This is a genomic window from Pseudomonas lini (assembly GCF_001042905.1).
Taxonomy (GTDB): Bacteria; Pseudomonadota; Gammaproteobacteria; order Pseudomonadales; family Pseudomonadaceae; genus Aquipseudomonas; species Aquipseudomonas lini.
The window spans coordinates 459,074-515,576 of record NZ_JYLB01000005.1 but is presented as its reverse complement, the minus strand read 5'-3'; the positions used below and the strand labels follow the sequence as shown (position 1 = coordinate 515,576).

Sequence of the window (56,503 nt, the reverse complement as noted above, 5' to 3'; positions counted from 1 at the left end):
CAGGGACGCTCCGCATTCCGCTTTTGAATGTTTAACGGATGTGTCAAAACACGGAAGTTTCCCACGGGTTTTTCAGGTTGTTCGTCGGACGCGGGCTCTCTAGTCTGTGGCTGTCACTGCACATCAGTGATCGGGCGTGAGAACCCGGTAAAAAATAGCCATGCAGTCTTCGTATCAGCATAATTGCCGCCAGCTTCATCGCTGTCTGCAAAAGCGTTATGGCGGCTGTGTGTGGGCAGACTTCGGTCTGGCCGGGTTTTTCTATTTTTTTACCGGTTTCTCACCCCGCACATAGCTGCCACCCCTTCTTCGCCGCGTGAGAAACGGCAGGTGGTTGCTCTCATTTAAAAAAAATTGGAAATACTATGAACAAGAAACTCGTACCCGACCCACCCGTCGACACCAGCACTCCCGATCCCGAAACCTCTCGCCACGACGACCTGCTCAAAGACCGCGAAGCCATAAAACGCGCCCTCGACTACTACCTCGATCCCGCGGCGCAATACACCGAAAAACCCCGCCGCCCCAGCACCATGTTCATCGTCGCCCCGAATATGGATACCGAAAGCCTCCTGGCCCACGCCTACGAATCGTTGGCCACAGCAAGTGTCCTGGCCAGCGATTTCGCCAACGATCTGATCGGCCCGCAGCGCTACTCGGCGCTGGCGATTCAACAAAGCATCATGCTGGCGGAGCTGGCGGTGAACCGGGCGCTGGATAACGTCGACCCGGCGTAGCTCCCAGATACACCGCAATACTGTGGGAGCGGGCTTGCCCGCGATGACGGCAGCACATCCAACATCACTGTGACTGACACACCGCCATCGCGGGCAAGCCCGCTCCCACAGGATTTGTGTCGTACACAGATTTTGTATATGACCGCTTCTCTTGTGGGAGCTGGCTTGCCTGCGATGGCGGTGGCACATTCAACATCACCGTGACTGACCCACCGCTTTCGCGAGCAAGCCCGCTCCCACAGGATTTGTGTCGTACACAAATTTTGTATATGCCCGCTCCCCTTGTGGGAGCTGGCTTGCCTGCGATGGCGGCGGCACATTCAACATCACCGTGACTGACCCACCGCTTTCGCGAGCAAGCCCGCTCCCACATTTGATCCGCGGTGTCTGCACTGCCTGCGCCCCAATGTGGCGCACCTCTTCGCACCAGTGCGCCCAACGCGGTCTTTCATGGTGCGCCGCCAAACCCGCGCAACCGCTCTAATACGACATTTCCTTGCCCTTCCCCGACCGGGCACAGCCCTTGCTAAAGACCCTTCAGTCGTCCGCATCTGCCAACCATAAAAAACTTTAACGTTCATGGAGATCGCACAATGAAGCGTCGCAGTTTGATCAAGGCTTTCACACTATCGGCAAGCATTGCCGCGATGGGCATGGCCTGGACGGTCCAGGCCGCCGAGACCATCAAGGTCGGTATTCTGCATTCGTTGTCCGGCACCATGGCGATCTCCGAAACCTCGCTCAAAGACATGGCGTTGATGACCATCGACGAAATCAATGCCAAGGGCGGCGTGAACGGCAAGATGCTCGAACCGGTGGTGGTTGACCCGGCATCGAACTGGCCGCTGTTCGCCGAAAAGGGCCGGCAGTTGCTGACTCAGGACAAGGTCGCGGTGGTGTTCGGTTGCTGGACCTCGGTGTCGCGTAAATCGGTGCTGCCGGTGTTCGAAGAACTCAACGGTCTGCTGTTCTACCCGGTGCAGTACGAAGGCGAAGAGATGTCGCCGAACGTGTTCTACACCGGCGCGGCGCCTAACCAGCAGGCGATTCCGGCGGTGGAATACCTGATGAGCGAAGAAGGCGGCAGCGCCAAGCGTTACTTCCTGCTCGGCACCGACTACGTTTACCCGCGCACCACCAACAAGATTCTGCGCTCGTTCCTGCACTCCAAAGGTGTGGCCGACAAGGACATCGAAGAGGTCTACACCCCGTTCGGCCACAGCGACTATCAAACCATCGTGGCCAACATCAAAAAATTCTCCGCCGGTGGCAAGACTGCGGTCATCTCCACGGTCAACGGCGACTCCAACGTGCCGTTCTATAAAGAGCTGGCCAACCAGGGCCTGAAAGCCACCGACGTTCCAGTCGTGGCGTTCTCCGTGGGTGAAGAAGAACTGCGCGGCATCGACACCAAACCGTTGGTGGGCAACCTCGCGGCGTGGAACTACTTCGAGTCGGTCGAGAACCCGCAGAACAAGAAATTCGTCGCCGACTGGAAAGCCTACGCCAAGAAACACAACCTGCCTGGCGCCGACAAAGCGGTGACCAACGACCCGATGGAAGCTACCTATGTCGGTATCCATATGTGGGCGCAAGCGGCGGAGAAAGCCAAGTCCACCGACGTCAACAAAGTCCGCGAAGCCTTGGCCGGCCAGACCTTCGCCGCGCCGTCCGGCTACACCCTGACCATGGACAAGACCAACCACCACCTGCACAAGCCGGTGATGATCGGCGAGATTCAGGCCGACGGTCAGTTCAACGTGGTGTGGCAGACCGAGGGGCCAATCCGCGCCCAGCCGTGGAGCCCGTTTATCTCGGGTAACGACAAGAAGCCGGATTATGCGGTGAAGAGCAACTAAGCCATTGGGGCTTGAGCATGGAGCTCGAGCCCGACACAACTCCTGTGGGAGCTGGCTTGCCTGCGATGCAGACAACTCGGTGTATCTGATGTACCGAGGTGATGCCATCGCAGGCAAGCCAGCTCCCACAATGTTCGCGCAAGGCCAATGACATGCCCACTGCCCTTTATCGCATCATCCTCGCCATCGCACTTTTGCTGCCGATGGCCACCCACGCCGGCGACGCCGAAGACTTCGTCGCAGCCAATCCCGTGCAACAAGCAAAACTTCTGGAAGCCTGGGCCGCGCAGCCCGATCCGGTCCGTATCGAACTGATCAACGCCCTGCAACAAGGCGAATTGACTGTCGATGGCCAACCGAAAACCCTGCGCCTGAATAACCGCCTGCGCGGTCTGATCGACACCGCTTTGGCCAGCCACCAATTGCTCGCCGCCGATTCCAAAATCCGCTTGGCCGCCGCGCAGCAGTTGCAGAAAAGCGCAAAACCCGCACAGCTGAAATTCCTCGACCAGCAACTGGCTGGCGAAAAAGATGAAACCGTTCACGCAGCTCTGAGCCTGGCACTGGCCAACCTGCAACTGGTCGACACCGACCCGGCCGTACGCCTCGCCGCCGTGCGCTTGCTTGGCGAAACCGGCGACCCATTGGCCCGCACCCGCCTCGAAGGTTTGCTTGAACCCCGCGTCGAAGCCGATGCCAATGTACGCACCGCCGCCGAAACCAGCCTGGCCCAGGTCAAACGCAAACTGCTGATCGGCGAGATGCTTGGGCAGGCCTTTAGCGGCATGTCCCTCGGTTCGATTCTGCTGCTGGCGGCCCTCGGGTTGGCAATCACCTTCGGCCTGCTCGGTGTGATCAACATGGCCCACGGCGAAATGCTGATGCTCGGCGCTTACTCGACGTATGTGGTGCAGTTGATGTTCCAGCGCTTCGCCCCGCAGGCCATCGAGTTCTACCCGCTGATTGCCCTACCGGTAGCGTTTTTCGTCACCGCCGGGATCGGCATGGCGCTGGAACGCACGGTGATTCGTCACCTCTACGGTCGCCCGTTGGAAACCCTGCTGGCGACGTGGGGCATCAGCCTGATGCTGATTCAATTGGTGCGCCTGGTGTTCGGCGCGCAGAACGTCGAAGTGGCCAACCCGGCGTGGTTGTCGGGCGGGATTCAGGTGCTGCCGAATCTGGTGCTGCCGTACAACCGCATCGTGATCATCGCGTTCGCCTTGTTTGTGGTGGTGCTGACCTGGCTGCTGCTGAACAAGACGCGCCTCGGTTTGAACGTGCGCGCCGTCACCCAGAACCGCAACATGGCCGCCTGCTGCGGCGTACCGACCGGGCGCGTCGACATGCTCGCCTTCGGCCTCGGCTCCGGCATCGCCGGCCTCGGCGGTGTGGCCCTCAGCCAGATCGGCAACGTCGGCCCGGACCTCGGTCAGAGCTACATCATCGATTCGTTCCTGGTGGTGGTACTCGGCGGTGTCGGTCAATTGGCCGGTAGCGTGCTGGCCGCCTTCGGTCTGGGCATCGCCAACAAAATTCTCGAACCGCAGATCGGTGCGGTGCTGGGCAAAATCCTGATCCTCGCGCTGATCATTCTGTTCATCCAGAAACGTCCGCAAGGCCTCTTCGCACTGAAAGGACGGGTGATCGACTGATGAACCAGCCTCTGCTGCTCACGGCCACACAAAAGGCCGGCCCCAAGGTCACGATCGCCGTCGGTGCGGTGATCCTCGCTCTGCTGCTGGCGTTGCCATTGCTGTCGTTGTTGCCGGCCGATAGCGCGCTGCATGTCTCCGCATATACGTTGACCCTGATGGGCAAGATTCTTTGCTACGCCATCGTCGCCCTGGCCCTCGATCTGGTCTGGGGATACGCCGGCCTGTTATCGCTGGGTCACGGTCTGTTCTTCGCGCTCGGCGGTTACGCGATGGGCATGTACCTGATGCGCCAGGCCTCGGGCGATGGCTTGCCGGCGTTCATGACGTTCCTGTCGTGGACTGAATTGCCGTGGTATTGGACCGGCACCAGCAGCTTCCTCTGGGCCATGTGTCTGGTGGTATTGGCGCCGGGATTACTGGCGCTGGTGTTCGGTTTCTTCGCCTTCCGTTCGCGGATCAAGGGCGTGTATTTCTCGATCATGACCCAGGCCCTGACCTTCGCCGGAATGCTGCTGTTTTTCCGCAACGAAACCGGGTTTGGCGGCAACAACGGCTTCACTAACTTCCGCACCATTCTCGGGTTTGGCATCACTGAACCAGGGACGCGTGCGGTGTTGTTTTTCGCCACGGTGTTGTTGCTGGTGGCGAGCCTGTTTATTGGCTGGCGGCTGGCGCAAAGCAAGTTCGGCCGGGTGCTGACCGCGTTGCGCGATGCGGAAAACCGCCTGATGTTTTGCGGCTACGATCCACGCGGCTTCAAGTTGTTTGTCTGGGTTCTGAGCGCGGTGTTGTGTGGTTTGGCCGGCGCGCTATATGTGCCGCAAGTCGGAATTATCAACCCGAGTGAAATGTCGCCGACCAACTCCATCGAAGCCGCCGTGTGGGTGGCGCTGGGTGGTCGCGGAACGTTGATCGGTCCGCTGCTCGGCGCGGGTGTGGTCAATGGGATGAAGAGCTGGTTCACCGTGGCGTTTCCGGAATACTGGCTGTTCTTCCTCGGCGCGCTGTTCATCGTCGTGACGTTGTACCTGCCCAAAGGTGTGATCGGGTTGCTGAAGAAAAGGGGTGAGCAATGAGAGTGACTGCAACGGCTGAATTCATGCTTGAGCCGGCCTTTTTTCCGCCGTTGGAGCCCAACAGGGACGCCGGCAGCAGCCGCGATGCCATCGGCCTCGGCCAGAGCGCCGGCAAAGGTCTGAATACCCGACACGGCACCATCCTGACCCTCGAAGACATCAGCGTCAGCTTCGATGGTTTCAAGGCGCTGAACGATCTGAACCTGTACATCGGCGTCGGCGAATTGCGCTGCATTATCGGCCCCAACGGCGCGGGCAAGACCACGCTGATGGACGTAATTACCGGCAAGACCCGGCCCAGCCACGGCAAAGCCTGGTTCGGTGAAACTCTCGATCTGACGCAGATGAGTGAAGTGCAGATTGCCCAGGCCGGCATCGGTCGAAAGTTCCAGAAGCCGACGGTGTTCGAAGCCCTGAGCGTGTTCGAAAACCTGGAGTTGGCGCAGAAGACCGACAAGTCGGTATGGGCCAGCCTTCGGGCTCGTCTCAGTGGCGAGCAGAAAGATCGTATCGCTGAAGTCTTGGAAACCATCCGCCTGACCGCCTCGGTTAATCGCCCGGCGGGTTTGTTATCCCACGGTCAAAAGCAGTTTCTGGAAATCGGCATGCTGCTGATGCAAGACCCGCAACTGCTGCTGCTCGATGAACCGGTGGCAGGCATGACCGACGCCGAAACCGAATTCACCGCCGAGCTGTTCAAGAGCCTGGCGGGCAAGCATTCGCTGATGGTGGTGGAACACGACATGGGCTTCGTCGGCTCGATCGCCGACCACGTCACCGTGTTGCACCAGGGCAGCGTGCTGGCCGAAGGGTCGCTGGAGCAGGTGCAGGACAATGAGCGGGTGATCGAGGTTTACCTCGGCCGCTAGACCATGGTTCATGGTTCATGGTTCATGCCCATGCCCACCGTAGGAGCTGTCGAGTGAAACGAGGCTGCGATCTTTTGATCTTTGCATGTCGCACCTCCGGAAGATCAAAAGATCGCAGCCTCGCTCCGCTCGACAGCTCCTACAGGAGAAAAATCCAGCAGATCCAGCAGATCCAGCAGATCCAGCAGATCAAGAGTGCGGCCCGTGTCACACAGAAGGAATTTTGAACATGCTGCAAGTCGACAAGCTGCATCAGTACTACGGCGGTAGCCACATCCTGCGGGGCCTGACGTTTGAGGTGAAGGTCGGCGAAGTCACCTGCCTGCTCGGGCGCAATGGCGTGGGCAAGACCACCCTGCTCAAATGCCTGATGGGCTTGCTGCCGGCCAAGGAAGGTGCGGTGAACTGGGAAGGCAAACCGATCACCACGTTCAAGCCGCACCAACGGGTGCATGCCGGCATCGCTTATGTGCCTCAGGGTCGGGAAATCTTTGGCCGACTGACCGTGGAAGAAAACCTGCTGATGGGCCTGTCGCGGTTTCCGGGCTCTGAAGCGAAGGAAGTCCCGGCGTTCATTTACGAGCTGTTCCCGGTGCTGCTGCAAATGAAGCAACGGCGCGGCGGTGACTTATCCGGTGGACAGCAACAGCAACTGGCGATCGGCAGAGCACTGGCCAGCCGTCCACGGCTGCTGATTCTCGACGAACCCACCGAAGGCATCCAGCCGTCGGTGATCAAGGAAATCGGCGCGGTGATCAAGCAACTTGCAGCGCGCGGCGACATGGCGATTTTGCTGGTGGAGCAGTTCTACGATTTCGCCGCTGAACTGGCCGATCAATACCTGGTGATGTCCCGGGGCGAGATCGTGCAGCAGGGTCGCGGTGAGAATATGGAAGCCGAAGGCGTCCGTGGACTGGTTACGATCTAACCTGCAGCCTCCTGACGATAATCAGAAATCATGAATTTACCTGCCCCCATCACGTTGTTCACCCCCAGTTGGCATGCCGAGCTCGAACTCGGCTACGCCCGTTTCGACGACAGCACACGCCCGGTGCAGCGTCGCCACAAAGGCCCGCTGCGGGTGCAGAAGCATTTGTACGCCGAAGGCCCCGAAGTGTGTCAGCACATCATCGTCCACCCGCCGGGCGGGATTGCCGGGGGTGATCGGCTGGACATCTCGGCCAGCGTCGGCACGCACGCCTGGGCGCAAATCACCAGCCCAGGCGCCGCCAAGTGGTATCGCGCGGCCGGGCCGGCTTATCAGAAACTCGACCTGCGCGTGGCCACCGGTGCTACGTTGGAGTGGCTGCCGCAAGAGACGATTATCTTCAGCGACGCTCAGGCGGAACTCAGCACCAGCATCGACCTTGAGGGCGATGCGCGGTTGTTCTACTGGGACGTGGTGGCCCTGGGACGCCCGGCCAGTGGCGAGCGCTTTGACCTCGGGCACTTTCAGGCGCAACTGGACATCCGCCGCGACGGCCAGTTGCTCTGGCACGAACGCCAGCGCATTGTCGGGAATGATGGCTTGCTGGATTCGCCAATAGGGCTGGATGGCCAATCGGTGTTTGCGACGTTACTGGTGACCGGTGAAATTGATAGTGAATTGCTGGAGAAGTGCCGCTCACTGCCCAATGACGTGCGCGGGGATCTGACGCAATTGCCGGGGCTTTTGGTTGCCCGATGCCTGGCCAGTGAAGCGCTGTTGGCACGTGGTTGGCTGATTGATGTGTGGCGGTTGCTACGCCCGGCGCTATTGGGCCGCGAAGCCATACCACCGCGAATCTGGAGTACCTGAACACGATCCCCTGTAGGAGCGAGGCTTGCCCGCGAAGAACGATAACGCGGTCTTCCCGTTAAACCGAGGCGCTCCCTTCGCGGGCAAGCCTCGCTCCTACAGGGGGAGTGAACTTTTTAACTGCCGATTATGGATTCCAAACGATGGACCTGACCCCACGCGAAAAAGACAAGCTGCTGATCTTCACCGCCGGCCTCGTGGCTGAGCGGCGTTTGGCTCGCGGCGTGAAGCTCAATTACCCGGAGGCCATGGCCTATATTTCCGCGGCGCTGCTCGAAGGCGCGCGTGACGGCCAGACCGTGGCCGAGCTGATGCATTACGGCACCACCCTGCTCAGCCGCGAACAAGTGATGCAAGGCATCCCGGAAATGATCCCGGAGATCCAGGTCGAAGCGACGTTTCCCGACGGCACCAAACTGGTCACCGTTCACCAACCGATCGCCTGAGGCCGCGCCATGACTTACCACATCCGCGATGCGCTGCTCGCCGACCTGCCAGCGATCCGCGACATCTACAACGACGCCGTCCTCAACACCACGGCGATCTGGAACGAACAGGCCGTGGACCTGGGCAACCGCCAAGCCTGGTTCAGCGCCCGGCAAGACCAGGGCTATCCGATCCTGGTGATCGTCGACGGCGATAACAGCGTACTCGGCTACGCTTCATTCGGTGACTGGCGCCCGTTCGATGGGTTCCGCCACACGGTCGAGCACTCGGTGTACGTGCGCAACGATCAGCGGGGCAATGGCCTCGGGCCGCAACTGATGGAAGCGCTGATCGAACGCGCCAAAGGCTGCAACAAACACGTGATGGTCGCCGCCATCGAAAGCGGTAACAGCGCCTCGATTCGACTGCACGAGCGGGCCGGTTTCGTCGTCACCGGCCAAATGCCGCAGGTGGGCACAAAGTTCGGCCGCTGGCTGGACCTGACCTTCATGCAACTGTTTCTCGACCCGGGCGCAATGCCACCCGGTCCCCACAAGGAGTGATACCCATGAACGCCGCCCAACTGCGCCGCGTCAATGTTGAAAGCTTTGCGCACTATCGTCAGGGTTTGATTGATTTGCTGCTCGACGCCGTCGGCTATGGCGCCAGTGTCGGGTTCATGGCGGATCTGGACGCGACGCAGGCCCGCGCTTATTTCGATGATGTCCAGGAGAACCTGAACAAAGGCAACGTGCTGCTCTGGGTGGTGGTCAAGGACGAACAGGTACAGGCCAGCGTGCAACTGACGTTGTGCCAGAAAGCCAATGGGTTGAACCGCGCCGAAGTGCAGAAACTGCTGGTGCGTGAACACGCCCGTCGTCGCGGCCTGGGCCAACAGATGATGCATGCCCTTGAGCTCGCTGCCCGCCAGCACAAACGCGGCATGCTCTACCTCGACACCGAAGCCGGCTCCCCCGCCGAAGACTTCTACAAGGCGATGGGCTACACCCGCGCCGGCGAAATCCCCGACTACGCCTGCGACCCGAACGGCCGCTACAAACCGACTGCCCTTTACTACAAGATTCTCCAAGGAGCCCATTGATGATTCCCGGTGAATACCAGATCCAGCCCGGCGACATCGAACTCAACGTCGGCCGCCGCACCCTCAGCCTGAAGGTGGCCAACAGCGGTGACCGACCGATCCAGGTCGGCTCGCATTATCACTTCTTCGAAACCAACGACGCCCTGACCTTCGACCGCGCCGCCAGCCGCGGCATGCGCCTGAACATCCCCGCCGGCACCGCCGTGCGCTTCGAGCCGGGGCAGAGCCGCGAGGTCGAGTTGGTGGACCTGGCCGGTCATCGTCGGGTGTTCGGGTTTGCCGGCAGGATCATGGGCGATCTCGATTAAAGATCAAAAGATCGCAGCCTCGCTTCGCTCGACAGCTCCTACAGGAAAACGCGATATACGGGGAACATGATCCCCCTGTAGGAGCTGTCGAGCGCAGCGAGGCTGCGATAGCGAGCGACGCGAGCGGTCTCAAACACAATTGAATCCCAAGGCAAGCGCATGAAAATCTCAAGACAAGCCTACGCCGATATGTTCGGCCCCACCGTCGGTGACAAGGTCCGTCTGGCCGACACCGAGTTGTGGATCGAAGTGGAACAGGACTTCACCACCTACGGCGAAGAAGTGAAATTCGGCGGCGGCAAAGTCATTCGCGACGGCCAGGGCCAAAGCCAGTTACTAGCCGCGGAAGTGGTCGACACACTGATCACCAACGCCTTGATCATAGACCACTGGGGCATCGTTAAAGCCGACGTCGGCCTCAAGGACGGGCGCATCGCGGCCATCGGCAAGGCCGGCAACCCGGACATCCAGCCCAACGTCACCATCGCCGTCGGTGCCAGCACCGAAGTGATCGCCGGTGAAGGCATGATCCTCACCGCTGGCGGCATCGACACCCATATCCACTTCATCTGCCCGCAGCAGATCGAAGAAGCGCTGATGAGCGGCGTCACCACCATGATCGGCGGCGGCACTGGCCCGGCCACCGGCACCAATGCCACCACGTGTACCTCCGGACCATGGCACCTGGCGCGCATGCTTCAGGCCGCCGATGCGTTCCCAATGAACATCGGCTTCACCGGCAAGGGCAACGCCAGCCTGCCGGAGCCGTTGATCGAACAGGTCAAGGCCGGCGCCATCGGCCTCAAGCTGCACGAAGACTGGGGCACCACCCCGGCGAGCATCGACAACTGCCTGAACGTGGCCGATCAGTACGACGTGCAGGTGGCGATCCATACCGACACCCTCAACGAGTCGGGCTTCGTCGAAACCACCCTCGCCGCCTTCAAGGGCCGCACCATCCACACCTACCACACCGAAGGTGCCGGTGGCGGCCATGCCCCGGACATCATCAAGGCCTGCGGTTTCGCCAACGTGCTGCCGAGTTCGACCAACCCGACCCGGCCGTTCACCCGCAACACCATCGACGAACACCTCGACATGCTGATGGTCTGCCACCACCTGGACCCGAGCATTGCCGAAGACGTGGCCTTCGCCGAAAGCCGCATTCGCCGGGAAACCATCGCCGCCGAAGATATCCTTCACGACCTCGGCGCCTTCTCGATGATCAGCTCCGACAGCCAGGCCATGGGTCGCGTCGGTGAAGTCATCACGCGCACCTGGCAGACCGCCGACAAAATGAAAAAGCAGCGCGGCCCGTTACCGGGTGATGGCGAAGGCAACGACAACTTCCGCGCCAAACGCTACATCGCCAAGTACACCATCAACCCGGCAATCACCCACGGCATCAGCCATGAAGTGGGCTCGGTGGAAGTGGGTAAATGGGCCGATCTGGTGCTCTGGCGCCCGGCGTTTTTTGGAGTCAAACCGACGCTGATTCTCAAGGGCGGTGCCATCGCGGCCAGCCTGATGGGCGACGCCAACGCTTCGATCCCGACACCGCAACCGGTGCACTACCGGCCGATGTTCGCCAGTTATGGTGGCTCTCTGCACGCCACCAGCCTGACGTTTATCAGCCAGACGGCGCAGGAAGCCGGTTTGCCCGAAGCCTTGGGTTTGAAGAAGAAAATCGCCGTGGTCAAAGGTTGTCGCGACGTGCAGAAAACCGACCTGATCCATAACGACTACCTGCCGCACATCGATGTCGATCCGCAGACCTATCAGGTCAAGGCCGACGGTGTATTGCTGTGGTGTGAACCGGCGGATGTATTGCCGATGGCGCAGCGGTATTTCCTGTTCTAGGGGGTTAGACGCGGGTGTTACCCAGAACGGGGTGATGCAGGAAGACCGCGTTATCGTTCTTCGCGAGCAAGCCCGCTCCCACATTTGATCTGCGTTACATGAGCGAGCGCGGTCAAGTGTGGGAGCGGGCTTGCTCGCGAAAGCGACCTGACAGGCGATACAAAAACATCAGAACACCTACTCAACCAGCAACCGCCCTAACCGCTGCTTGAGCATGCGGTTCTCGGCCCGCAGTTGCTGGACCTCTTCCAGCAGGTCCAGCGCCAGGGCGACGCCTTCCCATTCCAGCTCAAGGTCGCGCCGCAGCTTGGCAGCGCGCTTGGCCAGCACCAGCTCGTAATCGGTGAAGCGCCAATCCTTGGGCAATGTTCCCTGAGGTTCGAGGATGCCGTGTTCGACGATCTCGATCACGTGCACGTCCGACAATTCGGTCGCCTCACAGAATTCTGCCAGGTCCAGTAGAACGATCACGGGGTCGCTCATGATTGGCTACTCCTTATCTCGAAATCAAAAGTTCTCTCGCGGATCGAAAGCGGCTTTTTTTGCCAGCTCCTCCCACAATTCTTTGACGTCATGGTCGAGTTTTTTCGGCATCACTGCCTTGAGCTGCACGAACAGGTAACCACGGTGACCGGCCTTGTGCAGCAGGCCGTGGCCCTTGGCACGCATGCGCTGGCCATTCTGGCTACCGGCAGGCACCTTGAGGTTGATCTTGCCGGTCAGGGTCGGCACCGCGACTTCGGTTCCCAGCGCCAGCTCCCACGGTGCCAGCGGCAAGGTGATGATCAGGTTCTCGCCTTCGACGTCGAATTTGGGGTGCGGCGCAAAACGGATGGTCAGGTACAGGTCACCATTGGCCCCGCCACCGATACCTGGCGCGCCCTGGCCCTTGAGGCGGATGCGCTCGCCGTCGGTCACGCCGGCGGGGATCTTCACGTTCAGGCTTTTGCTGGTGTTGCTGACATGCTGGCCGGCCGCGTTGTAATGCGGCACCTGGAAGCTGACCTTCTTCGATTCGGTCGAGAGGGTTTCTTCCAGAAAAACCGGTAATTCCATTTCCACGTCTTGCCCTCGACGCCCGGCGCTTCGGCCCGACCGTCCACCACCATCAAAACCCGGACCACGGTTGCCGAAGATCGAACTGAAAAAGTCCGAAAAATCGCCCGTGTCCTGACCACCACCACCGAAACCACCGCGGCTCTGCCATCCCGGCGGGCCTTGAAAGGGCTGACCGTGGTGACCGTATTTGCGCAAGTCGTCGTATTCGGCGCGCTTGTCGGCACTTTTCAGCGCTTCATAGGCTTCCGACGCATCCTTGAACTTGGACTCGGCGTCCTTTTCCTTGCTGACGTCGGGGTGGTACTTGCGCGCCAGCTTTCGATAGGCGGCCTTGATCGCCTTATCGTCCGCGGTCGGCTCCACACCGAGAATCTTGTAATAGTCTTTGAAGTCCATCGAGGGAATCACCATCCATTATCGAAATCGCGCAGCCAGGCACAGCATGCTCTTGTTTGCAGCGTTTGGATTGACCGATCTCAAGGTTGTGACCGGGCAGCGCATCAGAAGTTTATCGGCAGCAGGGCGCGGTTCTTGCAGTCGCCCCAGGGGTTGCCAAGTCTATGCAGGGAAGTTTGGGGGTGTTGGAGCATCTTTCAAGCGCTGATCGCTGCGATTTAACGGATAGTCGGCCTTCGAATCTTCGCCGCACTGACATACACTGCGCGGCCGTTTTTTAACCGGAACTTGAAAGACATGAAAAACGCATCTCCAGCCCGTGCCTGTGGTATCGACTTCGGCACGTCCAACTCCACCGTCGGCTGGCTGCGCCCCGGCATGGAAACGCTGATCGCGCTGGAGGACGACAAGATCACCCTGCCCTCGGTGGTCTTCTTCAATATGGAAGAACGCCGCCCGGTGTACGGCCGGCTGGCGCTGCACGAGTACCTGGAAGGCTACGAAGGCCGGCTGATGCGCTCGCTCAAGAGCCTGCTGGGTTCCAAACTGATCAAGCACGACACCAGCGTCCTCGGCACGGCGATGCCGTTCAAGGACCTGCTCGGGCTGTTCATCGGCCAGTTGAAAAAGCGTGCCGAAGCCGCTGCCGGTCGGGAATTCGAAGAAGTGGTGCTGGGCCGTCCGGTGTTCTTCGTCGATGACGATGAACTGGCCGACCAGGAAGCGGAAAACACTTTGGTGGATGTAGCCCGCGCCATCGGCTTCAAGGACGTCTCGTTCCAGTACGAACCGATTGCGGCGGCGTTCGACTATGAGTCGACCATCGAAAAAGAAGAGCTTGTCCTGATTGTCGACATCGGCGGTGGTACGTCGGACTTCTCGCTGGTGCGTCTGTCCCCCGAGCGCCGCAACCACGACAACCGCCACGACGACATCCTCGCCACCGGTGGCGTGCACATCGGCGGGACCGATTTCGACAAGCAGCTGAGCCTGCAAGGCCTGATGCCGCTGTTCGGCTACGGCAGCCGGATGAAGAGTGGCGCCTACATGCCGACCAGCCACCACATGAACCTGGCGACCTGGCACACCATCAACTCGGTGTACTCGCAGAAGTCGACCCTGGCCCTGGGCAGCATGCGTTACGACATCGAAGACACCGGCGGCATCGATCGCCTGTTCAAGCTGATCGACCAGCGCGCCGGGCATTGGCTGGCCATGGAAGTGGAAGAAACCAAGATCCAGCTGACCCACGCCGACAGCCGCCATGTGCCACTGGATCGTATCGAACCGGGTTTGAGCGTGGAACTGAGCCGGGCACTGTTCGAATCGGCCATCGACAACTTGCTGGAGCGGGTGCGCAACAGCGTGACCCAGTTGCTGAACGACGCCAATGTGCGGGTCGATCAGGTGGACACCGTGTTCTTCACTGGCGGTTCAAGCGGGATTCCGGCGCTGCGCAACAGCGTCTCGGCGATGTTGCCGAATGCGCGGCATGTGGAAGGGAACATCTTCGGCAGCATCGGCAGTGGGTTGGCGATCGAGGCGGCCAAGCGTTACGGCCCGATGGATTGACCTGAAACCCTGTGGCGAGGGGGCTTGCCCCCGTTGGACTGCGCAGCAGTCCCTTCTTTTGGGGATAAGGGGGGCCGCTTTGCGACCCAACGGGGGCAAGCCCCCTCGCCACAGTAGATCAACACCGGATCAAACCATCCCCACCTGCTTCAACTCACTCTTCAGATACGCATAATAAATCGGCCCCGCCACCACCCCCGGCAGGCCGAACGCGGCTTCGAACACCAGCATTGCCAGCAGCAACTCCCACGACTTGGCACTGATCTGCCCGCCGACGATGCGCGCGTTGAGGAAGTATTCGAGCTTGTGGATCACAATCAGATAACCCAACGCCGCCACCGCCACCCAGATCGACAGCGACAAGCCAACGATAGTGATCAAGGTGTTCGAGATCAGATTGCCGATCACCGGCAGCAAGCCGAGCAGGAAGGTCAGCACGATCAGGGTTTTGGTCAGCGGCAGCTTGATCCCAAACATCGGCAGGACCACCGCGAGGAAAATCCCGGTGAAGAACGTGTTGAGCAGGGAAATCTTGATCTGCGCGAAAACGATGTTGCGAAACGCCTGGACCAACAGGTGCAAACGGTCGAACAGCGCCGCGGCCAAGGGCTTGCGCTTGGTCACATCCGGCGCTCGCTGCAAGGCAATGATCGCCCCCAGCACCATGCCGATCAGCAGCGTCACGAACATGTGCGCCGCGTCCTTGCCGACCAGTTGCAAGTCACTGAGGTGCTTGCTCATCCACTCGCCGATGGCCACCCGGAACTCGGCGGCACTGGCCGGCAGATAAGCGTCGATGAACGGCGGCAACTGCCCGCGCGCGCGGTCGACCACGACCATGAATTTATCGAGGGAAGCGCCGGGGTTTTCCGCCTCGTGCAGTAGAAAACTGATCGCACCGGCAAAGATCAGCGCCAGCACGCTGACGACTAATGTCCCCAGCAACGCCACCGCCAGCCAGCGCGCACGGCGGCCTTCGATCAGCCGCTGCAATTGCGGCGTGAGCATGTTGACCAGTTCGAACACCAACAACCCGGCCAGCAGGCTGGGCAGCAATCGCAGAGGGAGCACCAGCAGCAAACCACCAAAAATGATGACCCAGCTGATGAGCAACAAGACCTGACGCTGAGAAAACGCTGACATACAGCCTCAAAACGAACGACGTAAAAGGATTGGCAGTCTGCCAGCGTTCCGGCGCCGAAGCGAGCGGATGACCTTCAAGCGGCGTCGCTCCGAAAAGATCGCAACCTGCGGCAGCTCCTACATAAGATCGCGTTCCCTGTAGGAGCTGCCGAAGGCTGCGATCTTTTGATCTTTATTTTTTCTTCAGACAATCGCTCATGAAGGTTTTGCGCGCATCACCCGTGAGGGCCTGGGTGGCGGCGGTGGCGTTGCAGGTCTTCATCTTTTCTTGTTGAGGGGTCATGGGCTTGGCGGCATCGGCGGCCGGCGCGGCTTTGAGGCAGGTGCTCATGAAGGCTTGGCGCTCGTCACCCTTGAGGCTTTTTGCGGTAGCGTCGGCATTGCAGGTGGTCATTTTGTTCTGTTGGGCAGTGGCGGCGAAACCTTGGGAGCAGAGCAGCAAACCGACCATCAACAACGGGGCACGCAACATCTTCATGGAGTGTTCTCCTTGTTGCCGCACCGATGGATGCGGCCTTGTTTCGGAGTGTAGACAAAGCCTGTTACACGTTCACCTGCTATCGAGGTGGCTGCGTCGATATTGCTCAGGCGTGCACCCGGCCTGACGCTGAAACATCGCGATGAATGCCGAGCCGGTGCTGTAGCCCATGTCGAAGGCGATTTCCTGAATGCTGCGCTGGCTATCGAGCGCTTCGATCGCCGCCAGAAACCGCAACCGCTGCCGCCACTCACCGAAACTCATGCCCAACTCGCGGACAAACTGCCGGGCCAACGTGCGTTCGCTGACGTGAATTTGCGCGGCCCAGTGCGCCAATGGCCGGTTGTCCCCAGGCTCGGTCTGCAAGGCTTCAAGGATTGCGAGCAGCCCGGTGCTGCTGGCGTAGGGTAAGTAACACTCATGCATCGGCGCCTGTTGCAGTTGGTCCACCAGCACTTGAGCCAGTCGCTGGTCTGCATCGTGCTCGGGAATTTTCACATCGCGGGCGGCGAAGTCTTTCAGGATCGCCTTGAGAATGTCGCTGATCGCCAGGGTGCAGGCCTGCTGCGGCAGATCGCGACACAGCGCCGGCGCGAGACAGACCGCGCGGTAGTTGATCGGCTGATTGCTATAGAAACTGTGCTCGGTCCCGGGCGGCACCCACACCGCGTACTGCGGCGGCGACATGAAGCGGCGGCTGCCGATTTCCATGTGCAAGACGCCATTGGCCGAATACTCGAGGGTGCCCCAAGGGTGATGGTGGACCGAGGCGTATTCGTGGGTGTTGAAGTCGGCATAACGGAAATAGACCGGGGCCGGCAGTTCGCTGAAATCCAGCAGATCGATGTGTTTGCTGCTCATGCTGTCCGGAATCAGAGGCAAGTTGTCTGGATCGCAGTATAGGCATTGATTCAGACAAGCGGATAATCACCCTTCATTAACGTTCTGGTTTTTCCCGATGCAATACGCTTACCCCCTGCTGGCCATTTTCATTTGGGCCGGCAACACCGTGATCAACAAACTCGCGGTCGGCGCGATCTTTCCCGCCGAAATCGGTTTCTACCGCTGGCTGCTGGCCGCAATGCTGTTCACGCCTTTCATGCTTAAACCGGTGATCGCCCACTGGTCGTTGATCCGCCCGAACCTTGGCAGGATTTTCATCCTTGGCGTGCTCGGCATGGCGGTTTATCAGAGCCTGGCCTACTTTGCTGCGACGCTGACTTCGGCCACCAACATGGGGATCATTTTGTCGCTGATGCCATTGATGTCGCTGGCCATGGCGATTGTCTGCCTCGGCCAACGCCTGACCGCCGGCGCACTGGCCGGCGCGGTGTTGTCGTTTGCGGGGGTTTTGGTGGTGGTGTCGTCCGGCAGCCTTGGCGCTTTGCTGGAACACGGGGTGAACCTGGGCGACGCGATGATGCTGATCGCCACGCTGGCGTATGCGATTTACAGCACCTTGCTGAAGAAATGGCAGCTGCGTTTGCCGCCGCTGGTGTTGTTGTATTTGCAGGTGTTGGTCGCGGTGGTGGTGCTGTTTCCGCTGTTCCTCGCCTCACCGAAAATCGGCCCGACCCTGCATAACATTCCGCTGGTGCTCTACGCCTGCCTGCTGGCCTCGATGCTTGCGCCGCTGGCGTGGATGCAGGCCGTGGTGCGCCTGGGGCCGAGCCGGACCACGCTGTTTTTCAATTTGCTGCCGTTGATTACTGCGCTGATTGCGGCGGTGGTGCTGCATGAACAGTTGGCGCTGTATCACTTGGTGGGTGGGGTGTTGACGCTGGGCGGGGTGATTTTGTCGGAGCGCTGGACCACGGTGCTGGGCCGAAAGGTCAGTGTTGCCTGATATGACGCTTTCGCGGGCAAGCCACGCTCCCACAGGTTTGGCGTCGTGCCTATTACGGGCGTCCGACACAAAACCTGTGGGAGCGTGGCTTGCCCGCGAAGAACGATAACGCGGTCCCACTGCCGTTCACACACCGGCCGCCTTCAACCGCGCCGCATGCTCAACAAACAACCGCACCGGCTCTGCCCCCTTGCCCACCAGCCCCAGCGACTGGTTGACGATATCGAAGTGATCCATCGGGTATTCATCACCGATCACCGTCCCCAAATGCGAGCTGTAACGCCCGACCATCCCGTCGCAATGCCCCGCTTCACGCACAAAGGTCCTGGCAAACAACCGGCAACTGCGGTTTGTCCCGTCGAACAGATTGCACCCGCGATCGGTCTTGCCTGGCTGCAAGGTTCCGGACCAGGAGTAATAACGCACGCCATTGACCACTTCCGGACCATGCCCGCCCCAAGTGTCAGGCAGACCTTGTGGATAACGCTGATTGAACAGCGCCACGCCCGCCGTGGTCAGGGATTGGTGCGAAGCCGGGATATCCACCGGCAGTCTCGGCCCGCGATAGCCGGTTTCCAGCAGGCACATCAACGCGCTGATCAGCCACAGTAAAAAGCTCAGCAGCCGGCCCTTGGCGCTGTCAGCCGGATAATGGGTGTGCAGATGGTCCGCCAGCTCCGAGCCGTGATTCGGCCCGGCCACCGAGGTCACTGAAGCCACCTGGTCCGGGCGTTTTGCCGCGGCGTAACGGGCGGTCAGCGAGCCTTGGCTGTGGCCGATCAGGTTGACCTTCTCGGCACCGGTTTCGCGCAAAATTTCCTCGATGCGTGCCAGCAATTGCTCGCCGCGTACCTCGGTGGAGTTGAGCGGCGAGACCTGCACCGCAATCACGGTCGCCCCATCCCGGCGCAGCGCCGAAATGATTCCGTACCAATAGGGATAGAGCAACAGACGGATAAAACCGAGCATCCCCGGGACCAGCACCAAGGGGTAACGCGTGGCGGAACCTTGCGACATGGATAAACATCCTTGTGATCGGTGAGATGAAGCAAGGCCGGATGCAAGGCATCAGCCAAGCATCGCCACCCAAGATGACAACTCAACGACCAGTCTATGACATCGCCTACTTCAACCCCACCACACCCGCCACAATCAGCCCGACCGACACCAGCTTGAGCGCTGTCAGGCTTTCGCCGAGCAGCGCAAAGCCGAGAAACACCGTGCCCAGTGAACCGATGGCGGTCCAGATCGGGTAGGCGATGCTCACTGGCAATTCGCGCATGGCCAGGGTCAGGAAGTAAATCCCGCCTACCGCGGCCACCACCGTAATGACTGACGGCCAGAGCCGGGTGAAGCCTTCGGCGTACTTCATGCCCATGGCGAAGGTGACCTCGAACCCGGCGGCGATCAGCAGGAACAACCAGGCCATCTAGAACTCCCTGGCCAGCGCCAGCAGACGCTGCTCGGCCTCGGCCACGGACACCTGGAAGGTGCGTTCGGCGGACTCTTCGCCCTCGGCGGCGACCACCGTGACATCGGTGATGCCAATAAACCCCAGCGCCGTGCGCAGCAACGGATCGGCATGGTTCATCGCTTCAAGTTCACCGCCGGGGCCGAAACCAAAACCGCCGCGACTGGTGACGATCAACGCCTTCTTGCCCTGCACCAGCGGCTCGTACTGAGCGACGCCGTTGTCCAGGGTGTGATTGAACGTCAGCCCGAGCCGCACAATCTGGTCGATCCAGGCCTTGAGGCCGCTGGGCACGCTGAAGTTGTACATCGGTGTGGAAATCACCAACAGATCATGGCCGAGCAACTCCCCCACCAATTCATCGCTGAGTGCCAGGTCGGCCTGCATCGACAGTGGTCGCGCTTCGGGTTCCGGATGAAAAGCGGCCGCCACAAACGCTTCGTTGACAGCTGGAATCAACGCCCGACCGACTTCACGGCGGGTCAGTTGCGACTGCGGGTTGCGGCCCTGCCAGGCGCAAAGAAACACCTCGGCCAAACGCCGCGAATGTGATCGGTCGCCACGGGGGCTGGCGTGAATGGCAAGAATTCTACTCATCTGAATCTCCTTGAAGGGCTAAACTGAAACGGCTTGTGCTTGCAGCTTGAAGCGTGGAACCGCCGCTCTTCAAATGAACAGAAATCAGTCTGGATGAATCTATTTCATCCATGGAGTTTTAAATGTTTGCTTCGTTGCCGCTGACCGCCCTGCGCGCCTTCGAATCTGCCTCGCGCCTGTTGAGTTTCAAGGCCGCCGCCGAAGAGCTCTCCGTGACGCCGACGGCGGTTTCCCATCAGATCCGCTCCTTGGAAAACTGGCTCGGCGTGCCGTTGTTCGAACGACTGCCCCGGCAGGTGCGCCTGACCGAATGCGGCGAACGGCTGTTCCGCAGCCTGCACGGCGCCCTGCTGGAAGTGGCGCAAAGCGTCGATACCTTGCGCCCGCAACGCAGCGGCACGAACCTGACGATTTCCACCACAGCCGCGTTCGCAGCCCTTTGGCTGGTGCCTCGGCTGGGACGTTTTTACGCCCGCCATCCGAACATCAGCCTGCGCCTGGACACTCACTGTGAAGTCATCGATTTGCATCAGGACGCCAGCGTCGATCTGGTGGTGCGTTACAGCCTCGACGATTACCCGAACCTGTATGGCCTGTGCCTGTTCGACGAATCCTTCGGGGTCTATGGCTCGCCCGAACAAGTGACTCTGGCAGCCAGTCGGGTACCGACGCTGATTAGCGTGCGCTGGCACAACTCCAAGTTGTACGCACACGGCTGGGAGGCCTGGTGCGCGCAGTCCGGTGAAACCTGGTTAACCGAACAACCAGCGGTGCGTGAATACGACGAAGAGCATTACGCCCTGCAAGCCGCCATCGCCGGGCAAGGCCTGGTGCTGGCGAGCAATATTTTGGTGTCGGAGAGTGTGGCCAGCGGCTTGCTACTGCCCTATCGGGGGGACATTCAGGTCGACGGGGCCGGATACAGCGCGCTGTGCGTACCGGGCCGTGAACGGCATCCGCCGGTGCGGGCGTTTTTTGCGTGGTTGCAGGAGGAGGCTCGATTGTCGGGTCTATTGCCAAGATCGCAGCCTGCGGCAGCTCCTACGGGAGAACGCATTCCTCTGTAGGAGCTGGCGAGACCTGAAAGCAAAGATCGCAGCCTTCGGCAGCTCCTACAGGGGATAGCGTTTATCCGCGAAATCGCGGCGAACACCACATTTGTAGGAGCTGCCGCAGGCTGCGATCTTTTGATCTACCGGGTGGGTTTGACCGTCACCGGCGCCTTGCCCGCCTTCATCTGCTCCAGCAACGGCGCACACTGATTCGGCTCACCACCGCTGGGCGCTATCAATGCCAGCAAGCCCGCCGCTGGCGCGGCGATCACACCCAGTGCAACCATCCCGGCCCCACGAAGCATCAACGGCACCGGTTTCACGCCCGCATCCGGCTTGATGAACTTGCCCCGCACATACAGCGGCGAACGTAGCGAAATCAAGCGCCAGCCCTTGGATTCCGGAGAAATGGTCAGGTCCAGTTGCTCGGTCGCCATGTTCGCCGTGCCGTCGACGTAGACGATCGCGGTCTCGGTATCGAAAACGAACAGCCGCGTGGTTGCCAGACCGGCCTTGATCTCGAAATCGGCCGCCGCGCAATTGATCTTCACTTCCTTGTCGCCAAAGATCTTGCCGACCACATAGTTGCCGACATTGAGCCCCGCCAGCTCCATCAACTCACGGCTGATAGCGCCGTCATTGATCAGCATCTTCAAATTGCCATCGGCAGTGCCCAGCAGCTTGGCTACCGAGTTGCCCCGACCGACAAGATCGGCGTCGCCATTAAGCTCACCGAAACTGGTTTTCATCCGCTCCAGGGTGGGGAACAACTGCTTGAGCTTGAACTTACGCGCCGTCAGTTTGGCCCGGCCTTCCAAAGGCTCGGTGCGCCCGTCCAGACGAATCTGCGCATCCAGATTGCCGCCAGCCACGCCGAAACGCAGGGGTTCGAGGCTGAGCACGCCATCGGTCAGTACCACATGGGTGTAGAGATCGTTGAACGGCAGTTTTGCGCTGTGGACGATGCGTTTGCCGGTGAATTCCACATCTGCGTCCATGTCGCGCCAGCGTTCAGTCCTGAACTCCTCGACCGGCAGCAGCTTGTCCGCCGGCTGCTTGCTTTCACCGCCGCGATCCTTTTGCTTGGCGTTGGAATCGGCACCGATCAATGGGGCCAGGTCGGTAAACAGCAGTTGATTGGACTCCAGCGCCCCGCTGAGCTTGGGCCTCGGCTGGCTCGCCACGTAGGTCAGGCTGCCATGAATGTCACTCTGGCCGATGGTGCCGTTGAACGCCTCATAGCGGTACACCGCCCCGCCCGGCTCATTCAACTTGGCAACCAAGTGCCCGTCGGTGGCGTAAGGCGGAGTATCCGGCAGGGTTACGCCGATCAGCGGATAGAGATTACCCAGGCTGGCACCGGCCAGTTTCAGGCGCAGATCCAGGGCGCCGAGGTTCAATGGATCGGTGAGCGTGCCGGCCATCTCGACGCTGGTGTCGGCGATCTTCATTTGCGCCTGAAGCGGAAACGGCTTGGAGGCGTCCTGTAAAGCCAGCAAACCGCCGGTCTTGCCCTCGCCCGCGAGATTCTGACCGTGGTATTGGCCTTTGACCTTCAATGCGAAGGCGTAATCCTGTGGCGAGCCACCCTTTTCAACCGCTTTTTTTGCCGCTTTGCCTCCGACAATGTCGCTGAACGGAATCGGTTTGCCCAACGGATCGATGAGCAGATCAAGCTGAGTCTTCAGCTTCTGATCGTCGAGCGTGACGTGTCCCTTGTCGAAGCCGATGGCACCGATGTCCAGCGCCCAGTTCGAAGGCTCGGCATTCGGGTCTTTGGGGTCGAACTTGAATGTCCAGTTGGCGCGGCCGTCGGCCAGACGCTGCAGGTCGGCATTGGGCTCGCTCAGGTCGATACGCGGGATCACCACCCGCTGCGCCAGCAAGGCCAGCGGCGAAATGCGCAGCTCGACGCGTTTGAGGGTGGCCATCTGCGGTTGTTTCGACCAGTCCGGGTTGCCCAGGCTCAAATCCTCAGCCACCACATGCGGCCATGGCACCCAGGCCCGCCAGCCGCCCTCGTCAGGCTCGCGCTGCCAGATCACCGCAAGGTTGCCATTGATGGCGAACGGACGATGCAGTTCTTCGGACACTTTGGCGTTCAGGGGCGGTTTGATCCGGTTCCAATCGAAGAACGCGATGATCAGCACCAGGACGGCCAGCAGGACAACGAGGCTGGCGAAGGTCCAGGCAAGAATTTTACGAGTGCGCGTCATTGCACAGGGCTCCTGAATACGACTGAGCGCCCCGACAGCGACGCACTGATGAAACGTTAGGCCAGAACTGGCCTGCCATGAAATCTAGGACTGGGAAATGGCACGCAGGTTTAACCGAATAGGCACTTAACACTCAAATAATCGGCCGGGGACACCCTGCTCCCTCATCCGGCGTTACCGCACCCGCACTTTTGCGAGGCGAGAACGGGTCGAAAATACCCACCTCAGTGCAAAAAAGCTCGCCGGAAACGCCCGTTCTAGAGCGCTGCGGCCGAACAATCAATTCTGTTGATTATTACCATTGCGTTTATGAACTTTTGTATCGACTTATCGAGAGTAGCATTGCCCTCGTACCCACTTTATCGCCCTCCCAAGGAGCAACCCATCATGAAACGCGAATTACTGCTTAGCCTGACCCTCTCGATGTTAGCCAGCACCGCTTTTGCTTTGCCGGCCGCTGATCAGGCCACTCCACAAGTCAAAGACAGCCACTCGGTGTTCAGCCAGACCGTTGCCGCTGATGGTTCCGACCGCACTCCACAAGGTCAGACCCTGGCCGAAGGTGGCAATGATCGCCTGAAAGAAAAAGGCCTGATCACTCAAGATGGCTCGGATCGTACTCCACAAGGTCAAACCCTGGCTGCCGACGGCTCCGACCGCACTCCACAAGGCCAGACCCTGGCTGCCGACGGCTCCGATCGCACTCCACAAGGCCAAACCCTGGCCGCTGACGGTACCGATCGCACCCCACAAGGCCAGACCCTGGCTGCTGACGGTTCCGACCGCACTCCACAAGGCCAAACCCTTGCTGAAGGTGGTTCCGATCGCACTCCACAAGGCCAGACCCTTGCTGAAGGTGGTGGTGACCGTGTAATCGAACGCAACAGCGCTGTGAGCTAAGCCCATGGCGGCCCCGAAAAAAAGCCCAATCCCCGGATTGGGCTTTTGACTTCATAAAAGCTGCATTTCCCCGCGTGATCCCCCGATAGTCGTTCGACGCCAGCGAAGCCGATTTGCTAGAGTGCGCCGCTGTCCCTGTCCAGAAAACACCTTTGCGATGCTGCCCCGCGCCGAACAGAAACAACAGACCCGCAACGCCCTGATGGACGCTGCCCGCCACTTGATGGAAAGCGGCCGAGGATTCGGCAGCCTGAGCCTGCGCGAAGTGAGCCGAACCGCCGGGATCGTCCCCACCGGTTTCTACCGGCATTTCGCCGACATGGATGAATTGGGCCTGGTGCTCGTGAGCGAAGTCGGTCAGACCTTCCGTGAAACCATCCGCCTGGTGCGCCATAACGAGTTCGTCATGGGCGGCATCATCGACGCCTCGGTGCGGATCTTTCTCGACGTGGTCACGGCCAATCGCTCGCAGTTCCTGTTTCTTGCCCGCGAACAGTACGGCGGCTCGCTGCCGGTGCGCCAAGCCATTGGCCGCTTGCGCGAAGACATCAGCTCGGACTTGGCGGCGGACTTGTCGCTGATGCCGAAACTGCAGCATCTGGACATCGCGGGGCTGGGTGTCATGGCTGATCTGATCGTCAAGAGCGTGTTCGCGACCCTGCCGGACATTATTGATCCACCGGCGCAAGCGTTGCCGGAGCATTTGACGCCACAGGCGAAGATTACTCAGCAGTTGCGCTTCATCTTTATCGGACTGAAGCATTGGCAGGGACTCGGCAGTACCGAGTGACCTGTTAAAAGATCGCAGCCTTCGGCAGCTCCTACGTGGATCGCATTTCCCTGTAGGAGCTGCCGAAGGCTGCGATCTTTTTTATGCGCCGCAAATCGGTGCAGCAAATCCTGTCACGCACCAAGTTGCGGCAACATCCAGCATCGCCAACCAAGTACCGACAGGCATTTCCTACGCCTCCCCCGATTGGCAAGCCCCTTGCTCTAGCCCTGAGCATTGTCCATTGCTGGAAGCCTTCCGATGCTGGTGATTCATCGCAGAATCGACCCTCAACCCGTCTGGGCCGCCGAGTTGCACCTGACTTTCGAAGCCCGGAGCAAAAGCCGTTTGCGCTGTTTCAGTGCCGAAGGTGAGGACGTCGGGTTATTTTTGGAGCGCGGTCAGCCGCCGCTGTATGACGGCGAATGCCTGCAAGCCGAAGACGGGCGCGTCGTTCGCGTCTGCGCTCGCCCCGAACAACTGCTGCACGTCACCTGCGCCAACGCCTTCGAACTGACCCGCGCCGCCTATCACCTGGGCAACCGCCATGTGGCCTTGCAAGTCGGTGATGGCTGGCTGCGCCTGCTCGACGATTACGTGCTCAAGGCCATGCTCGAACAGCTTGATGCCAAGGTCGAGAACATCGAAGCGCCGTTCCAGCCGGAACACGGTGCTTACGGCGGCGGTCATCACCACTCGCGCCATGGCGATGAGGATTTCAACTACCCGCCGAAACTGCACCAGTTCGGCGTGCGTTTATGAATCCAGCCTGGGCACTGCTGCGTCTGGCCAGCCCGCAGCTGCCGATTGGCGGATACAGCTATTCCCAGGGTTTGGAGATGGCTGTGGATAACGGCCGCGTGAACGACCCCGACAGCGCGCGGCGCTGGATCAGCGATCAGTTGCTGCTCAATCTCGCGCGTTTCGACGCGCCGCTACTGCTCGCCCATTGCACCGCTGCGGCTGAAGAAAACTGGGCCGAACTGCTGCAACGCTGTGAAGAGCATCGCGCCAGCCGGGAAACCCGTGAGCTGCATCAGGAAAGTCGGCAGATGGGTTATTCGTTGAAGCAACTGCTCAACGGTTTACCGGAACTGGATGCGCCGGCCCGGGCCTTTCTCGACCAATGCCCTGAACCGCATCTGGCCCTTGGCTGGGCGCTGGCGGCCCGCGCCTGGCAGATCAGCCCGCAAGATGCGCTGGCCGCCTGGCTCTGGAGCTGGCTGGAAAACCAATTGGCGGTGCTGATGAAAACCCTGCCCCTGGGCCAGCAAGCCGCGCAGCGCCTGACCAGCGAACTGCTGCCGCTGCTGCAACAGGCCCAGCAAGACGCCACCCGAATCAACCCCGAACACATTGGCAGCGCCGCTTTCGGCCTGTCGCTGGCGTGCATGGCCCATGAGCGCCAGTACAGCCGACTGTTCCGTTCCTAGGGCCTTTTACTTTGGAGAATCACATGAATGCACAACCTCTGCGCGTCGGCATCGGCGGCCCGGTCGGTTCCGGCAAAACCGCCCTGACCCTGGCCCTGTGCCTGGCCTTGCGTGACCGCTACAACCTCGCCGTGGTGACCAACGACATCTACACCCGCGAAGACGCCGACTTTCTGGTGCGTAACGAAGCCCTGGCGCCTGAGCGAATCATCGGCGTGGAGACCGGCGGCTGCCCGCACACGGCGATCCGCGAAGATGCCTCGATCAACCTTGAAGCCGTGGATCAACTGAACCGACGCTTCCCGGGGCTGGACCTGATTCTGGTGGAGTCCGGTGGTGACAACCTCTCGGCCACCTTCAGCCCGGAACTGTCGGACCTGACCATCTACGTGATCGACGTTTCGGCCGGCGACAAGCTACCGCGCAAGGGTGGGCCGGGGATCTGCAAATCCGATTTGCTGGTGATCAACAAGATCGACCTCGCACCGCTGGTAGGCGCCTCGCTAGAAATGATGGACAGCGACACCCAACGCATGCGCAACGGCAAACCGTTCGTCTTCAGCAACCAGAAAACCGGCCAGGGCCTGGAAGCAATCATTGCCTTCATCGAACGCCAGGGCTTGCTGACTGCGGCCTGATCACACTTATCAACAAGGAAGCTTATCCATGACACTGAAACGCATTCTGGGCGCCATGGCCCTGCTGCTGACCCCGGCCATCGCGTTCGCTCACCCGGGCCACGGCGACAATGGCTTGATGGCCGGCATCAGCCACCCGATCGGCGGCCTCGATCATTTGCTGGCAATGGTTGCCGTGGGCTTGTGGGCCGCGCAGCAGAAAGGCGCCGCGCGTTGGGCGCTGCCGTGCACGTTCGTGGGCACGATGCTGATCGGCGGCCTGCTGGGTTTTGAAGGGCTGAACCTGCCGGCGCTGGAAAGCGGGATTGCTGCCTCGGTATTGGCGTTAGGCCTGGCGGTGGCTTTGGCGGTGCGTCCGCCGTTGAGCCTGGCGGTGGGTGCGACCGCATTGTTCGCGCTGTTTCATGGCGTGGCGCATGGTCTGGAGTTGCCGGATATGACGAGCCCTTGGGCGTATGCGGCTGGGTTTGTGGTGGCGACGGCGGCGTTGCATGCAGCGGGTTATGCGGTGGTTCGCGTGCTGCCTCAAGCGGCAGCACCACTGGTTCGGCTGGCGGGTGCGGCTTCGGCGACGACTGGGGTGTGGTTGCTGGCGGGTTGATTTCTTTATCGTCAGTTATGGCCTCTTCGCGGGCAAGCCTCGCTCCTACAGGAATTGTGTTGGTCGCGGTGCGCGGACAACAAATAACCTGTAGGAGCGAGGCTTGCCCGCGAAGGCGGCCTGACAGACACCGCCTCTCTCAAGCCTGCCTCTCTGCTACCATGTCGCGCAATCGCCCCTGCCGTGACGACGCCAGCCAATGCCCTCTGTTTCCCGCTCTGCTTCCCAGCCTGAATTGACCGCCCTGTTCGCCTCGGTGCAACAGCACTTCCAGGACGTGATCGTGCCTCTCTGGCAGGGCCCCGGCTGGAACGCCGACATGGCATTGCCGTATGAAGCGCTGGACGCCGAGCATCAGCCGCTGCCACCGCAGCGCTACCGGGCCATGGCTTGCGCGCGGCAGCTGTACCTGTTTTCCAGCCTGATCGGCCAAGTGCCTGAGGCCGAAGAACGGGCGGCGGCACTGTTCCGCTCCTTGCAACAGCATTTCCACGATGCCGAGCATGGCGGCTGGTTCTACAGCATCGACCCGCAAGGTGCGCCGCTGGATCAGCGCAAAGACCTCTACACCCACGCCTTCATCCTGTTCGCCTGCGCCCATTACTGGGACAAGGTTCGCGAACCGCTGGTGGAGTCGGTGCTCAACGCCACGCTGGAAGTGTTGGCGCAGCGCTTCGCCACAGGCGACGGCCTGTACGAAGCCAGCCTGGACCGTGATTGGTCCTCGCTCAACTCCGGGCCGCTGCAGAATCCATTGATGCATTTGGCCGAAGCCTTCCTCGCCATCCTTTCGGTGCGCGAGGACGTTGCTGTGCAGAGCGCGCTTCTCAAGTTATGCACAGCCATGCAGAAGCGCTTCATCGATCCGCAGCACGCGGTATTGATGGAAAAGCCGCTGGGCGCTGTGGATAACTGGTTCGAGCCAGGCCATCAGTTTGAATGGTATTTCCTGCTGGAGTCCTCACCCTTGCTGCGCGGCTCCAAACTGCATGCGTCGCTGGACCGCGCCTTTACGCTTACCGAGCAACTGGGCGTGGATCAGCAGACCGGGGCTGTGCGCGCGATGCTGGAACTGGACGACCATCCTCGTGATGCGACCCAACGCATCTGGGCCCAGGCTGAATACCTGCGAGCCCTGACCTTGCGCCCAGGCAGCGAAGCCTCTGTGCAGCGCCAATTGCAGGCGCTGCAACAGCGCTTTTTGCATGCGGGGGGCTGGTATGAGTGTCGCGATGAACATGGCGAAGTAAGCCGCAAGGACATGCCTTCGACCACGCCTTATCACTTGGCGACCTGTTATCGCGGGTTGGTCAAATATTTGCGCTGACTGGGCGATTGCTTTCGCGGGCAAGCCTCGCTCCTACAGGTCATGTGTCGTTCGCAGAATCGTGATTCAACACAAAACCCGTAGGAGCGAGGCTTGCCCGCGAATAGCCGTTACTCGGTCTCAGGCCTTGGCATTACGCTCAATGGCAAACCCGCTCCAGGTCTGGCTCACCGGCATCAGCTCGAGGCTGTTGATGTTGATATGGGCCGGTGCGTTGAGCACCCAGAAAATGGTTTCGGCGATGTCTTGCGGCTGGATCGGCTCGGCGCCGGCGTAAGTGGCGTTGTAACGCTCCTGGTCACCGGCGAAACGCACCAGCGAGAACTCGCTCTCACACAGGCCCGGTTCGATGTTGCTGACCCGCACGCCCGTACCTTGCAGGTCGCAACGCAGGTTCAGGGAGAACTGTTTGACGAACGCCTTGCTCGCGCCATACACGTGGCTGCCCGGGTACGGGTAGTTGCCGGCGATGGAACCGAGGTTGACGATGCCGGCGCCACGACCGTGAGCGATCAAACGCGGCAACAACAGGCGAGTGCTGTACATCAGACCTTTGATGTTGGTGTCGACCATGGTGTCCCAATCATCAAGATCGCACTTGGGAGCCGGATCCACGCCCAAGGCCAGGCCGGCGTTGTTGATCAGCCCGCGCAACTTGGCAAAGGACGGCGGCAGGTTGGCAATCGCCTCCTCCATGGCCTTGCGATCCCGTACGTCGAGCACCAGGCCATGAACCTCGGTCTGCTTCGACAGCTCGGCGCACAGGGCATTGAGGCGCTCTTCACGACGACCTGTCAGCACCAGTTTCCAGCCGGCTTCGGCAAAACGACGGGCGCAGGCTTCACCAAAACCGGAGGTCGCGCCGGTAATAAACAGGGTGTTGGACATCGTGTTCTCCTTGCTTCGGCTGATCGACAGCCCTTGGAATAGAAAATCAGTTGCCAGCATGCCCGGCCTTATCCACAGCGGCAACCATCGCAAAAACCGTACAAAAAACAATCAACACTGGCAACGCCATATGGGCTGTGGCTTGCAGCCATGTACGCGCACCTTATCCACAGGCCGGTCCACAGTTTCCGGGGGCAAGTGCAAAAGCTGCAAGCCGCTGTCCACAAGGCTTTGCGGGCAGATTAGAAAGTTTTTTGCTTGACCCTCGGGTGCCTGCTGTGTAACCCCGGGCAATTTGCACGACCGAGCGGTCAAACCGACGATGGCGCCAAGCCAGTAACCACGGCCCTCAGCCGACTCTTTCCAGAGTTTAACCACAGACTTATCCACAGGCTTGTCCACCTCGATTCATAGCGTGTTTACCTCTAACAAAAAGGTTGACAAAGCCGGCTCGATGTCCAGCAAAAACACCTGATCAAAAAACAACCACGTCGCTACAAGCCACGGATTCAAAGGCTTTCAGCCAGCTACTCCCACGTTATTCACAGCCAGCTCCACAGCAAACGGGGACAAGTCAAAACCGTGACAAAACAGCAGTTTGCAGCGGCTTTATGTCGCGCTTTGAGAGGTCGTGAATATTGTTTTCCACAATTTCCCTTTACCTCAAAGCACCGTCCCGTGTAGGAGCTGCCGAAGGCTGCGATCTTTTCCACAGACACCTCAAAGCAAGATCAAAAGATCGCAGCCTTCGGCAGCTCCTACGGGAGATTCTGTGGGCAAAAAAAACGCCCTGACGTTGAGTGCGTCAGGGCGTTTTTTGGGGCTCTTCGGTTTAGTGCCCGCCGAGGTAGGCGTTGCGCACCTCATCGTTCACCAGCAGCTCCTTACCGGTGCCGCTGAGGCGGATCTGGCCGTTGACCATCACGTACGCCCGGTCCGACAGTTTGAGGGCGTGGTTGGCGTTCTGCTCCACCAGGAAGATGGTCATACCGGTGCTGGCCAGTTCCCGCAGGGTCGCGAAGATCTGTTTCACCACAATCGGCGCCAACCCCAGGCTCGGCTCATCGAGCAGCAACAGCTTTGGTCGACTCATGAGCGCCCGGGCGATGGCGAGCATTTGTTGCTCGCCACCCGACATGGTCATGGCGCGTTGGGTACGCCGCTCTTCAAGCCGTGGAAACAACTCGAACATGCGCTGCATGTCTTCCTTGGCGTACTTGTCACCGATTGGAATCGTACCCATCAACAGGTTTTCCTCGACGGTCATGTCAGGGAACACCCGCCGGCCTTCCGGCGATTGAGCAATACCGTTGGACGCAATGTAGTGGGATGACTTGTGCGTGATATCCACACCCTGATAGATGATTTGCCCGTCAGCGGCCCGAGGCTGGCCGAAGATCGACATCAGCAGGGTCGATTTGCCGGCGCCGTTGGAGCCGATCAGGCTGACGGTTTCACCTTCATTGATGTGCAACGAGACTTTCTTCAGGGCCTGGATCGGCCCGTAGAACACGTCCAGTTCCTTGAGTTCGAGGATGGGTGCACTCATACCACTTCCTCTTCTTCAGCGCCCAGGTAGGCGGCAATCACTTTCGGGTCGTGTCGAATCGCTTCAGGCCCGCCCTCGGCGATGACAACGCCGTGGTCCAATACAACGATGTGGTCGGAAATACTCATTACCATGCCCATGTCGTGTTCGATCAGCACCACGGTCAGATCGTGCTCGTCGCGCAGCAGCCGGATCATCGCGCTCAGTGCTTCGGTTTCCTGAGGGTTGAGGCCAGCGGCCGGTTCGTCGAGGCAGATGATCTGCGGCCGGGTACACATGGCCCGGGCGATTTCCAGACGGCGTTGCTGACCGTAGGACAGTTCACCGGCCAGGCGGTTGGCGCAGTCCACCAGATCCACCACTTCCAGCCAGTAGAAGGCGTGGTCCAGTGCATCGCTTTCAGCCTTGCGATAGCCCTTGGTGTTGAGGATGCCCGAAAGCAGGTTGCGGTTGACCCACATGTGTTGGGCCACCAGCAGGTTTTCCAGCACCGACATTTCCTTGAACAGGCGAATGTTCTGGAAAGTCCGCGCCAGACCGGCACGGTTGATCAGGTGCGTGCCACCGAACATCTTGTAGTGGAGCCGGCTGACGAAGCTTTTGGGCGAAACGAAATCAACGGCCTTGAACGGTTCCCCGAGCATTTTGATGACATCGGTTTTCACACCATGGGCATTGAGTTCGATGTGCCCGCCGGACGCTTTGTAGAATCCGGTCAGGCAGTTGAACACCGTGGTCTTGCCCGCGCCGTTGGGACCGATCAACGCGAAAATCGAGTTGCGTTTGACTTGCAGGCTCACGTTATTCAGCGCTTTGATGCCGCCAAAGTGCATCATCAGATTTTCGACCGAGAGAACGATTTCTTCGCTCATGGCGCCACTCCTTTACGCGGGGTCACACCGGTGCGGCTGATCCGGATCAGGCCGCGCGGTCGCCAGATCATCATCAACACCATCAGGATGCCGAACAGCAGCACGCGATATTCAGCGAAGCCGCGCAGCAGTTCCGGGGCAACAGTCAGCACGAACGCCGCAATCACCACGCCGATGGTCGAGCCCATGCCGCCGAGTACCACGATGGCGAGGATCAGTGCCGATTCAAAGAAAGTGAACGAGGTCGGGTTAACGAAACCCTGATAAGTGGCGAAGAACACGCCCGCCAGACCGGCAGTCGATGCACCGATGGTGAACGCCGACAGCTTGACCAGTACGTGATTCAGGCCCATGGAACGGCAGGCGATTTCGTCTTCACGCAAGGCTTCCCACGCGCGACCGACTGGCATGCGAGTCAAGCGGTGCTTGATGTACAGCACGGCCAGAACCACCAGGAACAACACCGCGTATATGAAGTAGTACTTCACGTCCGGGTTATAGGCGATGCCGAAGAACTCATGAAACGGGACTCCGCCCTCCTTCGCTCGTTTGCCGAACTCAAGGCCGAAGAACGTCGGCAACGGAGCCGCCATACCGTTCGGACCGCCAGTCAGGGACAGCCAGTTATTGAGGATCAACCGGATGATTTCACCGAACCCCAAGGTCACGATCGCCAGATAGTCACCGTGCAGGCGCAGCACCGGGAAACCCAGGATGCAACCGGCCAACCCGGCAGTGATTGCCGCCAGCGGCAGCACCGTCCAGAAGCCCAGCCCCAGGTATTGATAACCGAGCGCCAGCCCATAGGCACCGATGGCGTAGAACGCCACATAACCCAGGTCGAGCAGGCCGGCCAGGCCGACCACGATGTTCAGCCCCAGGCCCAGCAATACGTAGATCAGCCCAAGGATGACCACGCCCAGCAGGTAGGAGTTGGAGAAAAACGGGAACACCACGGCGATAACGATCATCACCGGGATGATCCAGCGCAAGCGGGATTTGTAATCAGGCGGCAGTACATGGACCCCGGAGCCGGTACTTTCAAAGCCTTCAAGAATTCTCAGGCCCTTGGGGGTTTGCAGGAACAGGCTCAAGGCAAAGCGGCCGGCCATGACGATGGCGACAATCCATGCCACCCGGGTCGCTTCCAGGTTGAAGCCGTAGCCGTCGAGGACTACGCCGACAATCGGGCCGAACACAATCAGGGCCACCAGACCGGCAAGAATCGCGTCAACCAGGCTTCTTTTGAGATCAATGGTTTTTTTAGTGGTTGAAGACATCGCTTACACCTTCGACACAAGAGGACGGCCGAGCAGGCCTTGGGGCCGAAAGACCAGAACGAGAACGAGCAGCGAGAAGCTGAAAACGTCTTTGTAGTCCGAGTTGACCAATCCGGAGAACAGCGACTCGGAAATCCCGAGAATGATTCCGCCGAGCATCGCTCCAGGCAGCGAACCGATCCCACCGAGCACCGCGGCGGTGAACGCCTTGATGCCAATGATGAAGCCCGCGTAGAAGTCGAATGTGCCGTAGTTCATGGTGATCAGCACGCCGGCCAGGGCCGCCATCGCCGCACCGATGATGAACACGTAGGAAATTACCCGATCGGTGTTGATCCCCAGGATCGAGGCCATCTTGCGGTCTTGCTGGGTGGCGCGGCACATACGGCCGAGCTTGGTGTACTTGATGACGTAGGTCAGCAGGGCCATCCCGACAAACGCTGCAATCAGAATAAAGATCTTGGTGTAGGTAAGCTGGACGAAGCCGGTCCCGACCTCAACTCGCCATGCACCGGTCAGCAGTGTTGGTACCCCCTGTTGACGGGCGCCTTGGGAAATTTGTGCATAGTTTTGCAGGATCAGCGAAATACCGATGGCGCTGATCAGCGGTGCCAGTCGGGTGGAGTTGCGCAGCGGTTTGTAGGCGACGCGCTCGATGACCCAGCCATACACCGCCGTGACGATGATGGTGAAGACCAGTGTGCCAAGCATCAGCAGGGGGAAGGATTCAATACCGAAGTATGCCAGCAGAGCCAGACTGATTGCCGCGAGGTAAGCGGAAATCATGTAAACCTCGCCGTGGGCGAAGTTGATCATGCCGATGATGCCATAGACCATTGTGTAGCCGATGGCGATCAGGCCATAGACCGACCCGAGGGTCAGGCCGTTGACCAGTTGCTGCAGGAAAATACCATCCATAACGCAATCTCACGCAGTGAGAACCTGCACGCCTGTGCGTTGTGCGGTTCTTCTAGGGAAAATACAGATTTACGTCGGAGCAATGTCAGACGCGATCATCCCAGACACCACCGCCCCTGTGGGAGCTGCCTTGCCAGCGATAGCGGTAGAACATTCAACAAAATTGTCGTCTGTCAGGCCATCATCGCGGGCAAGCCCGCTCCCACAGGGAACTGAGGGATCAGGCGATCGCGTCAGCCCTTACTTCTGTTTTTCCAGCTGGTGGTATTTGCCATCCTTGTCCCACTGGTAAACCACGTAGTCGGAGACTTTCAGGTCGCCCTTGGCGTCCCAGGTCTTCTCGCCCATCACGGTTTTGACCGGGTTTTTCTTCAGCCACTCGGCGGCTTTCTCGCCACTGTTGGATTTGGAGCCATTGAAGGCTGCGGCCAGGGCCTGGACCGAAGCATAGGCGTACAGGGTGTAGCCTTCAGGCTCGGTGCCTTTCTTGCGGAACTCGTCCACTACGGTCTTGCTGTCTGGCAGCATGCGTGGGTCGGCACCAAAGGTCATCAGCACGCCGTCAACGAATTGCGGACCGCCAGCGGTGGTCACCAGCTCGTCGGTTACGATGCCGTCGTCGGACATGAACTTGACGTCTTTGAGACCTTGCTCACGCAGTTGACGAACCAGAGGACCGGCTTCCGGGTGCAGGCCACCGAAGTAAACGACGTCGGCGCCAGCGCCGCGGATTTTGGTGACGATGGTGCTGAAGTCTTTTTCGCCACGGGTCAGGCCTTCATACAGCACCGGCTTCACGCCGCGCTTTTCCAGCTGGGCCTTGGTGGCGTCCGCCAGACCTTGGCCGTAGGTGTCCTTGTCGTGCAGGACCACCACTTTCTTGCCCTTGAGTATGTCGACGATGTAGTCGCCGGCCACGATGCCTTGCTGGTCGTCACGCCCACACATACGGAACATGGCACTCAGGCCGCGCTCGGTAACAGCCGGGTTGGTGGAACCTGGAGTGATCGCGATAATGCCTGCTTCGTCGTAGATCTCGGAGGCCGGGATGGTCGACGAGGAACAGAAGTGACCGACTACGCCAGCGACTTTCTGGTTGGTCAGGTCCTTGGCGACCGTCACAGCCTGTTTCGGTTCGCAGGCGTCATCGCCTTTGACCAGTACGATTTTTTCCCCGTTTACACCGCCAGCGGCGTTGACCGCATCAGCCGCTGCCTGCGCACCCTTCATGTACTGCTCGCCAAATGCCGCGTTGGCGCCCGTCATTGGACCCGCTACGCCGATCTTGATGTCAGCCTGAGCAAACGCAGAAACACCCAACGCAGTTGCCACTGCGAGGGCCAGAAAGCCTTTCTTGTAAAACGTCTGGGACATGAGGTGGTGCTCCAAGGTTTTTTTTAGTTGGCACTGCGACTTCACTGAATGCTCAGAGCAAGGGCCGTGCCATCGGTTTTTTATTCTTAAAAAAGTCGCTGCCTTGTTGTTATTTCGACTGTTTCGGGCCCATTTTCATTGGGCGTGCAACCGTCTAAACCGCGGGAGGTGAAACCATTTATTTTTAAAGGCGCAACCCGCGCGCGCCATCATTGCAACCGCAGCGCCAAACAATGTGCAACCAGCCTGTAACAGCTCGCGTCACCGAACTGCACACTACTGGTGCGGAACTGCTACAACCCGCACCACTACAGGCTAGCCGCTTCGCTGAAAAGCGCCGCTTCCAGCAACATATTTCAACAATCAGATGACGATCCGCAGGCACTGGCCTGCGTGATACAGCGAAAATCCAGCCTCATACAGGCAGCTTCGCAGCCCCACACCCGCCAATGGCTGCATGGGCGCGAACGGAATCGGCAAAGCCTGAGGATTTCCATTACACAAATAATCGGCAAAGGCTTTGCCGACCACTGTACCGGTGGTCACGCCCCGACCGTTGTAACCGGTGACAGCCACTAAACCCGGCGCCGGCTCGAACAGGCGCATCAAATGATCGGGGGTGAAGGCGATGCAACCGGTCCAGGTGCATTCCCACTCCACCGGCTTCAGGTACGGGAAGTAATGCTGCTGAACGCGGTCAGCCCAGGCTTTCAGGAACCAGGTCGGTTTCTGGTTGCCATTGCCGAGACTGCCGAGTAACAGTCGCCCGTCCTTGTCTCGCCGAATACTACTGAGCACCTGCCGGGTGTCCCAGGAACCCTGACCTCCGGGCAGAATCTGTTGCGCGGCGTCTTCGGTCAGCGGCACCGAAGCCACTTGATAGTAATAACCGGGGAAAAAGTTGCGCCGCAGCTCCGTCCAGTCACCTTCGGTATAGGCGTTGGAGGCGATGACCACCTGCTCGGCCAGCACCGAACCCTGGGCGGTTTGCACCGACCAACGCTGGCCCTGACGTTCGAGCCGGGTCACCGGGGAGTGATCGAACAGCTGACCGCCAAGGCTGATGGCCGCGTTGGCCAGCCCCGTGGTGTAGGCCATCGGGTTGATCGTGCCGGCACGCCGATCGAGCAAGGCGGCGGCAATTTTTTTGGTGCCCGTTGCTTGCTCGCAGGCTTGACCGGTTAGTAGTTCCACCGGCGCACCGCGACGTTTCCATTGTTCTTCGCGACTGCGCAGATCCGCTTCGCCACGCGCGTTGTGCGCCATGTGCAGCGTGCCTTCGCGGCGTAACTGGCAATCGATGGTGTATTTGTCGACCAGGCTGAACACCAGCGACGGCGCCGCACCCAGCATGCGGTTGAGCTGACTGCCGACCGCCTCGCCGAAGCCTGCTTCGATTTCATCCGGTGGAATCCACATCCCGGCGTTGACCAGCCCGACGTTACGCCCCGAACCGCCATGCCCGGCGCGATGCGCTTCCAGCACACAAACACGTTTACCTTGTTCCAGCAGATGCACCGCCGCCGACAGCCCGGTGAAACCGGCACCGATGACGCAGACATCCACCGTCACCTCGCCTTTGAGCGCCGCGTTGTCGGGCCTTTGCGGCGTCAGTTTTTCCCACAGACACTCTTCGCGTAACGGCATTGCCAGACTCCAACAGAAACCTAACAAACACATCCATTCCAGTGTGGGAGCGGGCTTGCTCGCGAAGGCGTCCGTGTATTCAGTATCTATGTAACTGAAAGACCGCTTTCGCGAGCAAGCCCGCTCCCACATTGGATTTTCATTGGATCAAAGATCTGAGCTCATTTCAGTCGAACGTAATCCCCTGAGCCAACGGCAATTCCAGCGAATAGTTCACGGTATTGGTCTGACGGCGCATGTATCCGCGCCATGCATCCGAACCGGACTCACGACCACCGCCCGTCTCCTTCTCGCCGCCAAACGCGCCACCGATCTCTGCGCCGCTCGGGCCGATGTTGACGTTGGCGATGCCGCAATCACTGCCCACCGCCGACATGAACCGCTCGGCTTCACGCACGTCGGTGGTGAAAATGCACGACGACAGGCCTTGTGGCACGGCGTTGTTCAGGCGCAGCGCCTCTTCGAAATCGTTGTAACCGATCACGTACAGGATCGGCGCGAAGGTTTCGTCGCGCACCACATCGCTCTGTTCCGGCATTTCGACGATGGCTGGCGAAACGTAGTAAGCGTTGGGGAATTTGTCTTCCAGCTGACGCTTACCGCCAAACACCCGGCCGCCTTCGCTCAAGGCCTGCTCAAGCGCGTCCTGCATGTTTTCGAAGCTGTGTTTGTCGATCAGCGGACCCACCAGATTGCCTTCCAGCGGATGGCCGATGCGCACCTTGGAGTAAGCGGCTTTGAGGCGGGTGATGATTTCTTCCTTCACCGACTCATGGGCGATCAGGCGACGCAAAGTGGTGCAACGCTGACCGGCGGTGCCGACGGCGCTGAACAGAATCGCCCGTACGGCCATGTCCAGATCGGCGCTTGGGCCGAGGATCATTGCGTTGTTGCCGCCCAGCTCAAGAATGCTGCGGGCAAAACGTGCAGCGATTTTCGGTGCCACTTCGCGGCCCATGCGGGTGCTGCCGGTGGCGCTGACCAGCGCGACACGCGGGTCATCGACCAAGGCTTCGCCAGCATCGCGACCACCGATGATCACTTGGCTCAGGTGTGGCGGGGCATCGCTGAAATTTTTCAGGACGCGATCAAACAGCGCCTGGCAGGCCAATGCGGTCAGCGGGGTTTTCTCCGACGGTTTCCAGATCACCGGGTTACCGCAGACCAGCGCCAGCGTGGCGTTCCAGGCCCAAACGGCGACCGGGAAGTTGAACGCACTGATCACGCCAACGACGCCCAGCGGGTGCCAGGTTTCGCGCATATGGTGGCCAGGACGCTCGGAGGCGATGGTCAAACCGTACAGCTGACGGGACAGACCGACCGCGAAGTCGCAGATGTCGATCATTTCCTGAACTTCACCCAAACCTTCCTGAGTGATCTTGCCAGCTTCCCAGGACACCAGCTCACCGAGGTCGGCTTTGTACTCGCGCAGGATGTCGCCCAATTGACGCACCAATTCGCCACGGCGCGGCGCCGGAACCTTGCGCCACAGTTCGAACGCATGATCTGCGCGACTGATGTGCTGCTCGACTTCAGCGGCGCCTTCCCAGTTCACGGCAGCGATACGGCTGCCATCGATAGGCGAATGCACCGGCACTTTGCCGTTCTGATACAGGGCCGGGTTCACACCAAGACGATCAAGCAATGCGGCAACCATGGGTCACTCCTCAAGCAAAAAACAGAAGACGTGCAGCCGGATTAACCCGGCTGATCAGACCTGTAGTTTTAGCGCTCCCGAGGTTACCCAACAAACGACCTTTAAGAGAGATATCATTCCGTTTATTCATGCTGCGAATTTGCCGGTAAAAAAAAGAGCATAGAGAAACAAGAAAAAGGACCACCCATGCTGAATAAACGCTACTTGCCGTCGATCACCGCTCTGCAGTGCTTCGAGGCCGTGACCCGGCATTTGAGCTTCACCCGTGCCGCCGAAGAGCTGAACCTGACGCAGAGCGCCGTGAGCAAACAGGTCGCGCAACTCGAAGAATTGCTGCAACACCTGTTGTTCCGCCGGGTGCGCCGACGCCTGCAAATGACCCCCGCCGGCGATTTGTACCTGGTGGAGGTACGAAAAATCCTCACCCAAGTCGAAATGTCGACCCATTACCTGCGTTCCTACGGCGGTGATACCGAAGTCTTGCGCGTCTCGACGCCTCCGACCTTCGGTGCGCGTTGGCTGGTGCCACGCTTGAAAGGCTGGCGCCTGCGCCATCCGTCGATCCATCTGGACCTTTGCAGCGAACAGGAAGCCGATGATCTGCTGCAAGGTCGCAGCGACTTGGCGTTCTACTTCGGCCAGGGCTCTCGGCCCGGCACCGAAAGCCTGAAGCTGTTTGGCGAGGAACTGGTGCCGGTCTGCGCGCCGGGCAGCCTTCCGGACACGCCGTTCACCGACCCCACGCAACTCACCGACCTGGTCCTGCTGCAAAACGCTTCCCGGCCCCAGGCCTGGCACGACTGGTTCGACAGCCAGGGCTACCACACCGAGCACAGCTACCACGGCCCGCGCTTTGAAACCTTCTACATGTGCATCCGCGCCGCCCAGGTCGGCTGCGGCGTGGCGCTGCTGCCGAAGTTTCTGGTGGAAGAGGAATTGGCCGACGGCAAACTGGTCATTCCCTGGAAGCATGCAATGCCCAGCACCGACGCCTATTACCTGGCGTATCCGGAGCATTCGGCGGAAGTACCCAAGGTGCGGGATTTTGTGAAGTGGATGCTGGAGCAGATTGATAGTCCTGACCTGTCACAAATTTAGTGCCGCACTCAGTACCTGTAGCGAGGGAGCTTGCTCCCGTTGGGTCGCGCAGCGGCCCTTCAATCTGACAACCCGGCTTGTCAGGATCACTGCGGCCTCACGAAATAACAAAGAGCCCGTCGACAACGCTGGTTTGCGCGAGGCGTCCGCGCAAATCATCGTCGATAACTGGATCATCCATGCTGTATAGCCGCACCTTGCGATACACATCGATTCGATTGATCTCCTGACCGAGATATTCCCAAACAACACGCGAACACGCGGGAGTGCGATGGTCCGCAGCGGAAACGCCAATTTTCAAGCCATTGAGCCGAGTAATACAGCTTTTGAAGCTAGGAATAAGGATGGTTTGGCTGACTTCGTTGGAGGTCAGCGATTCGTAATCAATGAGAAACAAGCGATCCTGTAGGTAGTAGGCTACTCCCACATACCGATACTGCTCATACTCCTCTTCCGCGCCGACTATTTGTAAACGCTCATTTCGTTCGTACACGAAGTGCTGGTCTTCTTCATATACATGCACCAAAGCGCAAATAATAGAGCCAGGCTCCGTCATCGCGTGGTAATACTCATAGTAGTAACCCGTATAGGCTTTTATTTGCAAAGAAGACTGTTGCCGAAGGTGTTCAAGTATTCGTTCCGGCGCCGACACCTCGCGAGAAGAGTTTATTCGCACCGCCTTGCCACCAACAAGGTTGACAAACTGATCTGTCGGCAGACCTATTTCGAACTCTTCCACCCCAAAAAAATCACAAATACGCTTTAGGTTAAAAGCTGTTGGAACGCTATTCCCACATAAGTATTTATTAAATTGCCCACGATTAATCCGAAGTTTCCTACAGACTTCAGCGACAGATCGGTAGTGACTACACAGCAGCCTTAAGTTAGCCGGAAGAAAATCACGCATACAAGCCTTCACAGTAGTGCCAGAAGGCTCAAATATAGCAGCAACTCGCATCACTTTTAACCAACTTGCGAAATTGCGACAACGATAAATGACCGGATATTACGGGACCTGAAAGCTTTCAGGAATCGCCACACTATCAATCCGCCAGCACTCTAAATAGCAAGGAGCTTTGAATGCTTGACGTCATCAATGACTTTCTCTCTGGAAAGGTTTTGATACCTTTAGTTCTTGGACTTGGAACCTACTTCACCATCCGGTCACGATTTGTACAGCTTCGCTACTTCGTCCACATGATTTCGGTATTACGTGGCAGCTCGCATACCGGCAACACCCACTTGAGCTCATTGCAGGCATTGACGCTCTGCCTTGCCGGACGGGTCGGAACCGGCAATATCGTTGGCGTCGGCATTGCCGTGAGCATGGGCGGCCCCGGTGCGGTGTTCTGGATGTGGATGACAGCTCTATTGGGTATGTCGAGTAGCTTTTTCGAATGCGCATTGGGTCAACTCTACAAACGCTGCGATGCAAACGGTCAATATCGTGGAGGCCCGTCCTGGTACATCCAGCATGGCCTGGGCAAACGCTGGCTCGGTACGATTGCCGCTCTCCTGCTTTTGGTGACCTTCGGGTTTGCCATTAATGGCCTTGAGTCTCATGCCGTATCGCACTCTCTCAACAATGCCTTTGGTTTATCGACGACATGGTCCGGACTCACGCTGTCTTTGTTGCTGGGCATAGTGTTCGTGGGCGGTATAAAGCGTATCGCGGCGGTCGCCGATTTATTGGTTCCCCTTAAGGTTGTTGCCTATATCGGTGTAACGCTTTACGTGATCGTGTTGCAAATCGACCAGGTCCCCGGAGTGCTGCTCAGCATTGTCAAAAGCGCGTTCGGACTGGATCAGGCTTTTGGCGGGCTGGTGGGCAGTGCAATCATTATGGGGGTGAGGCGCGGAGTGTTCTCCAATGAAGCAGGACTGGGCAGCGCGCCTAACGTCGCCTCTGCGGCAAAAATCGCCCATCCGATAGCACAAGGCGTGGTGCAGGCGTTCAGTGTCTTCATCGATACCATCGTTATTTGTACGTGTACCGCGTTGATCATTTTGCTTTCTGGTTTTTATGCTCCCGGTTTCGAAGGCGACGGTATTGCGTTGGCACAAAACTCGCTTGCTGAGGTAGTAGGCGATTGGGGCCGGATGTTTATCAGCGTGGTACTTGCCCTGTTTGTGTTCACGGCAATGCTCTACAACTACTATCTGGGAGAAAACAGTTTACGATTCATCTTCGCAGCGCCGCATAAATCATTAGTTACGTACCGCATATCCGTATTGATGCTGGTCTTTTGGGGTTCGGTTGAAGACCTTTCCACGGTGCTCGCGTTTGCCGACATCACCATGACACTTTTGGCCTTGGTCAACCTTGTTGCGATGACACTGCTATTCAAAGTCTGTACGCGAATCCTTGGCGACTATGATGAACAACGTCGCACTGGAACAAAAACCCCCGTTTTTGACTCAAGCAAATTTAGCGATCTGGATCTCGATTTGACAGCTTGGCCCGCGATAACAAATCCTCTCTCGCCGAAGAACTCTGTTTGTGCGGATCGGCCCGCTGCTAAAGCTCAGATCGCGTAAATTTCAATGAACGCTGAGCCAGCGCACTTATGCGGTGGTTCAGCCGACAAGCAATGCCCAGGCAATATCAACACCCATAAAAAAACAATTACTCGCGCCCTCACACCCCAAGCGCGCTCAAGGAGTTCGTCTGTGAATCGCTATCAGCCTCTTAAATCTAACGCATCTAACACTCCAACTTTTTATATAGACTCGCACATCGCACCCCACCTGTTATTTGAAGATGCCTGCTTCAGAATACGCGCTGCCACGAGCCTTTTAGAGGCGTTGACCTCTGTAACCGTTAAACATACTAATGATGCTGATTTCTTCCGCCTGATACTTCCAGCCTATTTATTGCTACAGGACGGTGTCGACGTGCTGGACCAAATAACATTCAAAGGAGTGTAAATCGTGGCCAAATCAGCGACCCATGAAATGATAAAAGCAGCAATGATCAAGGCAATTGAAACAGGGCTTATTCCTCGTCACTCCCACCTTGATGGCTATGTAAGAAGCTGGGAAAGCCTGGCGCTCGTCATCCAGGCAGCGCTTGAGGCAACAGCAGATAATTGAGGAACCACAGGTGTTTGCATTTGAAGGGGCCAGCAATATGTGATTATTCCATCATGAACACAAAAAAAACTGGCTATCCCCACCCCTGATATGCGCCACTAGCCCCATTCATTGAAACAGCTGCAACGTCGCTGCCACGGGCCGCGGCCAGCCTGGAGACCCCTTATGAGCGAGAGTGTGTTTGCCGATCGCATCGTGCAGAACCTGCTCGACACCGACTTCTACAAACTGACGATGATGCAGGCGGTGCTGCACAACTACCCTAACGTGGAAGTCGAATGGGAGTTTCGTTGCCGTAACAGCGAGGATCTGCGCCCGTACCTGGCGGAGATCCGTTTCCAGATCGAGCGACTGGCCGAGTTGAGCCTGAGTGCCGATCAGTTGAGTTTCCTGGAGCGCATCAGCTTTCTGAAACCGGATTTCCTGCGTTTTCTCGGGCTGTTCCGCTTCAACCTGCGCTATATCCACACCGGTATTGAAAACGGTGAGTTGTTCATCCGTCTGCGCGGGCCGTGGCTGCACGTGATTCTGTTCGAAGTGCCGCTGCTGGCACTCGTCAGCGAAGTGCGCAACCGCTATCGCTACCGGGAAATCGTCCTGGAACAGGCCCGCGAGCAGCTCTATCGCAAGTTCGACTGGCTGACCGCCAACGCCAGCGCGGACGAATTGTCCGAGTTGCAAGTAGCCGATTTCGGCACCCGCCGTCGCTTCTCGTACCGTGTACAGGAAGAAGTGGTGAACGTGCTCAAGCATGACTTCCCCGGTCGCTTCGTCGGTACCAGCAACGTGCACCTGTCCCGGGAGCTGGACATGAAGCCGCTGGGCACTATGGCCCACGAATGGATCATGGCGCACCAGCAACTCGGTCCGCGGCTGATCGACAGCCAGATTGCCGCCCTCGACTGTTGGGTCCGTGAATACCGGGGATTGCTGGGAATCGCCCTGACCGACTGCATCACCTCCGATGCCTTCCTCAACGATTTCGACCTGTTCTTTGCCAAGCTCTTCGACGGCTTGCGCCACGATTCCGGTGACCCGGTGCAGTGGGCGGAAAAAGCCATCGCCCACTATCACAAGCTTGGCATCGACCCGATGAGCAAGACCCTGGTGTTTTCCGACAGTCTGACGCTGCCCAAGTCTCTGGAGATTTTTCGGGCATTGCGCGGTCGGATCAATGTCAGCTTCGGCATCGGCACCAACCTGACGTGCGATATTCCGGGTGTCGAACCGATGAGCATCGTGCTTAAAATGACGGCCTGCAACGGCCAGCCAGTGGCCAAGATTTCTGATGAGCCTGGCAAGACTCACTGCAAAGACCCGAATTTCGTCGCCTATTTGCGACATGTTTTCCAAGTACCTGCCGCCATTTCAAGCCCATCTAGCAAGGAGTGAATTCATGCAAGCCGTACAGCGTGAGATTGCTGAACAGCTCAAGGTCCAACCGCCCTTCGCGGATCAACTCGCCCTCGAGGCGGAAGTTGCCCGGCGGATTACCTTCATTCAGGACTGCCTGGTCAATGCCGGGCTCAAGACGCTGGTGCTGGGCATCAGCGGCGGCGTCGACTCCCTGACCGCCGGCCTGCTGGCCCAGCGCGCCATGCGTGAACTGCGCGAGCGCACGGGTAATGCCAGCTACAAGTTCATCGCCGTGCGCCTGCCTTATGGCGTCCAGTTCGACGAACATGATGCCCAGGCCTCAGTGGACTTCATTGCCCCCGATGAGCGCCACACCGTAAACATCGGCCCGGCGGTCAAATCCCTGGCCAGCGAAGTGGCGGCCTTCGAGGGTAAGGAGGCGGTGCAGAAAGATTTCGTGCTGGGTAACACAAAGGCGCGGATGCGCATGGTCGCGCAATACACCATCGCTGGCGCGGCTCACGGCCTGGTGATCGGCACCGACCATGCGGCAGAAGCGGTAATGGGCTTCTTCACCAAATTCGGTGACGGCGCCTGCGACCTCGCACCGCTGAGCGGCCTGGTGAAAAATCAGGTCCGGGCGATTGCCCGCAGTTTCGGCGCACCGGAGTCGCTGGTGGAAAAAATCCCGACCGCCGACCTAGAAGACCTGTCGCCGGGCAAACCGGACGAAGCGTCCCACGGCGTGACCTACGCCGAGATCGACGCCTTCCTGCACGGCGAACCGGTGCGTGAAGAAGCGTTCAAGATCATCTGCGACACTTACAAAAAGACCCATCACAAGCGTGTGATGCCGTTTGCGCCTTGAGGACCTTGCCCTTATAGAAACCTGTAGGAGCTGTCGAGTGAAACGAGGCTGCGATCTTTTGATCTTGCTTTTAAGATCACAATCAAAAGATCGCAGCCTCGTTTCACTCGACAGCTCCTACAAGGATTCGGCCTGGCCCAATAATGAGCACAAAAAAAGCGTCCCTAATGGACGCTTTTTTTGTGGGTTCGATTCGATTACTTCAGAGTAACCGTACCTTTCATCATCGAGATGTGGCCCGGGAACGAGCAGAAGAAACCGTACTTTTCAGCAGCATTGAGCTTTGACACGTCAAAAGTCACCGAGTCTTTTTCCTTGGCGCCGATGAGCTTGGTGTGAGCGATGATGCGGGCATCACCTTCTTTCAGGTAGTCCTTGTCGATGCCGGCAGTCAAACCATCGGTAGCGATCGGCTGCATGTCGGCTTCTTTGCTCAGCACCCAGTTATGGCCCATCACGTTTTTTGGCAGGCTGCCGGAGTGGGTCAGCTCAACGGTGAAGGTCTTGCAGCTTTTGTCGATTTCAATGGCCTTGGTGTTGAAGGACATCTGATCGGTGGAGTCGATGGTCGTCTTGCACTCGGCAGCCATCAATTGGCTGCTGGCCAGTGTCAGCAGGGATACTGCAACAAGTTTGGCAAACATGGTGAATCTCCAAGGCAGGGTTAACAAAAGTGCTAATGGACAGAAGACTGCCTGAAATCTTCGCAAGTTCCTATGACCTGAATCAAAAATTGTATACAACTTTCGAGCTATGACACTCATCGAAACAATCTACCAGCCAGACGTCTGGCACGGCCCTATCATCAGGACCGTCATCTCTCATCCGGAGCGCCTGTCATGTCTTTCAACCGTTTTTTGAGCAGTTTGCTCGCCGCTTATGCCTGTGGCGCCAGCGGTACCTGTGAAACACCTGAACGCGAGGTTTAACCCTTGGAACGAGGCAAGCCTGCCTTTACTCTGTGGCCCTGATGACCATGGAGTAAGGCATGTCTTTAGCGTCCGTTTGTGTATTTTGCGGTGCCAGCACTGGCACTAACCCGGCTTATCGTGAAGCGGCTGTCGCCCTGGGGCGAGCATTGGCCGAGCGCAAGTTGACTCTGGTCTATGGCGGCGGCGCCGTCGGGCTGATGGGGATTGTGGCCGATGCCGCGCTGGCGGCCGGCGGTGAAGTGATCGGAATCATCCCGCAGAGCCTCAAAGACAAGGAAATCGGCCACAGCGGCCTGACTCGCCTGGAAGTGGTCGATGGCATGCATGCGCGCAAGGCGCGAATGGCCGAGCTCAGCGACGCCTTCATCGCTCTGCCCGGCGGCTTGGGCACCCTGGAAGAGCTGTTCGAAGTCTGGACCTGGGGCCAGCTCGGCTATCACGGCAAACCGCTGGGTTTGCTGGAAGTGAACGGTTTCTACAGCAAGTTGACGTCTTTTCTTGATCATATCGTCGGCGAAGGCTTCGTTCGCGAAGCGCACCGTGACATGCTGCAAATGAGCGAATCGCCGCAAACCCTGCTCGATGCACTGGACGCCTGGCAACCCTCGGTACCGCCAAAATGGACCGAGCAAAAACCCAGCTAACGGCTAGGCATCGATACAGGGCAGAATATGCGCCGCTCAACCTCACCTTCGACCCCAGAGGATCGCCCATGGCTAAACCTAATTATTCCTTCGCCAAGCGTCAGAGAGACTTGGCCAAGGAGCAGAAGAAAGAGGAAAAGCTTCAGCGCAAGAAAGCTACAGCTGAAGAAGAAGCAGCAGCACTGAACCCGGATACCGAAGGCGAAGTGGCTACAGACGAAACTGAAGCACCGAAAGATCAGGCGCCCGACGCCTGAGACCCTCAGGGCCCGATGATCTGATCAGGCCCACCGGATCTGTGTCCAGGGTCAGCAACGATGTTGCTGACCCTCACAGTCCCATCTGAAATCCCTCCCCCTCACCACATAGAATCTCCCACACTGGATCTTCGTTACTCCAATGGCATTACGGTAACTCGTACCTCCGGGTCGTGGCTGCCACCGCCCAGGATCACCCCACGCAACGGCGACACATCGGAAAAGTCCCGTCCCCAAGCCAGGGTGATGTGTTCCAGCGCCGGTTGCACATTGTTGGTCGGGTCGAAATCCACCCAGCCCAGCACCGGGCAAAACACCGACACCCAGGCATGAGACGCATCGGCACCAATCAGCCGTGGCTGGCCCGGCGGGGGCTGGGTCAGCAAGTAGCCGCTGATATAGCGCGCTGCTAATCCACGGGAGCGCACACAAGCGAGCATCAAGTGCGCAAAGTCCTGGCAAACCCCGCGCCGCCTCTCCAGCACTTCCACCAGCGGCGTTGCCACTTGGGTCGCTTCGGCGTCGAAGGTGAATTCGCTGAAGATCTTCTCCATCAGCGCCTGAACCCCCAGCAGCAATGGCCGGCCTGGAGGAAAACAACTTTCGGAGAACTCGACGAAATTGCGCTTCAAATGCACGTAAGGCGATTCGAACCGGTAACGACAGGCTTCCAGCAACTCAGAAGAGAGCGGCTGACTGCTGTAGGTCAGCGCATTGCAGGTTTCTTCCCAGGCTGGCGATTGATTGAAGTCCAACGATGGTCGGGCCAGCACTTCGACCGTCAGGCTGGCGTTGACCAGCAACTCATCGTGCGGCCGCTCGAATGCCAACCGGGTCAGCGGATTACCAAACACGTCCAGCTCATCCCGGCGCGAGGTCGGGTCGGGACTGATCTGTAATTGCTGATCGGTGCAGCGCTGCCAAGCGCAAGCCCGCGGCCACAGATGCGCCAGCTGCTGGGCCAGGGATACCGGGCTGTCATAGTGATAATGGGTGTCGTGGAAAATCTGGTAATGGGCATTCATCAGACGGACACCGTGCGTTGGCTGACATCATCGACATGGGCGAAATGGCGCAAGGCCAAGCGATCCGATACTTGTCCGCTGGCATCGGCGATCTCCTGCAACAGATCGGCCAGCCCCTCTATGGCGGCGCGAACACTGGCCTCGCCAAACAGTGAGTTTTCCAGGCAACCCAGATCGAAGCGCGCCAGCCGCTCCACCAACTGCGGCAAACCTGTTTCACGCGGCGCCCCAAAGTCATCGTTCAAGCGTTTCAACGTGCGGGTCACCAGCTTTAACTGGAACAGCACCGCGTGAGGGTTCTGCTCGTCGAGCAACAACAGGTCCAGCACCGGGATCAATTGCGCCACCGCCAAATACCGCGAGCGGTAGGTGATGCTGCTGTTGCCCAGCTCCAGCAGCCATTCCAGCCCGGCCTGATCGGAAGTTCCGGTACCGCGCAGAAACGCCGCCAGGCTGCCGCTGAGAAATTGCAGCCGTTCGATCCGCCGACCGATCATCAGGAAACGCCAGCCTTCGTCCCGGGTCATGTCGTCCAAGGCAAAACCGGACAATGCCGCCAGCGACATCACCAACCGGTTGAGGAAGTCCAGCAACTCGCCGAAATCCGGCTCGTCGGTTTCCAGCGCCATGGCTTCGCGCTGCAATTCCACCAGCGCTTGCCAGTTCTCTCGTGAGAGCTTGCCGCGTACTTGCGACGCCGCCCACTGCAAGCGTTGCAGGTTGGAACGCAGGCTGAACGGCCAATCATCGCCAAGCAGCGCCGCCAGCAACCGCTCCGGCAACTCGCCCTCCTCCGGCAACAGATTCAGGCGTTCACCGAGATCGACTGCCGCCTCCAGGGCTTGCGGGTCATCGCCATCGACATAGCGCGCGAGCATGATGCGCAGCAGCCGCGCGCTGTCATCGCAGCGCTCACAGTAACGGCCGAACCAGAAGAGGTTCTCGACCACCCGCGATGGCAGATACGGATCGCGTCGCACCAGATCGTGAACGCCAATATTGCGCTGGGCTTTCCATTGTTCGCCGCTGGGCGGGCGATCGCCCAATACCCAAGTGTCCTTGCTGGCGCCACCGCGCTGCATCGACACCACTTCGGCGTCGGCTTCGGCGGCAACCCGGGTCAGCCCGCCGGGCAGTACTCGATAGCCGTCCCGACTGGCCACCGCATACACGCGCATGCCAATGGCCCGCGGTTGCAACTGACCACCTTCGGCCTGCCAGATCGGCGCCTGGGACAGCTGCGCCAATTCTTGCGCAACATAGGCGTAAGGCCGTGCCTGCATGCGCTCGGCCAGGGTCTGGCGCTGTTTTTCGCTCAAGTCACGACCAAACACCGGGGCGAAGCTCTGCGACGGAAACGCCGGTTTGATCAACAGCTCCGGCAGTTTTTCCAAGGCCTGGGCCAGTACCGGCGCTTCGCCGCACCACCAGGTCGCGATGGACGGCAGGATCAGCTCTTCACCGAACAGAAACTGATTGATCCTCGGCAGAAAGCCCAGCAACCCCGGCGATTCCAGCACCCCGCTGCCGAGTGCGTTGGCCACCAGCACCCGGCCTTGGCGCACAGCCTCGAGCAACCCCGGCACGCCAAGGGCCGAGTCGGTGCGCAGCTCCAGCGGATCGCAGAAATCATCGTCGAGCCGACGCATGATCGCGTGAACCCGACGCAGACCACTCAAGGTTTTCAGGTAGACCGTGGCATCCCGGACGGTCAGGTCGCCGCCCTCCACCAACGGATAACCGAGCTGACGAGCCAGGTACAAGTGTTCGAAATAGCTTTCGTTGAAACGTCCCGGCGTCAGCAGCACCACCAGTGGCGCTTCGTCATCGCTCGGCGCCTGACGGGCGAGCGTTTCCTGAAGGGTGCGGAAAAACCCGGCCAGGTGCTGCACCTTCAAATCGCGGTACAACTCGGGGAAGGCCCGGGACACGATGGTGCGGTTTTCAAGCGCGTAACCGGCACCGGATGGCGCTTGAGTCCGGTCCGCCGTCACCCACCAGCGACCGTCAGGTGTGCGCGCCAGATCCACGGCGTACAGATGCAGAAAGGCCCCGTCGGGCGGCGCAATGCCCTGACAGGGCCAGAGGAAGTTGTTGTGACCGAACACCAGCTCAGCCGGCAGCAGGCCTTCGGCGATCAAGCGCTGAGGGCCGTACAAATCCGCCAGCACAGCATTGAGCAAGCGCGCCCGTTGAGCGATCCCGGCCGATAATTGTTCCCACTCATCGGCGGCAATCACATGGGGCAGCAGGTCCAGCTCCCACGGTCGGTCGGCACCCTTGGGGTCGGCGTAGACGTTATAGGTCACGCCGTTTTCCTGGATCTGTCGGGTCAGCAGAGCCTGACGCTGCACCAGTTGCGCTGGCGTGCTGCGTTGCAATTGATCGAACAGTCGCTGCCAGTGCGGGCGCACGGCACCGCTGTCGTCGAGCAGTTCGTGGTAAGTGCCCGCGGTCAGCGGGTAGCGGTCAAGCAGGTCAGGCATGGAAAGCTCGGCAGACAGCAAAGAACGGTCAGACTAACGCAGGCTCATGACGCCCGGATATACGAAAAATCCGAGCGTCGCGTACGGTTTAGAAACGTCGTAAATCGAGAGTCATCGGTAGCTCGTCGTTAATTTCCAGATTCGGTATAGGAAGTTTCCCTGGCGTGTGTCCGAGACGGAAAAAACGCGCCATTCGCCGGCTCTCGGCCTCATTGGCGTTCACCGGCAGGCTGTCGTAGTTGCGCCCGCCCGGATGAGCGACGTGGTACTGACAACCGCCCAGCGAACGCCCCATCCAGGTGTCGAGCAAGTCGAACACCAGCGGCGCGTGGACCGGGATGGTCGGTTGCAGGCAGTTAGCCGGTTGCCAGGCGCGAAAGCGAACGCCGGCGACAAACTCACCGACCCGCCCCGTGGGTTGCAACGGCACCGGGATGCCGTTGCACGTCAGCAGATAACGCTGAGGCGGCAGGCCGCTGAGCTTGACCTGCAAACGCTCCAGCGACGAATCCACGTAACGCACCGTGCCACCTGCCGCGCCTTCCTCGCCGAGTACATGCCAAGGCTCCAGCGCCTGACGCAATTCCAGTTCAATGCCGCTGACGGCGTAGTCGCCGACCTTGGGAAAACGGAATTCCAGATGCGCCGCGAACCACTCGGCCCGCACGGGGTAACCGGCGGCATTGAGGTCGACGATGACATCGGCGAAATCCTGCTCGATAAAGTGCGGCAACAGGAACCGGTCATGCAGCTCTGTGCCCCAGCGCGCCAGTTTCGGCGGCGCATAAGGCTCACGCCAGAACCGCGCCACCAGCGCTCGCAGCAACAATTGCTGAGCCAGGCTCATGCGCGCATGGGGCGGCATTTCAAAGGCTCGCAGTTCCAGTAACCCTAGGCGCCCGGTGGCGCCGTTCGGCGAATACAGTTTATCGATGCAGAACTCGGCGCGGTGGGTGTTGCCGGTCACGTCGATCAGTAGATTGCGCAGCAGTCGATCCACCAGCCAAGGTGGGCACTCCTCGCCCGGCTTCGGCATTTGTGCGAAGGCGATTTCCAGCTCATACAGCGAATCGTTGCGCGCCTCATCCACCCTCGGCGCCTGGGACGTCGGGCCGATGAACAAACCGGAAAACAGGTAGGACAAGGATGGATGATTGTGCCAGTAGCTGATCAGGCTGCGCAGCAGATCGGGACGGCGCAGAAACGGTGAGTCAGCCGGGGTCGCGCCACCCAATACGAAATGGTTGCCGCCGCCGGTGCCGGTGTGCCGGCCGTCGATCATGAACTTCTCGGTGGTGAGTCGAGTCTGGCGCGCCTCTTCATAAAGAAACTCGGTGCGCTCCACCAACTCATCCCAGGTGGCGGACGGCTGGACGTTAACCTCAATCACCCCTGGATCCGGAGTAATACGGAAGTTGCTCAGGCGCGGATCGCTCGGCGGTTCATAGCCTTCCAGCAACACCGGGCAATGCAACTCCTCGGCGGTGGCTTCGATGGCGGCGACCAGTTCCAGATAGTCCTCGACCCGCTCCAGTGGCGGCATGAACAGGTACAACCGGCCTTCTCGCGCTTCGGCGCAGAAAGCGGTGCGGGTCAGCCAGTCGGCGGACTCGTCGATCTTTGGCGCACGCTCGTCGGCGGTTTGCGGTTGAGCGTGATTCTGTAGCTGGTCGGTGCCCGGCAGCTCAGGGAAATCCTGATTCGGGTCGACAGGCTGAATGAACGGATACTCCGCTGCCTTCACCCAGGGCTGCGAACCGAGTGGCAAACGATACCCCAGCGGCGAATCCCCCGGCACCAATCGGCAATGATCTTCGCGCAGATACCAGCGACCGCTCTGCCACTGATCGCCCTTGGCGGTGCGCGCCAGCGGCAGGACCTGACCGATAACCTTGTCCAGACCCTGACTGAAGACTTTGCGCAGACGCGCCCGCTCCAAAGGCTCTTCGAGACGAGAGTCTTCGGCGCTGACGTTCTGTGGCAAAGCGCCTTCGCGCCAGAGGTAATAGAAATTGTCTTCGTAGGCCGGGAATACAAAGCGTGTCGGAATTTTCAGGCGTTCGGCGACACTCGCCAGAAAACGCCCGGCCAACTCGCCATCGGCACCGTAGTCTTCCTGCTCATCGGCGATCAGCGCGCTGTTGTGCCAGATCGGCACACCGTCGCGACGCCAGTAGCAGTTCAGCGACCAGCGCGGCAGTTGCTCGCCGGGATACCACTTGCCCTGACCGAAATGCACCAACCCCTTGGGCGCGTAATGCTTGCGCATGCGCTGGAACAGTTCGGCCGACAGCCTACGCTTGTCGGGCCCTAGCGCTGCAGTGTTCCATTCCGCGCCGTCCGGGTCATCGATGGAAACGAACGTCGGCTCGCCGCCCATGGTCAGGCGCACGTCGCCTTCGAGCAGGTCGGCATCGATCTGCCGGCCCAATGCCTGAATCGTCAGCCATTGGTCTTCGGTGTAGGGCTTGGTAACCCGCGGCGCTTCCCAAATCCGCTCGACCGACATCTCGTGGGTGAATTCGCACTCGCACGGTTCCACCAAGCCACTGATCGGTGCCGCAGAGGACGGATCGGGACTACACGCCAACGGAATGTGTCCTTCACCGGCAAACAGCCCTGAAGTCGCGTCCAGGCCGATCCAGCCAGCACCGGGTAAATAGACTTCGCACCAGGCGTGCAGGTCAGTGAAATCCACTTCGGTGCCCGAGGGGCCGTCGAGGCTTTTGACATCGGCGGTCAACTGAATCAGGTAACCGGACACGAAACGCGCCGCCAGGCCGAGGTTGCGCAGCAACTGCACCAGCAACCACGCCGAGTCGCGGCAGGAACCGGAGGCATGCTCGAGAGTGTATTCCGGGGTCTGTACGCCCGGTTCCATGCGAATCAGGTAGCCAATGTCTTCGCTGAGGCGCTGGTTGAGCGCGACCAGGAAATCCACGCTCGGTAGCGGCGTGCGATCGATGCCCTCCAGATAGGCCTTGAATTTCGGCGTCAGGGGCAAGGTTTCCAGGTACGGCGCCAGCTCTTTGCGCTCATCCGCAGCGTAGGCGAAAGGGATCTTTTCGGCATAGGGCTCGAGGAAGAAGTCGAACGGATTGAAGACCGCCATCTCCGCCAGCAAGTCGACCTCAATCCGCAGCTCATCGGTTTTCTCCGGGAACACCAACCGCGCCAGGTAATTGCCCTGGGGATCCTGCTGCCAGTTGATGAAATGCTGCTCGGGCGAGACTTTCAGCGCATAGGACAGTATCCGCGTGCGACTGTGGGCAGCCGGGCGCAGGCGAACGATCTGCGGACCGAGCTCGACGGCGCGGTCGTAGCGGTAATGCGTGACGTGGTGCAATGCGACATGAATCGACACGGCGTGCCTCCTGCGAGCCTGGACGTTATCGAAAGCGGCGCAAGACTTATGCCATGCAGGCAGGTCGGACCCTTTCTTCCGTTACTCAAGGCAGTAGAGCACTAAAAGCGCGCATTGCTCGCTTTCGTGCGCGAAGGAGCGCACATAAATGTGGCGGATCGGTGGTTGAGTCGACTCAACGGCGGCGCGATGCCTTGAAGGCTTGCCTGATCAACTCGCGCTGACGGCGGATTTCAACCAGTTGGATGCGCATTTCGCGGTGGCGTTTGCTGTTGAGTAGCAGTAGGCCTAGCAATGGAAAGAGGATGCCTGCCGCATAAACGAATCGATTTGGCCGATAGGCAATAGTCGGCAACACACACAATAGACAGACCACAAAAAGCCCTGCGAACACCCAGACCCAAGCCGGTCTGCCGCGTACGACCATAAAGTTGCTATGGACCAGAACCCCTATGCAAATAACAGTGCATACGGCGAAGAATTTCGCTTCGTCTGCCAGTGGAGCGCTCACAAAGAAGTTATCGAGAAGAGCAAAGAGAGCAAGCAAACACGATATTTTCGCCACGAAGATCGCGGCGATAAAGGTTGGGAAGTAGCGCTTCATAAAATTGAGAAAAAACGGATAGTGTTCCACCTAGCGTCCCTTCTTGTTTTTCTGAAGCCCGACGGCAGATTTTGCTGCGATACGCTCATGACGTAATTCAAGCAACTTCTGGCGCATTTCTCGATGGCGTTTGCTATTAAGCAGTAGCAAACCCAGCATCGGAAATAACAACCCAGTCACATAGGCGACGGGATGCGGCTTATAACCATAAGTGGGGAGGACTGTGAGGAAACACACCAAATAGAATACGATGATGGCCCGCACACCCCAGGATCGCCCCCTGATCATGACAAAGTGGCTCAAAGCCAAGAGCAAAGACAGCACCAACGCCACAATAAACGAATACTTGCCCCGTTCAGGATCGCCTCGAAAGTAAGTACTTGAGACTAATGAAATCGAAGCAGAAAGAGCAAAACAAGCTAGAAAAAAGGCGCAGATAAAGGTCGGAAAATAGTGAGCAAGGAAAGCGTTCAATGAATACTTGCGATCCATTACTCAACCTCCTCATACAGACCAACAGCAATTGTTCTGAGGTTCCCAGCTAAGCTACTTCCTGTTAAGCCTATGGCCGCCCCCAGAGAGTCGCGAATCTGAGTGACCGTCGCGTGATTGATTTGAGTAGCTGTATAACGCTTTGCAAGCGCCCCCGAACGCTGGCGAAGCTTCAATAGTTTATTTGTCAGGCTCGGGTCTTTTAATGTTAACAATTCTTTGGTCAACGCCTTTCTTTGCTGACGGGTCAGACCTTTAGAAAGCTCGTACCAACTCCTGCCGGTCGAGACCTTCCTGGCCTGCAAGAGCCTCAGGGTGGTTAGAGTAGACGCACCGGCTCCCAGCAATGATGCCGCATCCAGTACCGGCATTGCATAGCGATACCAGTCCTCGCTGTCCATATCATCATTGGCTGATGGGTCGTTGAGTTCGTTGTACGTCCTCGTGCCTCCCACCACACACTGCGCAGTACTCGCGGCAGCAGCTGTTGCTCCAATTGCTGTTACAACCAAGCTGGCACCTGCTGTAAACGGAACTGCAATTGTGCCACTGAAAACCACGATCCAGCCCAGAATGGCACCGGCACAAGATAATGTCGTATTGACTGCCTCCCCCACTAAACGAGATTCACGTGAGTTGTTCTTTACCTGATCAGCAAACTGCGCAGGCGCAATGTACTTCTGCGCCTCGCGCAAAATGATTCGCTTGGGCCTGATACTGCAAATCGGCTTGAACTCGCGCAGGGTCACTACGTTGAATTCGGCGTCGATGTACACCACGCCCGCGCCGACAATTCCGGGATCGGCGTCGATGGCGGCGAACAGGCGTGGCAGGTTGATCTGGCTTTCGATGCGTTGGCGGGCCATGAACTGGGAGGGGCTGTAATCCATGCCGATACCCGGTAAGGG

55 protein-coding genes (1 of these 55 only partly in view) are annotated in these 56,503 nt (G+C 59.2%); 30 read left to right on the top strand and 25 right to left on the bottom strand.

The features are described from left to right. The first annotated feature begins 365 nt into the window (after positions 1 to 365). The 13 genes from TU81_RS17700 (at position 366) to ureC (ending at position 11,693) form a co-directional block, all read left to right on the top strand. Positions 366 to 737, top strand: a complete 372-nt coding sequence (locus tag TU81_RS17700; RefSeq protein ID WP_048396168.1) for a DUF6124 family protein — start codon at positions 366 to 368, stop codon at positions 735 to 737. 593 nt (positions 738 to 1,330) lie between these two features. Further along, positions 1,331 to 2,596 carry an urea ABC transporter substrate-binding protein gene (gene urtA, locus TU81_RS17695; protein ID WP_030128277.1) on the top strand — a complete coding sequence of 422 codons (1,266 nt, stop codon included), beginning with the start codon at positions 1,331 to 1,333 and terminating at the stop codon, positions 2,594 to 2,596. Positions 2,597 to 2,748: 152 nt separating this feature from the next. After that, complete coding sequence (gene urtB / locus TU81_RS17690; RefSeq protein WP_048396167.1) at positions 2,749 to 4,251, top strand: urea ABC transporter permease subunit UrtB; 1,503 nt, start codon at positions 2,749 to 2,751, stop codon at positions 4,249 to 4,251. Continuing rightward, positions 4,251 to 5,330, top strand: a complete 1,080-nt coding sequence (gene urtC / locus TU81_RS17685; RefSeq protein WP_038978756.1) for an urea ABC transporter permease subunit UrtC — start codon at positions 4,251 to 4,253, stop codon at positions 5,328 to 5,330. Before urtB ends, urtC begins: the two co-directional genes overlap by 1 nt. Beyond that, complete coding sequence (gene urtD, locus TU81_RS17680; RefSeq protein WP_048396166.1) at positions 5,327 to 6,199, top strand: urea ABC transporter ATP-binding protein UrtD; 873 nt, start codon at positions 5,327 to 5,329, stop codon at positions 6,197 to 6,199. The genes urtC and urtD overlap by 4 nt, the downstream gene beginning before the upstream one ends. A gap of 53 nt (positions 6,200 to 6,252) precedes the next feature. Beyond that, a complete protein-coding gene (locus TU81_RS30330) occupies positions 6,253 to 6,426 on the top strand; it encodes a hypothetical protein (RefSeq protein ID WP_156877839.1) in 174 nt (57 codons plus the stop codon). Positions 6,427 to 6,428: 2 nt separating this feature from the next. After that, positions 6,429 to 7,127, top strand: coding sequence for an urea ABC transporter ATP-binding subunit UrtE (gene urtE / locus TU81_RS17675; RefSeq protein ID WP_007907370.1), 699 nt, complete (start codon positions 6,429 to 6,431; stop codon positions 7,125 to 7,127). Between the two features lie 30 nt (positions 7,128 to 7,157). Next, a complete protein-coding gene (locus tag TU81_RS17670; RefSeq protein WP_048396165.1) occupies positions 7,158 to 7,997 on the top strand; it encodes an urease accessory protein UreD in 840 nt (279 codons plus the stop codon). Positions 7,998 to 8,140: 143 nt separating this feature from the next. Continuing rightward, entirely contained in the window at positions 8,141 to 8,443 is a 303-nt protein-coding gene (gene ureA, locus TU81_RS17665) for an urease subunit gamma (protein WP_038978753.1), read from the top strand. A gap of 9 nt (positions 8,444 to 8,452) precedes the next feature. Then, on the top strand, positions 8,453 to 8,986 hold the full coding sequence (locus tag TU81_RS17660) for a GNAT family N-acetyltransferase (RefSeq protein ID WP_048396164.1): 534 nt from the start codon (positions 8,453 to 8,455) through the stop codon (positions 8,984 to 8,986). Between the two features lie 5 nt (positions 8,987 to 8,991). Then, entirely contained in the window at positions 8,992 to 9,525 is a 534-nt protein-coding gene (locus tag TU81_RS17655; RefSeq protein WP_030128284.1) for a GNAT family N-acetyltransferase, read from the top strand. Beyond that, a complete protein-coding gene (locus TU81_RS17650; protein WP_008011171.1) occupies positions 9,525 to 9,833 on the top strand; it encodes an urease subunit beta in 309 nt (102 codons plus the stop codon). The genes TU81_RS17655 and TU81_RS17650 overlap by 1 nt, the downstream gene beginning before the upstream one ends. A 159-nt stretch (positions 9,834 to 9,992) precedes the next feature. After that, the gene (ureC, locus tag TU81_RS17645) at positions 9,993 to 11,693 is read left to right on the top strand and encodes an urease subunit alpha (RefSeq protein WP_048396163.1); all 1,701 of its coding nucleotides are present in this window, start codon (positions 9,993 to 9,995) and stop codon (positions 11,691 to 11,693) included. A gap of 177 nt (positions 11,694 to 11,870) precedes the next feature. Here ureC and TU81_RS17640 read toward each other — a convergent pair whose 3' ends face one another. Together TU81_RS17640 and TU81_RS17635 are read right to left on the bottom strand one after the other, a co-directional pair. Next, positions 11,871 to 12,176, bottom strand: coding sequence for a chaperone modulator CbpM (locus TU81_RS17640; protein ID WP_038978750.1), 306 nt, complete (start codon positions 12,174 to 12,176; stop codon positions 11,871 to 11,873). Between the two features lie 24 nt (positions 12,177 to 12,200). After that, the gene (locus TU81_RS17635; protein ID WP_038980197.1) at positions 12,201 to 13,148 is read right to left on the bottom strand and encodes a DnaJ C-terminal domain-containing protein; all 948 of its coding nucleotides are present in this window, start codon (positions 13,146 to 13,148) and stop codon (positions 12,201 to 12,203) included. A 297-nt stretch (positions 13,149 to 13,445) separates the two neighbouring features. Here TU81_RS17635 and TU81_RS17630 point away from each other — a divergent pair, with 297 nt between their 5' ends. Next, positions 13,446 to 14,720, top strand: a complete 1,275-nt coding sequence (locus TU81_RS17630) for an Hsp70 family protein (protein WP_038978749.1) — start codon at positions 13,446 to 13,448, stop codon at positions 14,718 to 14,720. 129 nt (positions 14,721 to 14,849) lie between these two features. Here the strand turns inward: TU81_RS17630 and TU81_RS17625 are convergent, their stop codons facing one another. The 3 genes from TU81_RS17625 to TU81_RS17615 form a co-directional block, all read right to left on the bottom strand. Next, positions 14,850 to 15,863 (bottom strand): AI-2E family transporter, encoded by a 1,014-nt coding sequence (locus tag TU81_RS17625; RefSeq protein WP_038978748.1) that lies wholly within the window; start codon positions 15,861 to 15,863, stop codon positions 14,850 to 14,852. Between the two features lie 172 nt (positions 15,864 to 16,035). Beyond that, the gene (locus TU81_RS17620; RefSeq protein ID WP_048396162.1) at positions 16,036 to 16,341 is read right to left on the bottom strand and encodes a PsiF family protein; all 306 of its coding nucleotides are present in this window, start codon (positions 16,339 to 16,341) and stop codon (positions 16,036 to 16,038) included. A 72-nt stretch (positions 16,342 to 16,413) separates the two neighbouring features. After that, positions 16,414 to 17,202 (bottom strand): AraC family transcriptional regulator, encoded by a 789-nt coding sequence (locus tag TU81_RS17615; RefSeq protein WP_048396161.1) that lies wholly within the window; start codon positions 17,200 to 17,202, stop codon positions 16,414 to 16,416. A gap of 97 nt (positions 17,203 to 17,299) precedes the next feature. Between TU81_RS17615 and TU81_RS17610 the strand changes: the two genes are divergently transcribed. Next, positions 17,300 to 18,187 carry a DMT family transporter gene (locus tag TU81_RS17610; RefSeq protein WP_048396160.1) on the top strand — a complete coding sequence of 296 codons (888 nt, stop codon included), beginning with the start codon at positions 17,300 to 17,302 and terminating at the stop codon, positions 18,185 to 18,187. A 126-nt stretch (positions 18,188 to 18,313) separates the two neighbouring features. Here the strand turns inward: TU81_RS17610 and TU81_RS17605 are convergent, their stop codons facing one another. The 3 genes from TU81_RS17605 to TU81_RS17595 form a co-directional block, all read right to left on the bottom strand. Continuing rightward, the gene (locus tag TU81_RS17605) at positions 18,314 to 19,204 is read right to left on the bottom strand and encodes an esterase/lipase family protein (RefSeq protein ID WP_048396159.1); all 891 of its coding nucleotides are present in this window, start codon (positions 19,202 to 19,204) and stop codon (positions 18,314 to 18,316) included. A 106-nt stretch (positions 19,205 to 19,310) separates the two neighbouring features. Continuing rightward, complete coding sequence (locus TU81_RS17600; protein WP_007903452.1) at positions 19,311 to 19,616, bottom strand: DMT family transporter; 306 nt, start codon at positions 19,614 to 19,616, stop codon at positions 19,311 to 19,313. Further along, positions 19,617 to 20,255, bottom strand: coding sequence for an FMN-dependent NADH-azoreductase (locus TU81_RS17595; protein WP_038978743.1), 639 nt, complete (start codon positions 20,253 to 20,255; stop codon positions 19,617 to 19,619). It lies immediately after the preceding gene. 122 nt (positions 20,256 to 20,377) lie between these two features. On the opposite strand from TU81_RS17595, the gene TU81_RS17590 reads away from it, so the two are divergent. Next, positions 20,378 to 21,322: a LysR substrate-binding domain-containing protein gene (locus TU81_RS17590; protein WP_038978742.1), complete on the top strand. Its 945-nt coding sequence runs from the start codon at positions 20,378 to 20,380 to the stop codon at positions 21,320 to 21,322. A gap of 125 nt (positions 21,323 to 21,447) precedes the next feature. Here the strand turns inward: TU81_RS17590 and TU81_RS17585 are convergent, their stop codons facing one another. Further along, complete coding sequence (locus tag TU81_RS17585) at positions 21,448 to 23,523, bottom strand: AsmA family protein (protein WP_038978741.1); 2,076 nt, start codon at positions 23,521 to 23,523, stop codon at positions 21,448 to 21,450. A gap of 387 nt (positions 23,524 to 23,910) precedes the next feature. Here TU81_RS17585 and TU81_RS17580 point away from each other — a divergent pair, with 387 nt between their 5' ends. The 7 genes from TU81_RS17580 (at position 23,911) to TU81_RS17550 (ending at position 29,191) form a co-directional block, all read left to right on the top strand. Continuing rightward, a complete protein-coding gene (locus TU81_RS17580) occupies positions 23,911 to 24,423 on the top strand; it encodes a WD40 repeat domain-containing protein (RefSeq protein ID WP_048396158.1) in 513 nt (170 codons plus the stop codon). A gap of 157 nt (positions 24,424 to 24,580) precedes the next feature. Further along, positions 24,581 to 25,213 carry a TetR family transcriptional regulator gene (locus TU81_RS17575; RefSeq protein WP_038978739.1) on the top strand — a complete coding sequence of 211 codons (633 nt, stop codon included), beginning with the start codon at positions 24,581 to 24,583 and terminating at the stop codon, positions 25,211 to 25,213. Positions 25,214 to 25,453: 240 nt separating this feature from the next. Continuing rightward, a complete protein-coding gene (gene ureE, locus TU81_RS17570) occupies positions 25,454 to 25,954 on the top strand; it encodes an urease accessory protein UreE (protein ID WP_048396157.1) in 501 nt (166 codons plus the stop codon). Then, the gene (locus TU81_RS17565; RefSeq protein ID WP_048396156.1) at positions 25,951 to 26,625 is read left to right on the top strand and encodes an urease accessory protein UreF; all 675 of its coding nucleotides are present in this window, start codon (positions 25,951 to 25,953) and stop codon (positions 26,623 to 26,625) included. Before ureE ends, TU81_RS17565 begins: the two co-directional genes overlap by 4 nt. A 23-nt stretch (positions 26,626 to 26,648) precedes the next feature. After that, positions 26,649 to 27,263 (top strand): urease accessory protein UreG, encoded by a 615-nt coding sequence (ureG, locus tag TU81_RS17560; RefSeq protein ID WP_038978736.1) that lies wholly within the window; start codon positions 26,649 to 26,651, stop codon positions 27,261 to 27,263. Between the two features lie 28 nt (positions 27,264 to 27,291). Next, a complete protein-coding gene (locus tag TU81_RS17555; protein ID WP_038978735.1) occupies positions 27,292 to 27,864 on the top strand; it encodes a HupE/UreJ family protein in 573 nt (190 codons plus the stop codon). Positions 27,865 to 28,063: 199 nt separating this feature from the next. Beyond that, on the top strand, positions 28,064 to 29,191 hold the full coding sequence (locus TU81_RS17550) for an AGE family epimerase/isomerase (protein WP_048396155.1): 1,128 nt from the start codon (positions 28,064 to 28,066) through the stop codon (positions 29,189 to 29,191). A gap of 120 nt (positions 29,192 to 29,311) precedes the next feature. Here TU81_RS17550 and TU81_RS17545 read toward each other — a convergent pair whose 3' ends face one another. From TU81_RS17545 to amaB, 8 genes are all read right to left on the bottom strand, one after another. Further along, positions 29,312 to 30,079 carry an SDR family oxidoreductase gene (locus TU81_RS17545; RefSeq protein WP_038978733.1) on the bottom strand — a complete coding sequence of 256 codons (768 nt, stop codon included), beginning with the start codon at positions 30,077 to 30,079 and terminating at the stop codon, positions 29,312 to 29,314. Between the two features lie 832 nt (positions 30,080 to 30,911). Then, complete coding sequence (locus TU81_RS17540; protein ID WP_038978732.1) at positions 30,912 to 31,628, bottom strand: ABC transporter ATP-binding protein; 717 nt, start codon at positions 31,626 to 31,628, stop codon at positions 30,912 to 30,914. Further along, positions 31,625 to 32,500 carry an ABC transporter ATP-binding protein gene (locus TU81_RS17535; protein ID WP_038978731.1) on the bottom strand — a complete coding sequence of 292 codons (876 nt, stop codon included), beginning with the start codon at positions 32,498 to 32,500 and terminating at the stop codon, positions 31,625 to 31,627. The genes TU81_RS17540 and TU81_RS17535 overlap by 4 nt, the downstream gene beginning before the upstream one ends. Then, on the bottom strand, positions 32,497 to 33,780 hold the full coding sequence (gene livM, locus TU81_RS17530; protein WP_038978730.1) for a high-affinity branched-chain amino acid ABC transporter permease LivM: 1,284 nt from the start codon (positions 33,778 to 33,780) through the stop codon (positions 32,497 to 32,499). The genes TU81_RS17535 and livM overlap by 4 nt, the downstream gene beginning before the upstream one ends. A gap of 3 nt (positions 33,781 to 33,783) precedes the next feature. Then, positions 33,784 to 34,698 carry an ABC transporter permease subunit gene (locus TU81_RS17525; protein WP_030128310.1) on the bottom strand — a complete coding sequence of 305 codons (915 nt, stop codon included), beginning with the start codon at positions 34,696 to 34,698 and terminating at the stop codon, positions 33,784 to 33,786. Between the two features lie 240 nt (positions 34,699 to 34,938). Continuing rightward, positions 34,939 to 36,072, bottom strand: a complete 1,134-nt coding sequence (locus tag TU81_RS17520) for an ABC transporter substrate-binding protein (protein WP_038978729.1) — start codon at positions 36,070 to 36,072, stop codon at positions 34,939 to 34,941. A 363-nt stretch (positions 36,073 to 36,435) separates the two neighbouring features. Next, on the bottom strand, positions 36,436 to 37,719 hold the full coding sequence (gene amaA / locus TU81_RS17515) for an L-pipecolate oxidase (RefSeq protein WP_038978728.1): 1,284 nt from the start codon (positions 37,717 to 37,719) through the stop codon (positions 36,436 to 36,438). Positions 37,720 to 37,885: 166 nt separating this feature from the next. Continuing rightward, entirely contained in the window at positions 37,886 to 39,376 is a 1,491-nt protein-coding gene (gene amaB, locus TU81_RS17510) for an L-piperidine-6-carboxylate dehydrogenase (protein ID WP_038978727.1), read from the bottom strand. Positions 39,377 to 39,562: 186 nt separating this feature from the next. On the opposite strand from amaB, the gene TU81_RS17505 reads away from it, so the two are divergent. Next, the gene (locus tag TU81_RS17505; RefSeq protein WP_048396154.1) at positions 39,563 to 40,474 is read left to right on the top strand and encodes a LysR family transcriptional regulator; all 912 of its coding nucleotides are present in this window, start codon (positions 39,563 to 39,565) and stop codon (positions 40,472 to 40,474) included. Between the two features lie 97 nt (positions 40,475 to 40,571). On the opposite strand, the gene TU81_RS17500 is transcribed toward TU81_RS17505, so the two are convergent. After that, complete coding sequence (locus TU81_RS17500; protein WP_048396153.1) at positions 40,572 to 41,381, bottom strand: helix-turn-helix domain-containing protein; 810 nt, start codon at positions 41,379 to 41,381, stop codon at positions 40,572 to 40,574. Between the two features lie 173 nt (positions 41,382 to 41,554). Between TU81_RS17500 and TU81_RS17495 the strand changes: the two genes are divergently transcribed. From TU81_RS17495 to nadE, 4 genes are all read left to right on the top strand, one after another. After that, on the top strand, positions 41,555 to 43,012 hold the full coding sequence (locus TU81_RS17495; protein ID WP_048396152.1) for an alanine/glycine:cation symporter family protein: 1,458 nt from the start codon (positions 41,555 to 41,557) through the stop codon (positions 43,010 to 43,012). 393 nt (positions 43,013 to 43,405) lie between these two features. Continuing rightward, positions 43,406 to 43,567: a hypothetical protein gene (locus tag TU81_RS30325; RefSeq protein ID WP_156877841.1), complete on the top strand. Its 162-nt coding sequence runs from the start codon at positions 43,406 to 43,408 to the stop codon at positions 43,565 to 43,567. Positions 43,568 to 43,732: 165 nt separating this feature from the next. Continuing rightward, positions 43,733 to 44,959, top strand: a complete 1,227-nt coding sequence (gene pncB, locus TU81_RS17485; RefSeq protein WP_048396150.1) for a nicotinate phosphoribosyltransferase — start codon at positions 43,733 to 43,735, stop codon at positions 44,957 to 44,959. Between the two features lie 4 nt (positions 44,960 to 44,963). Further along, positions 44,964 to 45,791, top strand: a complete 828-nt coding sequence (gene nadE, locus TU81_RS17480) for an ammonia-dependent NAD(+) synthetase (RefSeq protein ID WP_048396149.1) — start codon at positions 44,964 to 44,966, stop codon at positions 45,789 to 45,791. A 197-nt stretch (positions 45,792 to 45,988) separates the two neighbouring features. On the opposite strand, the gene azu is transcribed toward nadE, so the two are convergent. Continuing rightward, entirely contained in the window at positions 45,989 to 46,435 is a 447-nt protein-coding gene (gene azu, locus TU81_RS17475; RefSeq protein WP_038978723.1) for an azurin, read from the bottom strand. A gap of 344 nt (positions 46,436 to 46,779) precedes the next feature. Here azu and TU81_RS17470 point away from each other — a divergent pair, with 344 nt between their 5' ends. Both TU81_RS17470 and TU81_RS17465 read left to right on the top strand, forming a co-directional pair. Next, positions 46,780 to 47,367, top strand: coding sequence for an LOG family protein (locus TU81_RS17470; protein WP_007902708.1), 588 nt, complete (start codon positions 46,780 to 46,782; stop codon positions 47,365 to 47,367). 68 nt (positions 47,368 to 47,435) lie between these two features. Continuing rightward, a complete protein-coding gene (locus TU81_RS17465; RefSeq protein ID WP_007902706.1) occupies positions 47,436 to 47,624 on the top strand; it encodes a hypothetical protein in 189 nt (62 codons plus the stop codon). 134 nt (positions 47,625 to 47,758) lie between these two features. Here the strand turns inward: TU81_RS17465 and TU81_RS17460 are convergent, their stop codons facing one another. From TU81_RS17460 to TU81_RS17435, 6 genes are all read right to left on the bottom strand, one after another. After that, positions 47,759 to 48,649 (bottom strand): transglutaminase family protein, encoded by an 891-nt coding sequence (locus TU81_RS17460; protein WP_038978722.1) that lies wholly within the window; start codon positions 48,647 to 48,649, stop codon positions 47,759 to 47,761. Next, a complete protein-coding gene (locus TU81_RS17455; protein ID WP_048396148.1) occupies positions 48,649 to 51,135 on the bottom strand; it encodes a circularly permuted type 2 ATP-grasp protein in 2,487 nt (828 codons plus the stop codon). The genes TU81_RS17460 and TU81_RS17455 overlap by 1 nt, the downstream gene beginning before the upstream one ends. Before the next feature lie 88 nt (positions 51,136 to 51,223). After that, positions 51,224 to 54,499 carry a transglutaminase family protein gene (locus TU81_RS17450; protein ID WP_048396147.1) on the bottom strand — a complete coding sequence of 1,092 codons (3,276 nt, stop codon included), beginning with the start codon at positions 54,497 to 54,499 and terminating at the stop codon, positions 51,224 to 51,226. Between the two features lie 175 nt (positions 54,500 to 54,674). After that, on the bottom strand, positions 54,675 to 55,133 hold the full coding sequence (locus TU81_RS17445) for a hypothetical protein (RefSeq protein ID WP_080772019.1): 459 nt from the start codon (positions 55,131 to 55,133) through the stop codon (positions 54,675 to 54,677). Then, the gene (locus tag TU81_RS17440; RefSeq protein ID WP_038978719.1) at positions 55,134 to 55,595 is read right to left on the bottom strand and encodes a hypothetical protein; all 462 of its coding nucleotides are present in this window, start codon (positions 55,593 to 55,595) and stop codon (positions 55,134 to 55,136) included. Next, positions 55,595 to 56,503: the 3' portion of a hypothetical protein gene (locus tag TU81_RS17435; protein WP_048396146.1), read on the bottom strand. It continues 9 nt past the right edge of the window; the window shows 909 of its 918 coding nt (coding positions 10-918); its start codon lies beyond the right edge, outside the window; the stop codon is at positions 55,595 to 55,597. The genes TU81_RS17440 and TU81_RS17435 overlap by 1 nt, the downstream gene beginning before the upstream one ends.

Bases quoted from the DNA above. Each gene is read 5' to 3' on its own strand.
- TU81_RS17700 (WP_048396168.1), top strand. From the start codon at position 366: ATGAACAAGAAACTCGTACCCGACCCACCCGTCGACACCAGCACTCCC.
- urtA (WP_030128277.1), top strand. From the start codon at position 1,331: ATGAAGCGTCGCAGTTTGATCAAGGCTTTCACACTATCGGCAAGCATT.
- urtB (WP_048396167.1), top strand. From the start codon at position 2,749: ATGCCCACTGCCCTTTATCGCATCATCCTCGCCATCGCACTTTTGCTG.
- urtC (WP_038978756.1), top strand. From the start codon at position 4,251: ATGAACCAGCCTCTGCTGCTCACGGCCACACAAAAGGCCGGCCCCAAG.
- urtD (WP_048396166.1), top strand. From the start codon at position 5,327: ATGAGAGTGACTGCAACGGCTGAATTCATGCTTGAGCCGGCCTTTTTT.
- urtE (WP_007907370.1), top strand. From the start codon at position 6,429: ATGCTGCAAGTCGACAAGCTGCATCAGTACTACGGCGGTAGCCACATC.
- TU81_RS17670 (WP_048396165.1), top strand. From the start codon at position 7,158: ATGAATTTACCTGCCCCCATCACGTTGTTCACCCCCAGTTGGCATGCC.
- ureA (WP_038978753.1), top strand. From the start codon at position 8,141: ATGGACCTGACCCCACGCGAAAAAGACAAGCTGCTGATCTTCACCGCC.
- TU81_RS17660 (WP_048396164.1), top strand. From the start codon at position 8,453: ATGACTTACCACATCCGCGATGCGCTGCTCGCCGACCTGCCAGCGATC.
- TU81_RS17655 (WP_030128284.1), top strand. From the start codon at position 8,992: ATGAACGCCGCCCAACTGCGCCGCGTCAATGTTGAAAGCTTTGCGCAC.
- TU81_RS17650 (WP_008011171.1), top strand. From the start codon at position 9,525: ATGATTCCCGGTGAATACCAGATCCAGCCCGGCGACATCGAACTCAAC.
- ureC (WP_048396163.1), top strand. From the start codon at position 9,993: ATGAAAATCTCAAGACAAGCCTACGCCGATATGTTCGGCCCCACCGTC.
- TU81_RS17640 (WP_038978750.1), bottom strand. From the start codon at position 12,176: ATGAGCGACCCCGTGATCGTTCTACTGGACCTGGCAGAATTCTGTGAG.
- TU81_RS17635 (WP_038980197.1), bottom strand. From the start codon at position 13,148: ATGGACTTCAAAGACTATTACAAGATTCTCGGTGTGGAGCCGACCGCG.
- TU81_RS17630 (WP_038978749.1), top strand. From the start codon at position 13,446: ATGAAAAACGCATCTCCAGCCCGTGCCTGTGGTATCGACTTCGGCACG.
- TU81_RS17625 (WP_038978748.1), bottom strand. From the start codon at position 15,863: ATGTCAGCGTTTTCTCAGCGTCAGGTCTTGTTGCTCATCAGCTGGGTC.
- TU81_RS17620 (WP_048396162.1), bottom strand. From the start codon at position 16,341: ATGAAGATGTTGCGTGCCCCGTTGTTGATGGTCGGTTTGCTGCTCTGC.
- TU81_RS17615 (WP_048396161.1), bottom strand. From the start codon at position 17,202: ATGAGCAGCAAACACATCGATCTGCTGGATTTCAGCGAACTGCCGGCC.
- TU81_RS17610 (WP_048396160.1), top strand. From the start codon at position 17,300: ATGCAATACGCTTACCCCCTGCTGGCCATTTTCATTTGGGCCGGCAAC.
- TU81_RS17605 (WP_048396159.1), bottom strand. From the start codon at position 19,204: ATGTCGCAAGGTTCCGCCACGCGTTACCCCTTGGTGCTGGTCCCGGGG.
- TU81_RS17600 (WP_007903452.1), bottom strand. From the start codon at position 19,616: ATGGCCTGGTTGTTCCTGCTGATCGCCGCCGGGTTCGAGGTCACCTTC.
- TU81_RS17595 (WP_038978743.1), bottom strand. From the start codon at position 20,255: ATGAGTAGAATTCTTGCCATTCACGCCAGCCCCCGTGGCGACCGATCA.
- TU81_RS17590 (WP_038978742.1), top strand. From the start codon at position 20,378: ATGTTTGCTTCGTTGCCGCTGACCGCCCTGCGCGCCTTCGAATCTGCC.
- TU81_RS17585 (WP_038978741.1), bottom strand. From the start codon at position 23,523: ATGACGCGCACTCGTAAAATTCTTGCCTGGACCTTCGCCAGCCTCGTT.
- TU81_RS17580 (WP_048396158.1), top strand. From the start codon at position 23,911: ATGAAACGCGAATTACTGCTTAGCCTGACCCTCTCGATGTTAGCCAGC.
- TU81_RS17575 (WP_038978739.1), top strand. From the start codon at position 24,581: ATGCTGCCCCGCGCCGAACAGAAACAACAGACCCGCAACGCCCTGATG.
- ureE (WP_048396157.1), top strand. From the start codon at position 25,454: ATGCTGGTGATTCATCGCAGAATCGACCCTCAACCCGTCTGGGCCGCC.
- TU81_RS17565 (WP_048396156.1), top strand. From the start codon at position 25,951: ATGAATCCAGCCTGGGCACTGCTGCGTCTGGCCAGCCCGCAGCTGCCG.
- ureG (WP_038978736.1), top strand. From the start codon at position 26,649: ATGAATGCACAACCTCTGCGCGTCGGCATCGGCGGCCCGGTCGGTTCC.
- TU81_RS17555 (WP_038978735.1), top strand. From the start codon at position 27,292: ATGACACTGAAACGCATTCTGGGCGCCATGGCCCTGCTGCTGACCCCG.
- TU81_RS17550 (WP_048396155.1), top strand. From the start codon at position 28,064: ATGCCCTCTGTTTCCCGCTCTGCTTCCCAGCCTGAATTGACCGCCCTG.
- TU81_RS17545 (WP_038978733.1), bottom strand. From the start codon at position 30,079: ATGTCCAACACCCTGTTTATTACCGGCGCGACCTCCGGTTTTGGTGAA.
- TU81_RS17540 (WP_038978732.1), bottom strand. From the start codon at position 31,628: ATGAGTGCACCCATCCTCGAACTCAAGGAACTGGACGTGTTCTACGGG.
- TU81_RS17535 (WP_038978731.1), bottom strand. From the start codon at position 32,500: ATGAGCGAAGAAATCGTTCTCTCGGTCGAAAATCTGATGATGCACTTT.
- livM (WP_038978730.1), bottom strand. From the start codon at position 33,780: ATGTCTTCAACCACTAAAAAAACCATTGATCTCAAAAGAAGCCTGGTT.
- TU81_RS17525 (WP_030128310.1), bottom strand. From the start codon at position 34,698: ATGGATGGTATTTTCCTGCAGCAACTGGTCAACGGCCTGACCCTCGGG.
- TU81_RS17520 (WP_038978729.1), bottom strand. From the start codon at position 36,072: ATGTCCCAGACGTTTTACAAGAAAGGCTTTCTGGCCCTCGCAGTGGCA.
- amaA (WP_038978728.1), bottom strand. From the start codon at position 37,719: ATGCCGTTACGCGAAGAGTGTCTGTGGGAAAAACTGACGCCGCAAAGG.
- amaB (WP_038978727.1), bottom strand. From the start codon at position 39,376: ATGGTTGCCGCATTGCTTGATCGTCTTGGTGTGAACCCGGCCCTGTAT.
- TU81_RS17505 (WP_048396154.1), top strand. From the start codon at position 39,563: ATGCTGAATAAACGCTACTTGCCGTCGATCACCGCTCTGCAGTGCTTC.
- TU81_RS17500 (WP_048396153.1), bottom strand. From the start codon at position 41,381: ATGCGTGATTTTCTTCCGGCTAACTTAAGGCTGCTGTGTAGTCACTAC.
- TU81_RS17495 (WP_048396152.1), top strand. From the start codon at position 41,555: ATGCTTGACGTCATCAATGACTTTCTCTCTGGAAAGGTTTTGATACCT.
- pncB (WP_048396150.1), top strand. From the start codon at position 43,733: ATGAGCGAGAGTGTGTTTGCCGATCGCATCGTGCAGAACCTGCTCGAC.
- nadE (WP_048396149.1), top strand. From the start codon at position 44,964: ATGCAAGCCGTACAGCGTGAGATTGCTGAACAGCTCAAGGTCCAACCG.
- azu (WP_038978723.1), bottom strand. From the start codon at position 46,435: ATGTTTGCCAAACTTGTTGCAGTATCCCTGCTGACACTGGCCAGCAGC.
- TU81_RS17470 (WP_007902708.1), top strand. From the start codon at position 46,780: ATGTCTTTAGCGTCCGTTTGTGTATTTTGCGGTGCCAGCACTGGCACT.
- TU81_RS17465 (WP_007902706.1), top strand. From the start codon at position 47,436: ATGGCTAAACCTAATTATTCCTTCGCCAAGCGTCAGAGAGACTTGGCC.
- TU81_RS17460 (WP_038978722.1), bottom strand. From the start codon at position 48,649: ATGAATGCCCATTACCAGATTTTCCACGACACCCATTATCACTATGAC.
- TU81_RS17455 (WP_048396148.1), bottom strand. From the start codon at position 51,135: ATGCCTGACCTGCTTGACCGCTACCCGCTGACCGCGGGCACTTACCAC.
- TU81_RS17440 (WP_038978719.1), bottom strand. From the start codon at position 55,595: ATGGATCGCAAGTATTCATTGAACGCTTTCCTTGCTCACTATTTTCCG.